This window comes from Kurthia gibsonii (genome assembly GCF_006539985.1).
Lineage (GTDB): Bacteria > Bacillota > Bacilli > Bacillales_A > Planococcaceae > Kurthia > Kurthia gibsonii.
Genome location: NZ_BJOB01000001.1, coordinates 57,672 through 115,342 on the forward strand (window position 1 = coordinate 57,672; position 57,671 = coordinate 115,342).

Here is a 57,671-nt window from a genome sequence, read left to right on the forward strand (position 1 = left end):
GGCTCAACAGGTGGTAATTTAGACGTATTAGCACGCCAACCAATCTGGGCTGAAGGAATTGATTATAAGTGCGGTACAGGACATGGCGTTGGTTTCTTCTTAAATGTACATGAAGGACCACAAAGTATTCGCAACAACAATCACGTTGTGTTAGAAACAGGCATGATTTTGACGAACGAACCAGGGATCTATTTAGAAGGAAAACATGGCATTCGTATAGAAAACATGTTAGTTGTAGTAGAAGCAGAAAAAACGGAATTTGGTCAATTCATGGCATTTGATACCATCACATACTGCCCAATTGAAGTAGATGCAATCGCAGTAGAATTACTAACACAAGCTGAAAAGCAATGGTTAAATGCATACCATGAAGAAGTATATGCCAAACTTTCTCCATATTTAAATGAAGAAGAACGAGCTTGGTTAAAACACGAAACAAGAGCAATTTAAACAAAGAAAAGCGAAGCCATTCAAAATTGAGTGACTTCGCTTTTTACATAAGGAGTTGCATCCCATGTTTTATGTTGTATTTTTATACTCAATGATTTTTATTGTGTGGCAGTATCATCTAGCGAAAAAAGGTCGATTTTTAGTTGCATCCATCATATCGATGATCTATTCACTGCTTATTTTTAATTTTTTACAGGGTGAATCTTTTATGTTTTTAACGGTTTATATTAATTTCTATTTATATCTTATGACGCTCGTAGCTTATTTAAAAAAGTCCTCTTTTTCGTAAAAAATTTTTTATTTTGATTTCTGATCCAATCGATAACTAATACTCGTTAAAATACATGCTAGAATCGCAAGAACACCACCTACAAATGGAATGAATGTTAGCGAGCTTGCGTGATAGACAAATCCGCCAATTGCAGAACCCATCGCAATCCCTACATTACTTGCGACAGGCATGAGAGAAGCTGCAAGACCTGTTGCGCTCGGCTGATAAATTTTTGCTAAATCAATTAAATATAACTGAGTTGAAGTCGTTAAGAGAATCGACATGAGTGACATCAATCCAATATTAACTAAAGCGAGTGGTAACGAAGCAGTTGTCCAGTAGATTGCGATTAATACAAGTGCTTGAATAAAGAAGACGATACGCAGTCTGGCGATTGGACGATGACTAGCAATCTTTCCAGCAAGAATATTACTAAAGATTGAAATGACACCATAACCAAATAATACGAGACTGATGGACTCATTTTGAATATCTAATGTTTTTAAAATTGGTACAAGATACGTGAATACGGCATACGTAGCGCCAAAGCCAAGAGCTGGAATAAAGAATGCCATTAGAATTCGACTGTTACCAAGTAGTGCGAATTGGTCACGAATGGAACCTTTCTCCTGACTGAGTTTATGCGGTAATAAACGCTGTGCAAAGATGAACGCAACTAAACCGAGTGAAGCGGTTAAGATGAATGTTACGTGCCAAGAAAAGTGTCCAGCAAGTAATGTACCAATGGGAACGCCAATCACATTCGCTAGTGTAAAGCCACCGAATACGAATGAGATGGCCATGCCACGCTTGTGTTCGGGAACCGATTCATTGGCTACGACCATCGCTAACGAGATTAACACACCTGTAACGATTGCTGTCAGCATACGAAGTACGAGTAGGACGGTATAGCTTGTTGCAAAAATGGATAATGTATTAAATAGAACAAAAGCTAAAATTAACAGTAGCATCCAAGGACGTTTTTTAAAGTGACTTGTAAGTGCCATAACGATTGGTGTAGTAATGGCAAAAGTAAAGGCAAATGCAGAAACGAGTGTACCTGCTTGTGCATTTGAAATATGAAGACTAGAAGAAATATCAGTTAAAATTCCGACAATCACAAATTCGCTTGTACCTAATACGAATGTAAGTAGGCTTAAAGAGAAAATGAGTAGACCATAGGGTGTTTTGTTTTCTTGTTGTGTCATAGACAGGCTCCTTTTTCTCAAAATAACTTCATTAGCATAGCATAATTAGGACATAAAATAAGGAAAAGGTGAATTTATTTAATTTATTTAAATTGCCTTGGCATCGTAAACGACGACATAAAAGAGAAACATAATAGATATAAATGGAGTGAATAGAGGTTGAAGAATATAATGGGTTTAACAGCAGTTACCATATTATTACTGACTGGATGCATATCAAAAGAGGGTGACAATGTGGAAAAACAGACAAAGACAGAGGTAACAGAAGAAGCGGTAGAGGAAGACGTACAACCAAAAGAAGAACAGCAAGTACAAAAAGGGGAACTTCTACAAGCTGTAGAAGAAAAAATGTACAAAAAGTAAAAGAGATTTTGGCACATAGCAATGCGACTGTAAACGAAATAAATAATAAAAAGGAAACGCCATTACTCATTGCTACACATGAAAATGATATAGAAATTGCAAAATTATTAATTGACGCGGGTGCAAATATTAACCAGCAAGATGCGATTCAAGATAGCGCCTATTTATATGTAGGTGCACAAGTAAAAACAGAGATTTTACGTTACATGATGGAACATGCAAAACCAAATCAACAAGTAAGAAATCGTTTTTGTGGAAATGCATTAATTCCAGCAGCTGAAAAAGGGCAATTAGATATTGACCATCAAAATGATTATGGTTATACAGCATTGATTGAAGCAGTTGCCTTAACAGATGGTTCGAAAGTATATCAAGAAATTGTGCAAGAGCTTGTGGACGCAGGAGTAAATCAAAATCTACGTGACCGCTATGGTAAGACAGCGTTAGATTACGCAAAAGAACAAGGGTATCGCAAAATGATTGAGATTTTAAATTAGAATAAAGGCTGGAACATAACCATCTTATATGAGTATAAGGAAAATCGGAATTGGGCTGTGGCACGGTTCCGATTTTTCGTTGAGAACTTTAAAAGGAAAGTAAGATAATTTATCTCATTCTGTCTTTTTGGTTCTATTTAAAAGTATGGTATATTTTTGGTAAGAAGAGAGGGAGGATTTATACATGAAAAAGAGTAAGTATGGACTACTATTATTTATGGTGATGGCACTCATCACATTGTTAGCAGCATGTAGTTCAGATAAAAAAGAATCAAAAGAACCTGAAACAAATTATGCATCAGAAGTAAAAGAGAATCCGATTGTGACAATCACAATGGAAGATAATCAAAAAATTCAAATGGAGTTATATCCAAAAAAAGCACCGAATACAGTTGCGAACTTTATTTCATTAATTAAAAAAGGCACATATGACGGAACAATCTTCCATCGTGTCATTCCGGACTTTATGATTCAAGGTGGAGACCCAGATGGGAATGGTACAGGAGGTCCTGGCTATGAAATCAAAGGAGAGTTCTCTAAAAATGGTTTTGACAATGATTTAAAACATACACGTGGTGTTGTATCAATGGCACGCAGTCAAAATAATGACTCAGCAGGTTCACAATTCTTCATTATGGTGGCAGATACACCGAGTTTAGATGGTGATTATGCGGCATTTGGAAAAGTGACATCAGGCATGGATGTTGTAGATCAAATTGTAAAAGTTGAACGTGATGGCTCGGATAAGCCGAATAAAGATCAAAAGATGAAAAAAGTCGAAGTTGATACAAAAGACTTTGATTACCCAGACCCATTAAAAGTAAAATAAAGATTTGAAAAATCATCCTAAGTTGTCCACAATACAATAAAGGATGATTTTTTTGAAAAGATATCCACATGTGTATAACTTATACTAGATGAAAAGGTATCCACAAAGAGAGGATGATGAGGATGAAGGGGATTTTAATTGGAGCAGGTGCTGTCGGAGAGAGAATACTTCAACAAGCAGCTAACTCCACCAGTGTAGAGATTGTAGCGATGTACGATGCGAATATAGAGCGGTTACAGGAAATGACGGCGCGTTATAACATTCAAACAACGACTTCCATCGAAGAATTACTAGAGATAGAAGCGGACTTTGCATATATAGGTACACCACCAATTAGTCATATGTTTTTGACAGAAGGTTGTGCGAAAAAAGGATTACATGTTATTTGTGAAAAACCACTTGCTCACAATGAAGAAGAAGGAAAAAGAATGGTAGAAATTGCAAAAGTATATGGTGTTAAAACAGCTATGCACTTTCCAATGATATACGGGGAAGAGTTTTTATATGTAGAAAAAGCAATAGAGCAGCAGGAACTCGGTGATGTTATTCAGGTGGAGTTATCAACTTATTTTCCACAGTGGCCACGCCCATGGCAAGAAAATAATTGGATTCGTACGCGTGAACAGGGTGGTTTTATTCGTGAAATTTTCCCACACTATCTTCAAATGACAGAACGACTTTTTGGTGAAGGATCACTTCAATCTCATCAAACAAATTATCCGCAGAATCCAGAGCTTTGTGAACAGAGTGTTTGTGCACTTGCACAACTTCCGGGAAATATTCCGTTTGTTTTACAAGGAGCGCATAGTGTCGCAGAACAAGAGCAAATAATCTATCGTATTCATGGTACGAAAAAGACCATGACCATTCGAAATTGGGCAGAATTATGGGTTAGTACACCTAACCAACCAGAACAACGACTAACATTACAAAAATCTAATATTTCTTTTTTAGATGAGGTTTCTCTCTATTTTCAGGGTAAAGGTTCAAACTACGTTTCATTTGAAGAAGGCGCGTCTGTCCAACATATAATTGATTCTTTATTAAAATAGGAGTGAGTATATGAAAAAATTGTATATGAAGCAAAAAGTACTTAGCTTAAACAGTAAATTTACAGTAAAAAATGAAGCTGAAGAAGATGTGTATCGTGTAGAAGGTAGTTTTTTACGTATTCCTAAAAAATTCTCTATTACAAATCAGCAGCAACAAGAGGTAGCGGCTGTAACCAAGAAAGTATTTAGTTTTTTGCCACGTTTTTTTGTAGAAGTAGAAGGGCAAGAAGTATTAACCATTAAAAAAGAGTTCTCTTTTTTTAAAGCGAAATATAGTATTGAGGGTCACGGAATTGAAGTGAGTGGAAATTGGTGGGATATGAATTTCGAAGTCTATCAAAATCGAACGTGTATCGGTTCGATTAGACAAAAGTGGTTTAGTTGGGGCGATAGTTATGAGATTGAAGTTTTAGATGAGGCGATGGAGATTATACTTGTAGCGATTGTTGTAGCAATTGATTGCGTAAAAGCAGATGAACGTGCAGCAGCAGCATCTACATCTGTATAGTTGACGTTACAGAATGATATGATAGCATTATTTCGTTATTTAAAGGGGTAAGAGAGTCATACCTAATTAAATAATGAAAAGGTGTGGATTACCGTTTAGAAGAAGATTTAACACATCTATAAAAAGATTTCGTTTCACTTTCATACGCTGTATCATAGAGAGAGAATAAACGTATAGGAGAGAAGTGAAATGGAATTAGAACGTATTCGACAGCAATTGCGTAAACCACAGCCGCTTTTTATTGGTGAAGAACAAGCCTTCCGTTCTGCTGTTATTATTCCGTTGATTCAAAAAGAAGATGGGTGGCATATATTATTTGAAGTACGCTCTGCCACAATGCGTAAGCAGCCAGGAGATATTAGTTTTCCAGGGGGACAAATTGATGATACAGATGCTTCGATTATAGAAGCAGCAAAACGTGAAACAGAAGAAGAGTTAGGTGTTCGAAGAGAAGATATTCAAATCTTACAAGAGCTAAGTCCTCTTATCATGTCGCCATCTTTTGTCGTTTATCCTGTTGTTGCAGTGATTCCAGATGAAACGCACTACACATTAAATCCTGATGAAGTGGGATCTACGTTCACAATTCCTGTCGATTGGTTGTTAAGTCATGAAGCTTACCGTCATTATGTCCCAGTGAAACTACAACCAAAAGATGATTTTCCATATGATAAAATTGCGCGCGGAAGAGATTATAAATGGCGTTCTCGCGATATGGAAGAATGGTTTTATGAGTATGAGGGGCATACGGTATGGGGCTTAACAGCACGTATATTACGCTATGTGATTGAGCAATTAAAAAAAGATGCATAAAATAACAGGCGACGCATATTAAGCGAAGCCTGTTTTTCATTATGGTCGGAACATCGGTATTTTCTTAAGTATAGCAACTACTGGAATCGCTACAAGTAAACCTATACTGTTTTGTAGTAAGTTACCTGGAATCGATGTAGCTGGTGCAACCCAATTACCGAATAGGATACCTTCACATAAATAGTAACCTGCTAACATAACGGGGATAGAAGCTAAAATACCGACAATATTAAATGGAATACTACGACCTTTACGACCACCATAGAAGGCGATAGAGCCAACAATATAGGCTTGTAATCCACGTGTTACGAATGTGAACGGAGCCCATAATGTCCAATTTGAGAATAAATCGAATAGACTCATACCTATGGCACCGACAATCATCCCTTTTTTCGGTCCGAATAATAGCGTTACAATGAATAACATCGCTGTACCTAAGTGAACGAGTCCACCATTAATTGAGATTGGTAAACGAATGTTTAAAAATAATGTTGCAACAAAAACAAGTGCAATACACATCGCTGTAATAATTAAGTCGTATGTATGAGAGCGCGGACGAGCGTTTGTATTCGATAATGTTTTTTGCATAGTAACCACCCCTTTGGTTCAATTTGTACTCTTACATTAGCAAACACACTGACTGTTTAAAAGTGCCAGAATTAATATATTTAAAGTGGTCAGAAAATTTATAAAATGGTAGTTTGTCATAAATTTGATTTATTCGATAAATTGTCATTTAATACGAGCTGAATTGCTTCATATCTACCGATAAATACGCTATAGTATGAAAATAATCTGAACGAAAAGAGGCGTTTACAATGGCGAAATTGTCATTAGAAAATATTGAGTTAATGTTAGAGGATGCAAAGGATATGTTATCTGTTCTAGAAGCACCTGGTGAAATTGACGAAGGCACAAAAGAATTAATTGAACTAACAAAAGAGCAAATTGCTGAATTGGAAGAAATGAGAAAAGAACTAAGCGAAAAGTAATGATATTCCTTGTTTAATTACCTATAGGGGTATATGATGTAGGTATAAACAAATGAGGAGGATATATTCAATGAAGGTATTAGTTGTTGGTGGTGTGGCAGGCGGAGCTTCTACAGCTGCTCGTATTCGTAGATTGGATGAACAGGCAGAGGTAATCATGTTTGAAAAAGGACCACATGTTTCTTTTTCAAATTGCTCTTTACCGTTTTACTTAAGTGGAATTGTTCCAACAAGTGAAAAATTAATTATGATGAGTCCTGAAAAATTTAAAAAACAATATAATTTAGAAGCACGTGTGAATCAAGAAGTGATTGCGATTCATAGGGACCGCAAAACAATTGAAGTGAAGCATGTTGTTACAGGTGAAGTCTATGAAGAAGCATATGATATTTTACTGTTATCACCGGGTGCAAAACCGACGTTACCTCCTATTGAAGGAATCCATTCTTCGCATGTATTTACGATTCGAAATGTAGCAGATATTGAGAGATTACAAACCTATATTCAGATGAATGGTGTACAGGATATTGTGGTTATTGGCGGTGGCTTTATTGGTGTTGAAGTAGCAGAAAATTTACGTGAAGCGAAAAAGTCAGTGACATTAATTCAGCGTGGTGCACAAATTATGGATCCGTATGATGAAGATATGGTGCAAATCATGCAAAAAGAATTACTCGATCATGGCGTGAATTTAGAATTGCGTGCAGCGGTTGAAAAAATTGAAACAGCGCATGTGTTACTTGCAAACGGTAAAAAGATTGCAGCAGAGGTAGTTATAGTTGCAGCAGGTGCGAAACCGGAAACTGATTTAGCGATACAAGCGGGGTTAGATTTAGGGATAACAGGTGGTATTAAAGTAAATACGAATTATCAAACGAATGATCCTTCGATTTATGCTGTAGGCGATGCAATTGAAGTATACGATCAAATTCTACGTCGTCCAACACGTCTTGCTTTAGCTGGTCCAGCACAAAAACAAGCACGTGCAGCCGCAGACCATATGTATGGTATTACAAATCGTCAACGTGGTGTAATTGGTTCATCTAGTATTCAAGTTTTTGATTACAACTGTGCAGCGACAGGTATTAATGAACGCACAGCTAAAATGGCTGGTATCGAAGTGGACTCTGTTTACGTGATTGCACCAGATAAAGTGGGATTAATGCCTTCAAGTAATCCACTTCATTTTAAATTAGTTTATGAAGTGCCAACAGGCAAAATTTTAGGTGCACAAGCGATTGGTAAAGGAAATGCAGATAAAAGAATTGATGTAATCGCTACGATGATTACGATGGGTGGTACGATTGAGGATTTAAAAGATTTAGAACTATCTTATTCACCGATGTATAGTACAGCAAAAGATGTTGTGAATATGGCAGCTCTTGTTGCAACGAATGTATTGTATGGGCGTTTTAAACAAGTTCATGTATCGGAAGTACGTGATTTATATGAACAAGGTGCTTTCTTTTTAGATGTACGTGAAAAAAATGAGTTTGAAAATGGACAGATTAAAGGAGCATTGAATGTTCCGTTAAGTGAGCTACGTGAACGTATGAATGAAATTCCAAAAGAACACCCAATCTATGTTCATTGTCGTTCAGCACAGCGTAGCTACAATGCAGTTATGGCACTTCAAAACAGCGGATTTACGCAAGTTTATAATGTATCTGGCTCATTCTTGGGAATCTGTTTGTATGAATATGTACAAGATACATTACAACAGCGAGAACCGATTGTAACAGCATATAATTTTAAATAATGAACAAAGCGAGGGGCTAACCTTCGCTTTTCTTTATATTCTAGAACATACTCGTTTATTTTATTTTTGGAAATTCATGATAAAATAGAAAGAATAGTCTTATCGTTTTAAAAAAATAAGATAGACAAAAAGGTGAATGAAGATGGATATTTTACAGCGTAATAATGTCAACGTGGTTGGAGATGGCGACCAGACAATCATTTGTGCACATGGTTTTGGTTGCGAACAAAGTATGTGGCAATATATCACACCTGCATTTGCAGAAAAATATCGCTTAGTTTTATTTGATTATGTGGGTGCAGGAGGATCTGATTTACAGGCCTATCATAAGGAAAAATACAATACATTACATGGCTATAAACAAGATATTATCGAGATTATGGATGAGATGAATTTAGAAAAAGTCATCTTTTTAGGACATTCTATTAGCTCGATGATTGGTATGCTTGTAGCAATCGAGCGACCAGAACTATTTGAGAAAATGATTATGATTGGACCTTCGCCATGTTATTTGAATAAAGAAGATTTTAATGGTGGCTTTGAAGAAAGTGATGTTCGTGAACTGTTAGAGATGATGGAGATGAACTTTTCAGGATGGGCGAGTTATATGGCGCCTGTTGGAATAGGAGAAGAAGCTGCACCTCAGATGACAGAAGATCTTGAAAAGGTTTTTGTTTCAACAAATCCTAAAATCGCACGTGAGTTTGCGGAAGTCACATTCTTTTCAGATTATCGCGAACAATTACCACAATTACAAACGAATACATTAATTTTACAATGCGCAGAAGATAGTATCGTTCCAAAACATGTAGGTGATTATCTACATCAGTCAATTGCGAATAGTCGACTAGTCGTTATGAATGCAAAAGGGCACTATCCACATATTAGTCATGCTTCAGAAACAGCTGCGATTATTGCAGACTTCATTGAGAGTGACTTGGCAATATGATGAATCGCTTTGAACATTCTCCATGCGGTTATATGCAGCTAAGTTTAGATGGTGAAATTTTAAATCTAAATGAGACAATGGCGAAATGGTTGAAGATGGATAAGCAACAACTACTTCATCAATCCATTGAAAAAGTATTATCGAAAGTAAGTATGATGATGTTCTATTCTTATTTTTATCCGAAAATCTCAATTCAAGGGCATGTTGAAGAGATGCTACTGACATTAAAAACAGCTGAAGGTACAAGTGATTCGTATGTATTAAATGCTAAAAAATTCGAAGAAGAAGCACCTATTATTGTTTGCGTGTTTATGCGAATTAATCGTCGAGTCGATTATGAAAAAGAATTAAGAAATGTACAGTACGCTCTACAAGATGCATTAAAACAAAATCAAATTGCAGTAGAGGCATTAGAAAAAATTAATCAGCAAATTGAAGAGCAAAAAGCAAAATTAGAACAGATGAATTTGGAGTTGTCACAAATATCTCATGTAGATGCTTTAACAGGTGCTTATAATCGACGTTATCTAAATGAACGTATGGAAGAGATTATGCAAGAGAAGGTGCTATTATCTGTGATTATGGTAGATATTGATCACTTTAAAAAGGTAAACGACACATATGGACATTTAACAGGTGATGTTGTATTAACAAAGTTATCGAAATGCTTAAGTAATACTTTAGGAGATAAAGGGATTGTAACGCGCTATGGTGGAGAAGAGTTTGCGTTATTATTATCTTTAATTGATGCAGAAGAAGCACTAAAAATTGCACAGTTTTTAAATCGTGAAGTAGGAAACCAAGAATTTGAAGTTGTAGACCATATTACAATTAGTTTAGGTGTATCAACACGTACAGAAGAGGATACGATTACAACACTGTTTAAAAGAGCAGATGATGCGCTATACTATGCTAAAAATAATGGACGCAATCAGGCAGTTCATGCGAATCAATTATGATAAAATGAATCTATGCTAAAAAAGGAAGTGTATGTATGACATTTGAAGAGGTATTGCCAAAACTGAAAAATGGTAAAAAAGTAATTCGTGACGGTTGGAGCGGTCCAGAACTATATGTAAAATTAGTAGGGGCTTCTCAATTCGATGGAGAAAACTTAAATCCATATTTTTTAATTAATGTAGAAGGTGAAGGTTACACGATGTTTCAACCGACAGTGTGTGACATCTTAGCTGAAGATTGGTCAATTGTAGAATAACAATAAGCTGTGCTCTAATCTTAGAGCCAGCTTCTTTTCATATGGGGGAATATAGATGGATTTTAATCAAAAAGTAGTTTTTGTAACAGGAGCAAATTCAGGAATTGGAGCTGCACAAGTAGCTTTATTTTTAGAAAAAGGCGCTTATGTATATGGTTTTGACTTAGAAGATACACAGATGAAACAGATGAAAAGCTCATTTCCAAAACAGTTTGCCTATAGCGTAGGCGATGTATCGAATAAGTTTCATGTGAAACAATCTGTGAAACAAGCACTCGAAACATTTCATACGATTCATATCTTATTAAATACTGCAGGTGTATTAGATGGTTATGCGAAAACCTTAGATACAGATGAGGCGCTTTGGGATCGAATTATGAATACGAATGTCAAAGGAACGTATTTCGTAACGAATGAAGTATTGCCGATTATGTTAGAACAGAAAAAAGGTGTCATCATCAATATGGCTTCCATTGCAGGGCTTGTAGCTGGCGGAGGAGGAGCAGCTTATACTGCTTCAAAACATGCGATTGTCGGTTACACGAAACAAGTAGACCAAGATTATTGTCGAGAAGGGATTCGCGTCAATGCGATTGCGCCAGGAGCCATTCATACGCCAATGAATGCAGCTGATTTTGAAGGAGATGGTGAAATGGCAAAATGGGTAGCAGAACAGACACCAGCTGGACGATGGGCAAAGCCAGAAGAAGTAGCGAGTCTAACAAGTTATATTGCAAGCGATGACGCCGATTATATTCACGGCACAGTTATTCCAATTGATGGGGGCTGGATAGCCAAATAAGAATTTGTTATAATAATTCGGTAAGCAAAATACTTACACTACGGCACTTCAGATCGGGTGAAAACTCGCTTCCTTTGGTCGTAGTTATTACTGGACTACTTAAATAGTAGTACCACAAAGGAGAAGAAAAATGAATAATACGTCGATTACAAAAAGCTCAACAAATATTTCTGAGCTATCGAAAACAGCACTGGTTGCCTCATTATATGTGGTCGTAACCGTTTTTTTAGCTGTCATTAGTTTTGGTGCCATCCAATTACGTTTATCGGAGATGCTAAATTATTTAGCTTTGTATCATAAGCGTTATGTTATAGGTGTCACAGTAGGTGTAATCATCGCTAATTTTGCCTCACCCACTTGGTTCTTAGATGTACCGATTGGTGGAGTTGCGACATTTGTTGTGTTAATGATTTGTCGCTATGCAACGCGAAATATGCAAAATATGAAATTAAAGATGATTATTACAGCACTTATTTTCGCTGTCTCTATGTTTACTGTAGCATTGCAATTATATGTATTAGCAAATTTACCATTCTGGGAAACATGGTTGTTTGTTGGAATTGGTGAGTTATTGTCAATGACAATAGGCGGAATTACCATTTATTTAATTAGTAAACGAATTAATTTATATAAATAATGAATTGATTAAATTACGTGCATAATCTGTGCGTAATTTTTTTATTATGATAAACAGATTTTATGGTCTTGTAAAATGTAAAAAAATGTATGGTGAAATATAAAAAAGACTTATTGTTGATTGTCTTAGGTAATGTAGATAATAAATAAAAGAGCGATGGGCTATATGATAATAAAGAAATCTTTTTATTATTAATTTGCTATAATAAGAAATCATTAAAAGTGGAGGAGGAAGTGAGAGGTGGCTAAACGAAAAAGCAGTATCCGCTTAAAAGTAACTTTAGGTTATATCGTGATTATTGTTTGTGTTTTACTATCATCTATTCTCATTTTAGAGAAAGTCACTGTTTTAAACAGTAAAAGAAGTGATGTCACAAATCGCAATTTAGAAGTACATCAAATGATTAACACAGTAGAACAATCGATTATTCAAATTGAAAAAAAGCAGAATAGCTATATTTTAACAGGAGAAAAAAGATACATAAATGAGTATGAGGAACAGCGTATAAATGTTCTTAACGATTTAGAAAATCTGAAAAATGTAGTAGCAAAACAGTCCAATGAAAAAATACTTGCATTAGATTTAGAAAAAAGTGTGAATAAGTGGATAACGCTTATCGTTGAGCCTTCCCTCAAAATTAGAGAAGAAAAAAGTGAATCAGCGGCTACCACATTTTTAAAACAAAAAGTAGAAAATGCTGAAATACCTAATATAAATCGTAGTATAAATCGTTTACGTCAAGAACAAAATACAATCTTGAATGATGATACTGAAAACTTAGAGTATACAAGTGTTCAACTTATGTGGATCTTTTTCATATTAATTTTATCAATTATGTTAGTCGGTCTATTTGTTTCAAATTATGTTTCTAAAAATATCACTCAAGCGATTCAAAATGTAAAAAATACAATTCAAAATATTCGCCAAAAAGGTGGCGATTTACAAGAACGAATCGACATTACATCTCGGGATGAAGTGCGGGATTTAACGATTGAAACAAATCAATTATTAAATCAACTTGAAGAAAAAGAATGGGTTCAAAATAATGTGAACTATATTATTTATGCATATCAAGGAGTCAATGATATCCATACATTAGCCGATGTTATCTTATCTGAAATATCGCAAGTCATTCATGCAGTTCATGGCGTTTTTTATTTGCGTGAAGAAGATGATAAAGATGTATTGTATGTAAAAAAAGGTGCTTTTGCCGAGAATAATTTGAATATTGGGAGAGAATCATTTAAATTAGGTGAAGGATTAATCGGACAAGTTGCAAAAGATGGGCATATGTATAAAATGGCTGTAAGTCCAGAAAGTACACATGTCATTTCGACTAGTTTAATAGATACAGCACCTAGGACGCTGTTATTAATGCCTGTCTATTTTAACCGTCAAGTAATTGCAGTTTTAGAGTTTGCAACGCTCGATACTTTTGAAGAAAAGCATATTCAACTATTAAATAAAGTAAATGAAACACTCGGAATATCGATTGATAGTGTAAAACGCACGATGCATATTGAGTCGTTATTATTAGATTCTAATCGCTTAACAGAGGAATTGCAGGCTCAATCTGAAGAATTGCAAACACAGTCTGAGGAGTTACAAGCACAGACGAATGAATTATCGACAATGAATGATAGTTTAGCAATGCGTACAAAAGAAGCGGAAGCAAGAACGCGTGAGTTAGCACTTGCAAATCGAGATATCGAGACACGGGCGAGGGAAATTGCTCAGGGTGCAAAATATAAATCGGAATTTTTAGCGAATATGTCACATGAGTTAAGAACGCCACTTAATAGTATCTTATTGTTATCAGAAATGCTGACAGATCAAGAAAATAGTCATTTATCAGATGAGGAAAAAGAGTTTGCAAAAGTCATTCATTCTTCAGGACAGGACTTATTAGAGCTTATTAATGATATTTTAGATTTATCTAAAATTGAAACGGGAAAAGTGAATATTGAGTTTTCCGATGTGAATATTAGTGAACTACCAAAGATTTTAAAAGCAAACTTTGCACATTTTGCTAAACAAAAAGATTTAACTTATCATATTGAAATCTTAGGAGAAATACCAAAACTATTCTTTACAGATGAATTAAGGTTGCGTCAAATATTGAAAAACTTTTTATCTAATGCTTTTAAATTTACAGAGCAAGGGAAAGTAGAAGTTCGTATTCAAAGTGCAGCGTTAATTACAGAAGAAATGCAGAAAGTAAGCGACGATTGGCTTGAGATTGCTGTTGAGGATACAGGCATTGGTATTCCGAAAGAAAAACATAGTATTATTTTTGAATCGTTCCATCAAGTAGACGGTGCAACAGTACGTAAATATGGTGGTACAGGTTTAGGTTTGGCTATTTCAAAAGAATACGCTAAATTATTAAGTGGATTTATTCAAGTAGAATCTGAGGAGGGTATTGGAAGTACGTTTAAACTGTATTTACCTAATATGAGGCAATGCCAAGAGAATATAGACGCTGTGAAAGGAAGCTTGGCAGTTCAACCCGAAGAAAAAGCGAATATCTTTCAAGGTAAAAAAATCTTAATGATTGATGATGACCGACGTAACATATATTCCATGCGAACACTTTTAGAAAGTAAAGGGGCGATTGTTACATCAGGAGAAAGTGGATTAGAATGCTTACAAAAATTACAATACAATACTGATTATGATGCCGTATTAATGGATATTATGATGCCAGGGATGAATGGATATGAAGTAATTCAAATCATACGAGAACAAATGAACTTAGACTTACCAATTATAGCTATAACAGCAAAAGCAATGGAAATTGACCGCGATCAGTGTATGAAGGTAGGTGCATCTGATTATATTAGTAAGCCTCTTAATATGGAACAATTACTAAGTATCTTACGTGTCTGGCTGACTAAAGAGGTGAAAGGCAAGTGATTCATGAACGCGAAACAATTGAAGTAGAATTGTTGCTCCAAGCCATTCATCAATTAACAGGCTATGATTTTAGAGATTATAGTCGACCATCTATTATGAGAAGAATTCATCATCGAATGAAAATGAATCAAATGGACTCCGTTTCGATTTTACAAAATGAAGTTTTTACGAACGAAGAAATGCTTCATCAATTATTACAAGACTTTTCAATTAATGTGACGGAAATGTTCCGCAATCCTTTATTTTTTAAATATATGCGTGAAGAAATTCTACCACTATTTAAAGATTTATCTGAGATTCGAATTTGGCATGCAGGTTGTTCCACAGGAGAAGAAGCTTTTTCGATGGCTATTTTATTCAAAGAAGCAGGACTCCTAGAGAAATCTAAAATTTATGCGACAGATATGAATGAAGAAATATTAAAGATTGCAAAAGAAGGTAAAATTCCTTTAAGTAAGATGAAAAACTATACGAAAAACTATCAATTGTCTGGTGGAAAGCAATCCTTTTCACAATACTATACGACAGATGAAGAATATGCTTATCTACAAGAAGAATTAGTAAAATCAATTAGTTTTATGCAACATAATCTAGTGACAGATCAATCATTTAATGAATTTCATATGATTCTCTGTCGAAATGTATTGATTTACTTTAATATACGTTTACAAAATAAAGTGCAAAAAATCTTCTTTGATAGTCTAAGTACAGGTGGTATTTTAGGGTTGGGGCATCGAGAGACACTTCAGTTTACGGATGTCTGCAAATTTTATGAAACAAAATCAATTAAACATCAAATTTATAAAAAGAAAGAGATACGTTATGATGAGTAAACCATCATAATGCATCTCTTTTTTATCCTTGAATTAAAATCACACACATATCATCTGTTTGATTAAGTTGTTGGTCAGGTGGAAGTAGTTCGTCTATTACGGTATTTGGACAAATCCAATGGTGTGAACAATGTGCTTTAATTTTTTCTTCCGCAATATATTCATCTGCATGAATTGCTTCTAATACACCGTCTGTAAATAACACAATTTGAAAATTATTTTCATAATGAACTTTATCTTTAATAGCACATAACTTATCAAAAAAACCAACAGCCATTGTGTTAGATGATAGTGGTTGAACGGTTTTTTCATCTAATGTAAGGTAACCTGCTGGATGACCTGCGTTAATGTATTCAATCGTTTTTTCTTTTGTATCAATTACTAAGTAAATTCCTGTGAAATAGTAAGGTATACCATTATCAGTTTCACTATGTAAAATCGACATATAGCGGTTTAGTTCTGTCATAACAGCTACAGGCTCAACAATATTGTTAATTGTTTCACGGAGAACAGAAGATATATACATACAAATAAGTGAAGATGAAATCCCATGCCCCATCATATCAAGTAAGATAATCGCGTAACGATTTTCGTCTAGTCGATACCAATAATACAAATCCCCTGAAAGGTTGGAAGAAGGGCAATAAGATACATCGATTTTTAATTGTTCATTCTCAAATGGTGTACTTAATAAATTCTGTTGTACTTTGGAAGCAAGGTTTAATTCAACTTGAATTTTTTTATCATGTTCTGTATGCCAATCTAATTCTTTTTTAAGCCGTAATGCTACGCGAATACGCGCGAGTAATTCAGTTTTGTTAAGTGGTTTTGAAATATAGTCACTGCCACCTATATCCAGTGCTTCGACTAATTTCTTTTTATCTTCTAATGCGGTAACGAATATAATCTGAACATTTTTAGCGTGATTCATGGCTTTGATTTGCCTACAAGCTTCTAAACCATCCATCTCTGGCATCATAATGTCGAGTAAAATTAAATCGACATTTTTAGCATGTGCAGGTGTACGCATATAAGTTAGTAAATCTTTTGAAGAATTAAGTGGAATACAATCTTCATATCCCGAACTTTTTAATAGTTTTTCTAATGTGAATAGATTAATTAAATTGTCATCAACTAATAAAATACTCATAGATTATACGACCTCTCACTTAAATAATACATATATTATACTAAATTTCCAAAAAATACTAAAAATAAAACAACACATAAATGCATTACCTTCTATAAATAAAAGTTAAATGTCGTCCATCTTGCTTACATTGTCGATAAGAAAAGCCTTCAATCGAATCAAATGTACATGTAGAATCTATTTGTATATTATCACTTGGTACACCTGATAATTCAAATTGTGTTTTTACAACGAGTTGGTTATCAATATGATATTTGGAAGTACCTTCATTAAAATAGATAAAATCATTCGCATAGCCTAAAGCTTTAAAACGAATATATACATCTTCGTCTACTTCGAAATGCTGTTGGCTGAGTGCTGTACCAATATGAACTTGTAAATTTTCAGCGTTAAGTCGTTCTCGATTTTTCAGGAAATCCATTACACGTAAACTAATTTCTTTTACAGTACCTTGCCACCCTGAATGAATCACACCAATCAACCCAGATGTAGGGTCATAAAATGTTACAGGAACGCAATCGGCTGTAAAAGTACACAAAACCAAGTCTTTTTCAAATGTGTATAAAGCATCTGTGTTTGGAATGGCAGTATCTGCATCTGTAGAACCACGACCTAAATCATCTCTTGTTACTTTATATAAGTTAGCACTATGTGTTTGGTTTGCGCAAATTAGTTGCTCTAATTCCACCCCTAGTTCGTCAGCTAAAGCACGTCGATTATTTAGAACGGCTGTAGCTTCTTGGCAACAATGCAGTGCTAGATTATAGGCTTCTGGTTCAGTTTCATCTTTTAACGTAATACCTGATACGATTTCGTCATCTTGACAAATATATTGGATTTTCATGTAATCACCCCTTTTAAATTACTGTATGATATTTAAGTCCGAAAATCAAAAGACAGGGTTTTAGACTATTTATACTCTACGCCAATTTATAAAAAAAGAGTCTAGGGATTTCCCCTAGACTCTCATAAATAAATGATTATTTTGTGTAATTATCGAAGTAACCTTGGATGTAAATCATTGGTGTTCCTTTATCACCAGAACCCGAAGTTAAATCTGATAGAGAACCGATTAAATCAGTTAAACGACGAGGTGTAGTACCTTGGGCAGCCATATTACCTGTTAAATCTTCATCTTTATTATTGATGTAGTTTTTAATTGCAGCATCTAATTCATCACCGCGTAGATCAGCGAAATCATTATCAGCTAAATATTTTAATTTTACTTCGTTCGGTGTACCATCAAGACCTGCTGTGTAGGCTGGTGATACAACAGGATCGGCTAGTTCCCAAATTTGACCTACAGGATCTTTGAAAGCACCGTCTCCGTAAACCATTACTTCAACTGTCTTACCTGTTTTTTCTTTTAATGTTGCTTGGATACCATCAACGATTGGTTGGCAGTTACGTGGGAATAATTTTACGCTATCTTCTGTTGATTTGTTTGAACCTAGAAGACCGTATGCTTCGTTGAATCCACTACCGTTTACTGATTGATTTAAAATATCGTCAAGTGAGTAAACTTTTTCTGCACCTGCAGTTTTTAAAATACGTTTTGTACGTTGACGTGAGTGGATATCACAAGTTAAAACGTTCTTTGTATAGTCTAAGATTGCTTTTGGATTGTTAGAGAAAATAACCTCCACCTCAACACCATATTCTTGAACCAATGATTTATAGTACTCAATATAATCAACACCAGTGAATGGGTGTGTGTTTGCGCCGAAGTGTTCACGAAATTCTGTTTCTGAAAGTGTATCAGTCCAAGGGTTCACACCTTTTTCATCTAATGCATCTAGGCTTACTAAGTGGTTACCTACTTCATCTGATGGGTAGCTTAACATTAAAACAGCTTTTTTAATGCCTTTTGCGATACCACGTAAGCAAATTGCAAAACGATTACGACTTAGAATTGGGAAGATAATACCAACTGTGTCATCTCCAAATTTTGCTGATACATCTTCAGCGATTGCGTCAACTGAAGCATAGTTACCTTGTGCACGTGCAACAACTGATTCTGTTACAGTTACAACATCGCGATCTTGAATTTCAAAACCTTCTACTTCTGATGCAGTTAATACAGCATCTACAACGATTTGTGCGATATCGTCACCTTCATTAATAATCGGACCACGAAGTCCACGTACAACAGTTCCTACTACTCGTTCCAAAATAATCTCTCCTCAATAATTATGTATTATATATGATATAAATAACTATACTTTGCTTCTATATATAAGTAAAATTAATATAAGAAATAGCACGTATAAGGAGAGGTTATATGGTTGTCAAACTAGACTACTATCGCATATTTTCACATGTGGGTCGTGCAGAGAGTTTTTCAAAAGCAGCCAAAACTTTATATATGACACAACCTGCCATTAGTCAGGCCATTTCTCAATTGGAGCGCGAATTGAATTGTCGTTTATTTAATCGCACACCAAAGGGCGTTACACTAACAAGTGAAGGCGAGATTTTATATGCGCATATTAAATCAGCACTTGCTTTAATTGAAGTGGGCGAAAATAAATTGTTAGAATTAAAATATTTAACAGTGGGAGAACTAAAAATAGGAGTAAGTGATACGATTTCTAAGCATTATCTCTTACCTTATTTAGAAGATTTTCGAAATCGTTATCCGAATATCCATTTTAAAATGGTGAATGGTACAACGATTGAGTTAACACAACAAGTAAAGTCTGGTGCTGTTGATTTAGCAGTGTGTAACTTACCCATTCATGAAGAACAACTTGCAGTTACAGCACTAAAAGAAATTCATGATATTTTTGTCTGTGGGGAGAAATACAAACCACTTATAAAATATCCACTAAAGCTCGAACAACTAAAAAATTTACCACTCATTATGCTTGAGCGCTCAGCAAATTCGCGAAAATATGTAGAGAACTTTTTAAAAGTACAGGGAACCCTGATTGAACCAGAACTCGAACTTGGTTCACACGATTTACTCGTGGAATTTGCTAAGAGTAATTTAGGAATTGCCTGTGTAACAAAAGAGTTTGCACTCGAAGAGTTAGAGAGAGGTCGTTTATTTGAGATGACACTTGAACATGATATTCCACCACGTTCTATCGGTGTTTGTCATTTGAAGAATGTTCCTCTAACTCCTGCTTCCACACGTTTTTTCGAAATGCTTGTTAAATAATGAGTAAGAGAGGAATTTACATGCATTCATTTTCACATTATATTCAAGATTCAAAAGTTTTACAGGCCATTGAGGATTTAGGTTATAAAAAACCAACACCGATTCAAGAGAAAGTGCTACCAATTGTACAATCAAAACAAGATGTCATCGCAAAGTCTAAAACAGGTAGCGGAAAAACAGCTGCTTTTGCAATTCCACTTATTGAACAGATGAATTGGGAGGAGAATAAACCGCAAGTACTTGTGCTTGTTCCCACGCGTGAATTAGCTGTACAAGTAAAAGAGGATTTTACAAATATCGGTCGTTATAAACGTATTAAAGCAGTATCTGTATATGGTCGCCAACCAATTCGATTCCAAATGACCGCACTTCGACAAAAAACACATATTGTTATTGGAACACCGGGGCGTATTATGGATCATATTGAGCGCGGAACACTTTATTTAGATCAACTTACAACACTTGTTATTGACGAAGCAGATGAATTATTGCACATGGGATTCATCGATCAAGTTGAAAAAATCATTAGGAAGTTACCAACAAAGCGTCAAACACTACTTTTCTCTGCAACATATGCAGATGAGATTAAATGTTTAGCAGAGAAATATATGAAAACACCTGTCTTTATTGAACATGAAGCGAAAGAGCAAGAGAAAACGACGATTCGTCAACAACGTATTCAAGTGAAAGCAGAAGATAAAATGCGTGTGTTACGTGATGTCACAGTCGTCCAAAATCCAGATAGTTGTATCATCTTTTGTAATACGAAAGAGCAAGTACGTTCTGTATGTGACCAATTAGAAAAAGCACACTATAGTGTGGACATGCTACATGGTGGAATGACACAAGATGACCGATTAGCTGTCATGAAAGACTTTAGAAAAGGCGACTTCCGTTACTTAGTTGCAACAGATGTCGCAGCACGTGGTATTGATATTGAAGGAATCTCACTTGTAGTTCAATATGATGTACCATTTGAAAAAGAGAGTTATGTCCATCGTATGGGACGTACAGGACGCGCAGGTCAACAAGGTACAGCGATTCTATTATCTAGTCCGAATGAAAAGCGTTACGTACAAGAGATTGAAGAGTATATTGAGAAAACCATTCCAGTTGAAAAAGCACCGACTACTGAAGAAGTAGCTGAAAACCAAGCTGCCTTTGAAGAAAAGATGAATACACGACCAGAACGTAAAGTGATGAAAAGTGAGCAATTGAATGCACACATTACGAAATTATACTTTAATGGTGGTAAAAAGAAGAAAATTCGCGCAGTTGATTTTGTAGGAACCATTGCAAAAATTGACGGTGTGACAGCCGATGATATTGGCATTATTACAATTGAAGATGCATGTAGTTTTGTTGAGATTTTAAATGGCAAAGGAACACTCGTTTTAAAAGAAATGCAAAATCGTACAGTTAAAAATAAAAAATTAAAAGTACACGTTGCGAAAAAAGCATAATTTACACATCATTCATTCCGTATTGATTACGTGGATGAATGATTTTTTTATGTGATTTTGCATATGTGAGGAAAAATAGGATACAGTAGGCAATTGCTATATGAAAAAAAGCATGTAGAAACGCTGAATTCATAGATTTTTAGAAAAAAAACGAGAGTTGTCAGTGTGAAAATGGTTTGTTATATTGCTTATTGATAATGATAATTATTTTCAATTAAAATAAATGGAGGAAATAAAAATGAAAAAAGGTTTATATAGTGCATTACTTTTATCAACAGCATTATTACTTGGTGCATGTGGTAATGAAGAAGATACAAGTTCAGGTTCAAAAGTAGCACAAACAACAAAAGATCAAACAGCTGCAGCCAATTCTGCACAAACAAATGAAGCAGTGGATAAATTGGTTCAAGTATTTCCACAAAAGGAGATGAAAAATGTTGTAACGACATCGGTTACGCTTGCCGAAATGTTACATATTCTTGATGTAACACCTATTGGTCTTCCTACAACAACACATCAGCTTCCAAAAGAGTTTGAAACGATTGAAAAAGTAGGTTCTCCTGTTGAACCAGACATTGAAAAGATTGTTAGTTTAAAACCGGATATAGTAATCGGTCCGATTTCAGTACATACAAGTTTAGAGAAGAAATTAAAGCAAACTAATGTTGCATCAGCTTATCTACCAACTGATTCGTATGAAGATTTAAAGAATGATTTAACAGCACTCTCAATTGTTCTTAAAAAAGAACAGCTCGCAACAAGTTATTTAAATGAACTTGAGAAAAAAGAACAAAAAATAATCCAATCTTTAGATGTAAAAGATCGAAAAGTTATGATTCTTTTTGGAACAGGTGAATCATTCATGCTCATGAATACAAACACATATGTTGGCAGCCTCGTAAATACGATGGGTGCACAAAATATGATTACAAAGGTAAGTAAATCAAAAGAAGCCTACGTACCACTTAGTATGGAAAATGTTGTTGCAACAAATCCGGATGTTATCTTACTTGTATCACATGGAGATGCGACAGTCGCTTTAAAACAATTTAAAGATGAAGTAAAAAAGAATGGTGCATGGAATCAGCTGACAGCATTTAAAGAAGATCGTGTGCAGGCGCTAGATTATAGTGTTTTTGGTTACGCTTCAATTGAAAAAGCACCCCAAGCACTCGAAGAACTACAAAAGATTTTAGCAAAGTAGGTTGGAAGAATGAACATAAAAATAAGTCCATCCACACGCATTGCCTCTACTAGTATTTTGTTGCTCATTTTTATAGTCATTTCAATTGGCATGGGAAGTGTTTATATTTCGCCTCTTGAAACGATTCAAACTATTTTTACACGAAGTGAGGAAATGGCAACAACGATTATTTGGGATTTACGAATTCCACGTGTTGCAGTGGCAGCGATTGTCGGAGTCAATCTAGCTTTATCAGGAGCATTACTTCAAGCTGTTATGCGAAATCCACTTGCAGACCCAGGCTTAACAGGTGTCTCGAGTGGTGCATCTGTTACCGTTTTAGCTATTATGCTCGTATTTCCAAACTTTACGTCTTTCGTTCCCATTGCAGCCATGATTGGTGGGACCATTGCAGTGGCGATTGTTTATGCCCTTGCATGGAAAAAGAATACGATTTCACCTGTTCGTATTATTTTAGCTGGTGTTGCAGTTAATGCGATTTTCGGAGGGATTACAGGACTACTTTCGATTTTATATAGTGACCGTCTACCTGCTGCTTTGCAGTGGATGAATGGTAGCCTCGGTGGTAAAGGTATGGGGGATGTAGCAGTTCTGTTACCGTATTCCATGATTGGTTGGGTTCTTGCATTATTTTGTATTCGTTCTGCTAATTTACTGTCACTGGGTGAAAAAGTAGCTAGTAATTTAGGAGAAAATACAAACCGCATTCGAATTTTATTATCTTTAGTTGCCGTATACCTTGCAGCTGTCTCAGTATCTATTGTCGGTCTACTCGGTTTTGTTGGATTAGTTGTACCCCATATGGCTCGTTTAATTGTCGGTACGAATTATCGTTTTGTTATCCCGATGAGTATGGTACTTGGAGCAGTTGTTTTAGTGATTGCTGATACAATTGGTCGCACATTATTCGCACCACTCGACTTACCAGCAGGAATCATTATGGCAATGGTAGGTGGACCATACTTCTTATATCTCATGCGAAAAGGAGATGTATAAAGATGCTAAAAGTTGAACATTTACATTTATCAATCAATCAAAACGCCATACTTCATGATATTCAGTTTGAAATAAAAGAAGGGGAGATTGTTTCAATCATTGGTCCGAATGGTTCTGGAAAATCAACCATTCTAAAAGCAATTTCACAAATGATTCCTATTGATGAACAGGTTGTATTTTTACAAGGGGAAGACCTATATCATGTTAGGTCAAAAGAGCGCTCTAAAAGAATGAGTGTTCTTTTTCAGTCGAATGAAGCACCACATGATTTAACTGTACAACAGCTAGTCGAATATGGTCGTACACCACATAAAAAGTGGTTTCAGACATTGAATATAGAAGACGAGGAAATTATTGATTGGGCAATTGAACAAACAGGATTAGAAGATTTTAGACATCGCTTTGTATCCTCTCTTTCAGGTGGAGAAGCACAGCGAGCATGGATTGCGATGTCGCTCGCACAGCGACCTAAAATTCTACTTCTAGACGAACCCACTACTTATTTAGATATCGCACATCAATTACAATTACTCGAACTTATCCATCGTGTGAATCGTGATTTTGGCATGACCATCGTGATGGTTTTACACGATTTAAATCAAGCGAGCCTATATAGTGATCGTGTATGTATGATTCAAAAAGGAAAAATCGTGAAGTATGGAACATCAGAAGAAGTGATGACACGTGAATTAATTCGCCAAGTTTATCATGTGGATTGCGATATTAATGCACACTTTAAACATGGTCGACCAAGAATTCAGTGGATTGGAATTGCAGAAGGAGATTAAACATATGAAAAAAGAAATAGATTTAGCTGAACAGCAGCAAGCATATCAAACATTTTTACAAACACAGAAAACAATCATGATTAGCAGTATAACAGCAGAAGGGACACCTTTAATTAGTTATGCGCCTTATATTTTGAATGAGGGGAAGTTATACATCTATATTAGTCGTATATCAGATCACCACGCTTCTATTCAACAAAGTGAGTGTATTCAAGCTATGTTAATAGCAGATGAAGTGCATTCACCTAATTTATTCGCACGAGAACGATTACGTTTTGTATGTAGACCTCGATTAGTGGAAGAGCATACACATGAAGTAGTTTTTCAACAGTTTGAAGAAAAGTTTAAGAAGCCAATGATTGACCTTTTACGTGGCTTAGATTTTTCACTTTTTGAGTTAACACCATTGGAAGGGCGATATGTAGTTGGTTTTGGAAAAGCTTTTGATGTTAATTTACTTAAGAATACCATCTCACATGTAGTCATCGATAAAAAGTAAGAGAAGCAGACACTTAGACGATAGGTGTCTGTTTTCTTTATTTACATTTCAAAATAATTTTGTTATTATTCTTATAAGATAACTAGGTTATTAAACGGAGGCTGATTAAAATGAATACAAATCACTTTTTTAGAACAACGATGGCAACATCTTATACGGCACGAAAGTTTTTCAAAAAAGTTGTACATGATGCATATTTGCAATTACAACAATGGGATTCAGAAGTTGTATTAGAAGCAGAAGCATGGCGTTTATACACGGTTAAAATACAATATCGTGGACAGTCTTATCAAGTTGCCTTTACTAAAAGTGAAATTGACATTTTACAGCAAGAATCTCCGTATGCACTTGATCAAGCGATTTGGTTACATCTTATTCAGCAAGGTCTAGTCATTCAACCGTTCGAAGGGAATTACTTATCAAAAGTTTTAACTTCTTCAATTCAAAGAAAAATCTCATAAGAGACAGGCTAGGATAAAACATTTCACTTCCCTTTTTTAGCGTTCGCAACGAAAAACTGGAACCGCGCTACAGCGCGATTCCAGTTTTTTTATGCTCATGTGTGATAGTGTTTTTTGCACTTATGTCCTAGTCTGTTTAATTTGGTAATTTAAATTTTTGAATACTTTGTTGTAATTCTTCAGCTAAGTGTTGTAATTCTTGTGCAGTACGTTCCATACTTGCCATTGAAGACAAAGATTCTTCAGTAGAAGCAGATACTTCTTCTAATGCAGCTGCATTTTCAGTTGCTGCATCAATTAATACTTGTGAACTACTTGTCATCGTTGAAATAGTTGCTGCAATTTCTTGTGAAACAGCAGAAACATTTTCCATACGTGGTGTAATACTTTGCATATTTTTAACGATTACATCAAATTTCTCAGCTGTATTTTCAACCACTTTTGTTCCATCTTGCACATGATGAAGAGCAGATTCCATAATTTTCACTGTTTCGCCCGTATCATCTTGAACTGTTTGAATCAATGTTTCAATTTGTCCTGCAGATTGTTGTGAGCTTTCAGCAAGTTTACGAACTTCTTCAGCTACAACAGCAAAACCTTTCCCATGTTCCCCAGCACGTGCTGCTTCAATTGAAGCATTTAATGCAAGTAAATTTGTTTGGTCAGCAATTGAGCGTATCATTTCTAAAATTGAATTGATTTCTTTTGTACGATCATAAAGTGAACGGACTTTTAAATCTGTTTCATTTACAGCCAATTGAATACTTTCCATCTTTTCAACAGTTTCTTGGATTGATTGTCCGCCTTCAAGAGCTTGTTGGTTTGCTGTTTGTGATAATTCAGTTACTTGACTAGTGTCTGAAGCCATATCTTGGATACCATCAGAAACTTCACCAAGAGCTTGGTTAGATTGTGCCATTTGGTTTGTTTGATGTTCATTATTAATCGTTACTTGTTGCAATGCAGAAGTAATTTGCTGTGAGCTTGCCATATTTTCGCTTGTACTTGCAGAAAGTAAGTCAGAAGACTCGCGAATGGTATTAGCATTATCTTTTAAATTAGATATTAAAGCTGTTAAATGAATTTTCATCTTTTCGAATGCTTCAGCTAATTGACCTACTTCATCTTTACCAGAAACCGTAATTTCAGTTGTTAAATCACCTTCACTGATTGTTAAAGCACTATCACGTAATTTTTTAATTGGCGAAATGATTGAACGAATAATGAAGAAAATTAAAATAGCACCTAAAATTAAAGAACCAACAAGAATGTACATGATATTCAGCCATGTTTTACTTGCTTGTGTAGTAGCTTCTGAAATATAAGTTGTACTTACAATTTTCCAATCAGATAAATCATTTGTTTTTAACGATAAAGTTTTATTATTTATATCTTTTGTGTCAGTTTTTTTATTGCTAGATATGATGGATTTTATCTCATCATCTACAGGTTTTCCAAGCTCCTTTGTCGGATGGGTAATATAGTTTCCATGTTGGTCAATAATAGAGATAAAACCCTTCTTGCCGATTTTCACTTCATTCGCTAATTTTTGGAATGAATTAATCGACATATCGATACCGACAACACCCATATCATTCGGTAACTTTTTTGAAATGGTAATAACCAATTTATTATCTAAAGCAGAGATGTAAGGGTCTGAAATTGAATAATCTTGTTCATTTAAAGCCCCTTTATACCACGGACGTTCTATTGGATTATAATCTTTTGGATAAATGTAGTAAGGCATTTGAATCATATCGCCCTTTGCAGACCCAACATACGCAATCTGTACATCATTATGTCCTTCTGCATACTCACTTAAAACTGTTCGTACTTCAGATTTCTTATCCATTTTTAAAGGCAGTTTTGAGATGCGATCTGCTAAATAATCAATATCATCTATTTTACTTTGTAATGTATTTGTGATATTTGCGTTCAGTATATCTGAACTAGAATGCGCATATCCACCTTGCTGTTCAATTACAAGAGATTTGATATTTTGAAATGCTACAGTACTGATAATCATGCTAGGAATGATTAAGATTGCCAAAAATGAAATAATTAGTTTGGTGCGCAAGCGCATATTTTTTAACATTTTCTAATAACCTTCTTTCATAAAATACATATACATTAGTATCGGAACAAAATATGTATTATAAACAAAAATGATGAATTCAAGTTGTAATAAAAGAAAATTAACATTTTATAGTGTGTTTTAGTGAAAAAACTAATATTTTGTATAGGTTAATTAATGATTAAGAGTGTGATAAATATACTAAAAGAAAATTAATAGAATGAAGTCATTAAATATAATTTTGATATAAAAAATCAGCTTACAAAATAATGTAAGCTGATTTATATATTGGTTGATACGATTAGTAAACTTTGTCACCGTTGAAAATTGAGTTTTTAACGATTACATAATCAACTGTACGGATAGCATCTAGTTTTGTGCCGCCAGCGTAAGAAATTGATGATTGAAGATCTTGTTGCATCTCAATTAATGTATCTTTTAAAGCACCTTTGTGCTCCACATACATTTTCTTACCTTCAACATTTTTCTTTTCACCTTTTTGGAATTCAGAAGCTGAGCCGAAGTACTCTTTTACTTTTTTACCATCGACTTCAACTGTTTTACCAGGTGACTCTTCATGACCTGCGAATAATGAACCAATCATAACCATTGAAGCACCAAAACGAATTGATTTTGCGATATCGCCATGTGTACGAATACCACCATCTGCGATAATTGGTTTCGTTGCAGCTTTTGAGCACCAACGTAAAGCAGCTAATTGCCAGCCACCAGTACCAAAGCCTGTTTTGATTTTTGTAATGCATACTTTACCTGGTCCGATTCCTACTTTTGTAGCGTCAGCGCCAGCATTTTCAAGTTCACGAACTGCTTCAGGTGTACCAACATTACCTGCAATTACGAATGCGTTTGGTAATAGACCTTTAATATGTTGAATCATGTTGATGACTGCATTTGAATGACCATGTGCAATATCAATTGTAATGAATTCAGGTGTTAAACCTAAAGCAGCTAATTCTTCTACGAATGTATATTCTTCTGGTTTTACACCTACGCTAATTGATGCGATTAAACCCTTTGATTGCATGTCTTTAATAAAGCCAATACGTTTTTCAGGGTTGAAGCGGTGCATAATGTAGAAGTAACCATCTTCTGCTAATTTTGTAGCAATTGTTTCATCAATGATTGTTTGCATATTTGCAGGGACAACCGGTAATTTAAATTTATGTCCACCGAGCTCGATAGTTGTATCACACTCCGAGCGGCTATTTACGATACACTTTGCTGGTACTAATTGAATGTCTTCATAATCAAATACGTTATCCATTGTGTTAAATACACTCCTAAAAGCGAATATTATTTTTGTTTGGACTATAAATGTTCGTCCTTTGGTAATTTACCTCATTTTCAAAGTCATGTCAAAGGTTTTGTGTATAAATATTTAGAAAATTTTTTGATTTTCACACAAATTGAACAATTTAAGACTTGTAAATGCTCTCATTTTAAGTTATAAAAACGAATAAAATAAGAGGAAGTATGAAACTATCAAGACGAAGTGATAACAATATGATAAAATTAGAATTTAAAGAGTAGTAAAATATATACAGTTATTGATTGCTTTATTCATAGATTGAAATACGGAAAGAGCAAGTGAGAAAGGAAGTTAGTCATGCGACAATTAGAAATAGAATTACGTGAACTTTTAATTGGTGCACCACCGATTAAAATTATGACAGAAGAAGAAATGGAAGAATTCGGAGAGATTGTAGATGCACATCGCGAAATCTCTTATGGACAAGTTGAAGTGTCAGATGAAGGGAAAATTACATCATTAATTATTGATTTAGAAGCCATTTTAGAAAATAATGATGTATCTTTAGATGAATATGAAGAACTATCAGCTGAAGATTTAAAAGAGATTGCTCAAGATTTTGTAGATGAATATGGTCAAAAGAATTTACAGTTAACTTCTTTTTCTGAATGGGGCGATCAGACGTTTTTACTAACGTTTGAGGCAATGGATGTGCAGTATCAAATCCCACTACCTAATTCAGGTGCAACAATTGAGATGAATAAACAAGGTTTTGTATTATCCGCAACATTCAATCAATCTTATTATCAATTAACACATCCGAAACTTACAGTCGATGCAGATGTGGCATTGATGATTTATAAAAATAGAATGTTAGTTGAATTAGCTGCTTTCCAACAAGAAGATGAAATTCGATTAATGTACTATCCTAAAAATTTAAATGAAGTAGTTGGCGCAAACGGAGATATTATTTCATTAAATCAATTTTTAGAAAATGGTCCTGTTGAATTAGAAAAAGTTCCACCTGTTATGGAAATGTATGATGAAGCAATTTTGTTAGGTATTACACCGGATATGAATAAAATTGAAGAAGAAAATACAGTTACATATGAACAATCTGATCAACATTATGTTAAATTCGATATGTCTGATGAACATCAATTGATTATTGATTCTACTCTGCCATTCAAAGAAGGGGAAGAATATACACTAGATGAACTTCGTAAACGTGCAATTGCCTTTTTAGAATCCAAAGTAGGCAATGTGTCTGAACATTATTTATTAGAAGATGCATTTGTTGAAGAGGATTTAGAAGATGATGAAGATGATGATTTAACAGAAGAGGAAATTGAGATGTTAAAAGCTCTATCAGCAGAAGATGGTGAGGATGAAGAGGAAGATGACGAAGATGATTCTTATGCTTTCGAACCATTTGTGACTTTTACATTCCACCGTTATATTAATGGCATTCCACTAAGTGAATATACAGCAAATATTGATATGGGTATTTATTCAGGTCGTGTAACAGATGCAGTGATTCCAATGTTAAAAGAAGAGCATATTGAGAGTATGTCAATGGAACCTACAATTACATTAGAAGAAGCAAATGAAATCTATAAAGACTCCATTAAAATGGAATTAGCACGTGTTCCATACGAAGATGAAGAATTTACAAAATATGAATTATGCTATGTTGTAAAAGAAAAAGAAGTGGGACAACGCATTGAAAGAATTGATGCAGAGAATGGAAATATTTTTTATTATGATCAATTAGATGATATTGAATACGAAGAATAAATACATGAATTTTTATTTTTAAATAAAAAATTTATATTTTTCTTTTTTTCAGTATATTGACATAAAATAGTCTATAAAGTAGACTATTGTTAATTATAACAAACGAATATGACCTCACATTGACACAATTGTGAGGTAGAGGCGCGATATTTATTAGTAAGTAGCGGAGTACGAGAATACAAAGATGCTACTTAGAAGGAGATGTCGCCGAAGTGTATGGTGGGTTCTCAACATCATATGCTGGGTCTGCAATTAATAGTTGCAGGACTGTCTTACTTTTTTTACCCGAATAAAGTAAGTTGAGCTATCTCAATTGGGCAATGATGAGGATTTTTAGAAGGACTATACCAAAAGGTCTGGAGAAGTATCTCATCCACCTTTTGTTATAGTCCTTTTCGTTTTCACAATGGGAACATATTTAAAGGAGAGGTACAAATGAAAAAATCATGGGGAATATTTACAGCACTATTACTTATGCTTGTAGTTGCACTAGCAGGATGTAGCTCGGAAGATTCGAAAAAATCGGAATCTTCAGGCGATAAAGAAAAAGAAAAATTTACAGTAGGTATGGAGGCGGGATATGCACCATTCAACTGGACACAAAAAGATGACGCGAACGGCGCTGTAAAAATCGAAGGTAATGCAGAATATGCGGGCGGTTATGATGTACAAATTGCTAAAAAAATCGCAGATAGCTTAGATCGTGAATTAGTGATTGTAAAAACAGAGTGGGATGGTTTAATTCCGGCACTTATTTCAGGGAAAATTGATGCAGTAATTGCAGGGATGTCACCAACAGAGGAACGTAAAAAAACAATTGATTTCTCAGATATTTACTACACTTCAAATCTTGTAATGGTCGTGAAAAAAGGCGGTAAATACGACAATGCTACATCAATTCAAGATTTCAAAGGTGCAAAAGTAACAGGTCAGTTAAATACGTCACACTATACAGTAATTGACCAAATTAATGGTGTACAAAAACAACCTGCTTCAGATAATTTCTCAGCAATGCGTGTAGCACTCGAATCAGGAAAAATTGATGCATACGTATCAGAACGTCCAGAAGGTTTATCAGCTTCAGCAGCAAATGATAAATTTAAAATGATTGAGTTCAAAGACGGTTCAGGTTTCAAAGCTGATAAAGCGGAATTCTCAGTCGCAGTTGGTGTGAAAAAAGGTAGCGAATTAACAGAGCAAGTGAATAAAGCATTAGCAAGTATTTCAGAAGACGAGCGTCAAAAGATTATGGAAACAGAGATTAAAAACCAACCAGCAGCAAAATAGAACGTACGTGGCTACCGACTGTCTTGTTTAGTCGGTAGCTTGTATTTTATAAGGGGAGAGCGAAATGAGTCTAGAATGGCTATTTGAAATTGCTAAAGATAATTGGCAAATGTTTTTACGTGGCGCAGGAATGACGATGTTTATTGCCACCGTCAGTACCATTCTGGGGGCGATTATCGGTTTATTAATTGGGGTAATTGATACGATTCCGAAAACAAAATCAGCATTTAAAATGATTGTATTAAAAGTCATTCGTGTCATCTTACGTGTCTATGTAGAGTTCTTCCGTGGCACACCAATGATGGTACAAGCGATGGTCGTATTCTACGGATTCCCATTGATTATGCAATCAATCAAAGAATCAATCGGAACTGATTTTGGTGTCACAGGTGATATGAATCGTACAGTTGCGGCAGTATTAGTTGTATCCCTGAATACAGGGGCTTACATGGCAGAAATTGTCCGTGGTGGTATTGTCAGCGTAGATAAAGGACAATTCGAAGCGGCACAAGCAATTGGTATGAATCACTGGAAAACGATGATGCATGTCGTATTACCACAAGTTTTACGCAATATTTTACCAGCTACAGGTAACCAATTCGTTATGAATATTAAAGATACATCTGTATTAAATGTAATCGGTGTAACCGAGTTATACTTCGTCACAAAGTCAATTGCAGGTGCGAACTTTAGATACTTTGAATCATTCTTCGTAGCATGTTTAATCTATCTAGTCTTAACGATTGTTGTGACACAGATTCTACGATTCTTTGAACGTAAATTAGGTGGCACAGCCAACTATCAAATGTTAGATATTCCGCAGCCTAGAAGAGCTGAAGGACCAATGAAGTAGGGAGGGAATTTACATTGAGCACAGTCATTAATATTAAAAATTTAAGTAAATCCTTCGGGTCACATGAAGTCTTGAAGGACATTAACTTTTCAGTTGAAAAAGGAGAAGTTGTGACCGTAATTGGTTCTTCAGGTTCAGGTAAATCTACTTTATTACGTTGTTTAAATTTACTTGAAACACCAGATGGTGGTGAAGTGAATTATGAAGGTCAAAATGTATTAACACATATGGAAGATGTGAATGAGTACCGAACAAAGTTAGGCATGGTGTTCCAACAGTTTAATTTATTTAATAACTGCAATGTTTTACAGAACTGCACATTGGGACAGATTAAAGTATTAAAGCGTTCAAAACAACAGGCAGAAGAAATTGCGAAAGAATATCTAGATATCGTGGGGATGGGCAGATATATTAACGCAAGACCAGCTCAATTATCGGGTGGTCAAAAACAGCGCGTGGCGATTGCGAGAGCATTATCTATGAAGCCGACTGCATTATTATTTGATGAACCAACTTCAGCACTTGATCCAGAGATGGTCGGTGAAGTATTAAAAGTCATGAAAAAATTAGCAGAAGCAGGTTCAACAATGATTATCGTAACGCATGAAATGGAATTTGCGCGTGAAGTATCGGATCGTATTGTTTTCATGGATCAAGGTGTGATTGTTGAAGACGGAACGCCAGATGAAGTATTTAATCATCCAAAACATGAACGAACAAAAGCCTTTTTACAACGTACGTTTAAAAACTGAGGGTAGTATTTTATTATAATTAAGAAAGAATTGTGCTAAATCAGCATGATTCTTTTTTATTTTAAAATTGTAAAACCTTGCTCTATCAAGGATATCATCACTTTTTATACAAAATACTTTCATAAAAGACATAAATTGTTGTTTAGGAAATGGCAAATTAGTCAAAAATATTAACACATCCTAAAACAACTTAGAAAGTGGTGAGTGCGATTTTAGTAAATAAAAAATATGTTCGATTGTATATTAGTTTATTACTATTATGTTTTCTTATGATTCCTTCTTTCTCTATGGAAGGTAATCCACAAGCAAAAAAAGAACAACTGCTTATTTATGTGAATCAAGCAACGACCATGTATAAAAGTAAAGGAAAAGAAAATATAAATCGAAATTATCGCCAAGTATTTATAAGCAATATAGTAAGTCTGGTAGCTGGGTTAAGGTGAAAAACTGGAATCATGCTGTAGCATGGTTCCAGTTTTTCGTTGCGAACGCTAAAAAATAAAAGTGAAATGTTTTGTCCAGCCGGTTTTGTTTTATGAAATAGTAGAGAATTATAAAGAGGCAGTGGTAAACTGAAGAAACAATGGGGATAAAGGAGAGACTAATGAATAAAAGAGTTAATCAGATATTTCGTTTTGAGTGGGTCTGGATTATATTAATAGCTGTATTTACAGCAATCAGTAGTGAAATTAAACTCTCTCCATTTAGTGGCGAAAATTTCCGTTTTGGCATGGGGAGTATTGTATTTTTTTTAATGTTACTTATTCGTATGCCAAAGCGTTACATACTAACGGGTATAGTTACAGCGTGTATTGTTGTTGGATTCCGTATATGTTTTCCATTAGAACAAGTGCCGAACATGACAATTTATGATCGATTCATTGAACATTATCCAGCAGGTGCTTATTATTTCATATATGTAATAGGTTTTCATTTTTTAAAGCTTAAAAATTTTATTGGACAACCTTTAAAATTAGGGTTTTTAGCGACATTTTTAGAAATACTAAGTAATAGTCTGGAGCATCTATTACGTATTTTAACAACTAATGGCTTAACAAGTAGCCTACAGGACTGGTTACTACTTGCAGCAGTTGCTGTATTTCGTAGTTTCTTTGTTGTGGGGTTATATAGCTCTGTCTTGTTATCTGAACAGAAAAAAAGATTGGAAGATGAGTTCGCGGTAGGATCAGGTTTATATATTGAAACACTTTATTTACAAAAATCCATGAACCATATTGAGCAAATCATGGCAGATAGTTATGATTTATATCGTGTATTAAAAAAAAGCGAACAAAGAGAGTTTAGCCAAAAAGCTTTGCACATTTCTCAAGAAATTCATGAAGTTAAAAAAGATTCACAGCGTATTTATTCGGGCTTATCTGCAATTACACGATCACGTGATTATACACATTATGATTTATCCGAAGTAATAGAAGTAGCTATAGAAGGAAATCGTAAATATGCTCAACATTTAGAGAAAGAAATTACAATTTATACAACTGTGAATGTGAATTTTATTGTAAAAGAGCAAATGCTTTTTTTAGCGATTATTAATAATGTACTTGCGAATGCAATCGAAGCAATTAAGAAAAAAGGAAGCATCTCATTCATTATTAATGAATTAAACGATTCAATTTATATACAAGTAAGAGATTCAGGTAAAGGTATTTCAGAAGAAGATTTGCAATTAATTTATGAGCCTGGTTTTACAACTAAATTTAATGACAAAGGTGTCGCGGCAACAGGAATCGGTTTATCGCATGTTCAAGAGGCGATTCGTTTATTAGAAGGAGAGCTTCGTGTGCAATCGGTTATAGGAAAAGGTACAACATTTACAATTAAAATACCAAGGAGCAAAATTGAGCAGAGGGGCGAATAATAATGCGTTATTTTATAGTAGATGATGATGCGGCAAGTCGCCGTATGTTAAAAACGATTATTTTAGAAGAAGAAATGGGTGTAATCGTCGGTGAGGCAGATAGCGGTGAGGCGGCTATTCAAAAAATTATCGCAAGTGATCCAGATGTTGTATTAATAGACTTACTAATGCCACATTTAGATGGAATCGAAACAATTGATGAATTGCAAAAGCACGGATTCAAAGGAACGTTCATTATGTTATCTCAAGTTGTAAATAAAGAGATGGTGGGAGAGGCATATGAAAAAGGTGTCGAATTTTTTATTCATAAGCCCATTAATCGTATTGAAGTGCATAGTATTTTAAAGAGAACGAGTGAGAATTTAATTTTGAAACAATCGCTTATGACGATTCGTAAATCAATCATGAACTTTGAAGAAAGTACGAATACAGAAAATTATCGTAATTTAAAAGATATCGCACTTTCTATTTTGAACGATATGGGGATTGTTGGTGAGGTAGGAACAGATGATATTGTGAATATGCTGACGTATTTAGCTGAACAGGAAGAACATTCGATGCAACTACCACCTCTTAAAGAGTTATATGAAGCAGTAGCGCGTAAAACAAAAATCGATCCACTGGAGATTTTAAAAGAAAGTAAAGCAATTGAGCAGCGTATTCGTCGAACTGTTGGTGCAGCGATGAATAATATTGCGACACTGGGTGTAGTAGATTATACAAATCCAGAATTTGAATATTATGCGCCGCGTTATTTCGAATTCTCAGAGATTCGAACGGTGATGAAGGCAATTCAAGATGAAACAACACCTAAAAAAGTGAAAATTAATGTGAAAAAGTTCTTACAAGTACTCTATATCGAATCAAATGAAAAATTTAACAATAATTCTAGTAAAATATAATTCAGAAATCGTTTTCATATCAAAACAGCATAATAGTTACTTCAATGATAAGGAAAATATATGTTTTTGAACTTTTTTTGAAAATTTTATCTAATTAAAATGTCGGATAATGTCGGAAAATTAAGGTCAACCATAGAATAAGATTATAGTTTTTAAAAATTCATGAAAAAAACTAATATAATCTGAGAGGTGACTCATTGATGAAGAAGTTTAAATTAGGTCTAGCATGGCAGATTTTAATCGGTCTTATTTTAGGTGTTATTGTCGGTGCTGTATTCTACGGAAACGACAACGTAACTAAATATCTTCAACCATTAGGTACAATCTTTATGAACATGATCAAAATGATCGTAGTACCTATTATCATTTCAACTTTAATTTTAGGTGTAGCTGGTACTGGAGATATGAAGAAGCTTGGTAAACTAGGTTTAAAAACAATCGTTTACTTTGAAATTATCACAACAGTAGCTATTTTAATTGGTTTACTAGCAGCAAACATTTTCAACCCAGGCGCTGGCGTTGATATGGAACATTTATCTAAAGGTGATATTTCTCAATATCAAACAACTACAGAAGAAGTGAAGCATGGTGGTTTTGCGGATACGATTATTAGCGTCGTGCCAACAAATATTGTAGCAGCAATGGCTAGCGGTAATATGCTTGCAATCATCTTCTTCTCAGTATTATTTGGTTTAGGTGTCGCAGCAATTGGTGAACGTGGTAAACCAGTTCTAGCATTCTTCTCTGGTGTAGCAGATGCGATGTTCTGGGTAACAAACACAATCATGAAATTCGCTCCGATTGGCGTATTTGCATTAATCGCTGTAACAGTTTCAACGTTCGGAGTAAAATCATTAATTCCATTATCAAAATTAGCAATTCTTGTATATGTAGCAATGGCATTCTTCATTTTTGTTGTATTAGGAATTGTGGCAAAAATGGCGAAAATCAGCATCTTCAAGTTAATCAAAGTATTAAAAGAAGAATTGATTCTAGCTTATTCAACATCAAGTTCTGAAACCGTTTTACCACGTGTTATGAAAAAGATGGAGAACCTTGGTGCTCCAAAAGATGTTGTATCATTCGTTATTCCAACAGGTTATTCATTTAACTTAGATGGTTCAACATTGTACCAGTCAATCGCAGCGATTTTCATTGCACAAATGTATGGCATTGATTTATCAATCACACAACAAATTACATTAGTATTAACATTAATGGTTACTTCTAAAGGTATTGCAGGTGTACCTGGCGTATCATTCGTTGTATTATTATCAACACTTGGCGCTGTAGGTATTCCAGTTGAAGGCTTAGCATTCATCCTTGGTATTGACCGTATCCTAGATATGGCTCGTACAGCTGTAAACGTAGTAGGTAACTCATTAGCGTCATTAGTAATGGCTCGTTGGGAAGGTCGTTTCGATCAAGAGAAGTACGATAACTACTTTGAAAACCAATCAAAAGCATAATACAGTATTTATATAGTGAAAAAGGAGAGTACTCATATCGAGTGCTCTCCTTTTCTAATTTATGAATTGTAATATTTATTTCAGGGTATATGACTTAAATAGTCTGGTTTAGTAAGCGCTCCAACCTGAATCGGCAGCAATGGCTACATCATTAATAAGAGATGATTCATCTGAAGCAAGGAAGATTGCGATATTCGCAACTTCTTCGACTGTTCTAATGCGAGGCATCATGCTGACACCACGCGCTGCGACTTCTAAACCGAATTGGTCCATCTTACTCATATTTGCAGCGAATTTTGTTGCGACTTGGGCAGGTGCAATCGCGTTACAATGGATGTGATGAGGTCCGTATTGTGAAGCGACGTTCTTTGTCATACTAACAACTGCATGTGTCACAGCTGGTATAGGCTAAGTCGTCACGACCACCTGTTAAACTAGAGATAGAGGCCATATTAACCATCGTACCGCCTCCTTGCTCAACGAAGTGAGGAATTACTTTTCGCATGGCACGCATGACACCAGTTAAGTTAATATCAATTATGCGATTCCATGTATCATCTACCATGCGCTGAATATCATCTTCAGAAGCGACATTCACTTGAACACCGAAAGCATCTAATCCTTCTTTTTGAAATTCTGCAACTGTTTCGCGTAAGGATTCGTCATTGAAGTCAGCAATAACAACCTTTGCACCTTCATTAGCATAACTATGTGCAATTTCCTTATCGATTCCAGAACCACTATCTGTAATGATTGCAACTTTATCATTTAATCGTGACATTGTTCTTCACCTTTTCCTATTATATAGTTAAGATAGATTACACAATCGTTATATGTAACGATATTTTAATAAAAATAAAGTATTTATAGTTGAATGATTTGATCATCTATTATAGATATAAATTTAAGTCTTTTAATCACAGTGGAGGGTTAGCAATGAATATGTGGCAAGATCGTTTTGATACAGAGGGTTATGTGTACGGTATCGAGCCAAATGAGTTTGTAAAACAATATTACAAAGTATTTAAGGGAAGTAAGAAAATCGGTGCTTTTGCAGAGGGAGAAGGACGAAATGCTGTTTTCTTATCAATGAGAGGATTTATGCTAACTGCTTTTGATTTTGCACAAAGTGGTTTAAGTAAAACGAAGAAATTAGCTTCTGAAAATCATGTGCATGTCGCAACAAGATTAACAGACCTTATTCATAATGAAACACCAATTGAAGAGTTTAATGGAGCTGTTATGATTTTTGGGCATTTCCCCAAAAAATATCAAAAGCTCATTTTTGATAAAGTAATAAAATCAGTCACGCCAAGTGGCATGATTATGATGGAGCTGTATAGCGAAGAACAATTACATTATCAAACAGGTGGACCAAAAGATATCGATTTATTATATAATCCACAAGATGTTTTAGAGTGGTGTAGTGACTATAAGATTAAACATTTTTATGTTGGTGAAGTAGTACGTAATGAAGGCACGTTGCATACAGGATTAGCGCATGTTATACAATTCATTATTCAAAAATAGATTGCCTTTATAAGGCAATCTATTTTTATTTACTCTTTATTTCCTGGGAAATTGTGATACAATTATTTAGTGAAACTAAAAGTTACCCAAAGTAACTAATTGCGAAGGGAGGAACTGATTTGGCACATATATCATCACTGTTCCATCAAATCATTTTATTTTATAGACCTTTTGAAACACATTTGAATGCTATTTTAGCAGACCATCAATTGCATCGAGCGCAGTGGTCAATTCTTTATTACTTAGAGAAAAATGATTCAATAACTTTAGTTGAATTAGCACAGTTACAAGGAGTTGAAAAACCGACTGTGACAAGAACTGTTACAAAATTAGAGGAAGCTGGTTTAATTAAACCTATCGCGACACATGATAAACGAGAGAAACGTATAACCCTAACAGAACAAGGAAGAACACTATATCATCAAGTTCGTATCCCAATTGATGCATTTGAACATCGTTTATTGGAGGGGGTTTCAGAGGAAGAACAGCTGCAGATGATTGAATTGCTAGTAGCGTTAAGAGAAAAAATTTAATAAAAAGAAGGAATAATATGAGTAAGACAAAAGCAGCTTTATGGACACCACAATTTATTGTGATGTCAGCGATTAATTTTTTATTAATTGTTATTTTTTATTTATTAATGGTAACAATCGGCAAATTTGCGATTAGTGAGTACGGAGCAACAACAAGTCAAGTTGGTTTAGTAACAGGTATTTATATTATTGGTACATTATTAGGACGATTATTTACAGGTCGTGTCATTGAACAAATTGGACGCAAAAGAGTATTATTATTTGGTTTGCTCTTTTTCATTGCAACTACGGGATTATATTTCATTCATGCAGGAATTATTCTTTTATTAGTATGCCGTCTTGTACATGGAATTGGGGTAGGGGTTGCCTCTACAGCAACTGGAACCATTGTTGCGCAAATTTTGCCTCCATCGCGTAAAGGTGAAGGAATTGGTTATTTTGCAATGAGTGCAACACTAGGTACAGCAATTGGTCCTTTTATTGGACTATCTATGGTTCAACATACAACATATTCTGTTATTTTTATGATGTGTATGATAATCGGTATTATTAGTTTCTTACTTGCTGTATTCACAAAAGTACCTGGTGCTGAATCAACTACGGTAGTACAACCAACTGAAAAATCAAAAGGAAGTTTTATTTCACAATATATTGAACTAAAAGCAATGCCAATTGCCATTGTGACTTTTTTAATGTGCTTTGGTTATGCAGCAATTTTATCTTTTATTAGCTTGTTTGCAAAAGAACGTAATTTAGAAGTAGCTTCTAGTTACTTCTTTATCGTTTATGCAATTGCTGTTTTATTAACACGACCTGTAACAGGGAAAATGCTAGATCGTTTCGGTGGAAACTCCGTCATGTATCCTTGTTTTATTTTCTTTGGTACTGGATTAATTTTAATGAGTTTTGCACATTCAGCTTTTATACTCCTCTTAGCTGGTATTTTAATTGGTATCGGGTATGGTAATTTATCATCTGGTGCCCAAGCATTAGCTATTAAGTTAACGCCTCCACACCGTATGGGACTGGCTACATCTACTTACTTTATTGCGTTAGACGCCGGTTTAGGTGTAGGACCATATCTCTTGGGGTATGTGATTCCTGTATTCGGATATAGTGTCCTATATACCTCGCTTGGTATTTTCATTTTCACACTCATTCTTCTCTATTACGTAGTCTATGGTAAAAGAGAAAGAATGTTAAAAGTTTCACAATTAAGTTGAAAACGTTTTAAAACTAAATGTTTTAGTGTTAAAATATGTATGAACATATTTTAAGGAGTGAAATACATGGGAAAGTTAGAAGGTAAAGTAGCAATTATTACTGGAGGCGCTGGCGGTATCGGAAGTGGTATGGCACGTGCAATGGCTAAAGAAGGTGCAGTTGTAGCAATCGTTGATTTAAACGAAGAAATGGGTAAAGCGACTGAAGCAGAACTTCAAGCGATTTCTCCAAAATCATTTTTCTTAAAAGCCGATTTAATGGATCATGCAAATCTTCCAAACATTGTAGAAACAGTGGTTGAAAAATGTGGTAAACTAGATATTCTAGTAAACAATGCACACGTTTCAAAACAAGTGCCACTAGCAGAAACAACACAAGCACACTTAGATCTATCATTTGGTACAAGTTTCTACCCTACATTCTATTTAATGAATGCTGCATTACCACACTTAAAAGAGACAAAAGGTAATATCATTAACTTTGCATCAGGTGCTGGTCTTTCTGGCCATAAAACACAAGGCGCTTATGCAGCAGCAAAAGAAGCAATTCGTGGATTATCACGTGTAGCAGCAAATGAATGGGGCGAATTCGGTATTAATGTCAATATCATCAGTCCATTAGCATACACTCCAGGCGTTGAAGCTTGGTCAAAATCACAACCAGAGTACTATGAGCAAGTTCGTAATCAAATTCCACTAGGTCGCTTTGGTGAAGTAGAACAAGACATCGGCCGTGTAGCTGTATTCTTAGCTTCAGATGATTCTTCATATATCACTGGTCAAACTCTAATGGTTGATGGTGGATCATTAATGCTTCACTAGAAACGATGATTTTCGTGGCTATTGAGGAGGATATAGTTGTGAAGGATTCAAATTTATTTCAAGTTATACACAAAACGGAGTATATTAATAACTCAAACATCTATCATTTTACAAGACGTTTTCCGCATAAATTAGGTGTAACACCTGTACTTGTACTCTCTGAACTTTTACAGCATGGTGCTTTAAAGCAAACTGTGTTAGCAGAAAGAATGGGATGTACACCTGGTGCTATGACAAATATTGCGAATAAACTTGTAAAATTAGGTTATGCGAAGCGTGTTTACAACGAAGAAGATCGTCGTCATGTGCTCATGGAAATTACTGATGCAGGTGTTTCAGTATTAAAAGATGCACAGGTACAAGGACGAAAAGTACATCAAGAATTATTTGAAGTATTAACTGATGAAGAACTCGAACAATATTTAAATATTACTGAGAAGTTATTAGAAGCTTCAATAGCACGAAATCAACAATATAAGCCTTAGTTTGAAAAGAGGAGAATTTTTAATTCTTCTCTTTTTTGTATGTAAAAGATAATATTTATTTATTCGAAATAATTTTCTCGTAAAAGGCTTGAAGTGAAGCTGTATAAGGACTTTTATATAAAAAAACTAGTTTAAACAATTAATTTTATTTAAAAATTTAGAATTTACAGAAAATTAATGTAGACGAAATAAATGTAATCATTTAAAATGTGAATTGTTAGATGAAGGGGAAGTATCATTTATATTTCTGAACAAGTAGCATTACATAATTCAGAAAAATCAGAATTTAGGGGGATTCATATGAATAAAAAATTAAAACGGTATGGTTCGGTATTTTTAGCAACTTCTTTTGTTTTAGCAACACTTACAGGATGTGGAGCAAAAGATTCATCAGGGGGTGGCAGTAAAGACGACGCAAAAGAAATCAAGTTAGGCATGAACTTAGAGTTGTCAGGTCCTGTAGCTTCATATGGCTCTGGTATCGCAAATGGTGCACAACTTGCGATTGACGAAATTAATGCCGATGGTGGAATTGACGGTAAGAAAATTACAGTAGTTAAAGTAGATAATAAATCTGATTCTGCCGAAGCAACAACAGCTGCTTTGAAGTTAGCTACACAAGACAAAGTAGTTGCGCAAATTGGTTCTGCAACATCGGGTAATACACTTGCCTCGGTAAAAATTGCGAATCAAAACAAAATGCCAGTTATCGGACCATCTGCAACGTCACCAAACGTAACAGTCGATGAAAAGACAAATAAAGTAAATGACTACGCGTTCCGTACATGTTTCATCGATCCATTCCAAGGTAAAATTGCAGCTAACTTTGCCATTGATACATTAAAAGCGAAAAATGTAGCGATTTTCTCAGATAGTTCAAGTGACTATGCAAAAGGACTGGCAAAATCATTCAAAGAGACAATCGAAAGTAAAGGTGGAAAAGTCGTTGCACAAGAAGCATATGTAGCAAAAGATACAGACTTCAAATCAACACTTACACGTTTAAAAGCTAAAAATCCTGACTTTATTTATATTCCAGGATACTACGAAGAAGTGGGTATTATTGTAAAACAAGCACGTGAAATAGGTATTACAGCACCACTAATGGGTGGAGACGGTTGGGATTCGCCAAAATTAGTTGAATTAGCAGGAGATGAAGCACTGAATAATACGTACTTCACAAATCACTATTCAGCCGAAGATCCAGACAAGCGTATTCAAGATTTCGTAAGTGCATATAAAAAGAAATACGATAAAACACCAGATGCATTCAATGCACTTGGTTACGATACAGTTTATTGGTTGAAGGATGCAATTGAGCGTGCTGGATCAACAGATGGTGAGAAAGTCCAAAAAGCATTAGCTGATACAAAAGATTTAAGTCTTGTAACAGGTACATTCTCAGTTGATGAAAATCATCATCCTGTAAAAACAGCAACAGTACTTGAGTTTAAAGAAGGCAAACAAGTATTCAACTCAAAAGTAAATCCTTAATAATGAGCTGAATAGTAAGAGAGTGTCTAGTTTACGCTAGGCACGCTCTTTTACTTTAATGATAGGGAGAGGTGCAAATGGAGTGGTTACAACAACTCATTAATGGTATATCACTTGGTAGTATTTATGCGCTTATTGCATTAGGATACACAATGGTATACGGCATTATTAAACTGATTAACTTTGCACATGGTGATGTATTCATGATCGGGGCATTTGTAGGTTTTTATGCTGTCACGTCTTGGCAAATGAGCTTTTTCCCAGCACTCATCATTGCGATGGTTTTATGCGCAATACTTGGCGTAGTAATTGAAAGACTCGCTTATAAACGATTGAGAAATTCAACCAGAATTGCGGCACTTATTACGGCGATTGGCGTTTCGTTATTAATTGAATATGTCACAATTTATATTCGCGGTGCACAACCTGAAGCCTATCCAAAAGATTTAGTTGCCAATAAGCAAATTAATTTATTCGGTGCAGATATTAGTTCGCAATCATTATTAATTTTAGGTGTATCGATTACATTGATGATTTTATTACAGTTTATTGTACATAAAACGAAGGTTGGTAAAGCGATGCGTGCGGTATCACATGACGCGGAAGCAGCAAAATTAATGGGAATTAATGTGGACAATACAATCTCAGCTACATTTGCGATTGGATCTGCATTAGCAGGTGCAGCAGGCGTTATTTTCGGATTATATTACACAAAAATCGACCCTTTAATGGGAGTTATTCCAGGAATGAAGGCGTTTGTTGCAGCGGTATTAGGTGGAATTGGTAGTATTCCAGGAGCGATGACAGGCGGTATGATTTTAGGTGTTATTGAAACAATTGTAAGTGCAGTTGGCTTCTCACTGTGGAGAGATGCAGCCGCATTCATTATTTTGATTATTATTTTAATCTTTAGACCAGCAGGTATTTTCGGTAAAAATACCCGCGAGAAAGTGTAGGTGGCGGCCTTATGAAAAAGTCTAAAGTGTTTTGGATATATACTGTTTTGGCGCTTGTTGTATATGCAGTCGTTCAGTTTATGATTACAAGTGGACAACTAGATGCATACTATACAAACTTAATGATTACGATTTTAATTAATATTTCGTTAGCAGTTAGTCTTCACCTCGTTATTGGAATCACAGGGCAGTTCTCAATTGGACACGCTGGGTTCTTAGCGGTGGGTGCTTATATTTCTGCTATGTGTACAATGAATTTTAATATGCCATTCATTGTGAGTTTAATTATCGGTGCATTGGCAGCGGCAGTAATGGGATTCCTAATTGGTATGCCAACCCTTCGTTTACGAGGAGACTATTTAGCGATTGCAACACTAGGGTTCGCTGAAATCATTCGTATTACGTTTTTAAACTGGGAGTTTGTAGGTGGAGCTTCTGGTTTCCAAGTCGACCAACAAACAACTTGGACATTCGCATTCTTTGCGACACTCGTGACGATTATTGTTATTTCAAACTTTACGAAATCACGTCATGGCCGTGCATGTATCGCAGTAAGAGAAGATGAGATTGCAGCAGATTCAATGGGGATTAATACGACATTTTATAAAGTAATTGCCTTTGTGATTGGTGCATTCTTTGCAGGTCTTGCGGGTGGACTATTCTCGCACAACTTTTATATTATTCTGCCATCACAGTTTGGTTTCTTAAAGTCATTTGATATTTTAATTTATGTAGTACTGGGTGGTTTAGGAAGTATGTCAGGTGCGATTATTGCAGCAACACTGTTAACGATTATTTCACAGTACCTACAAGAGTTCCCAGAGACGCGTATGATTATTTACAGTTTAGTTTTAATTATTGTGATGCTATATCGTCCTTCGGGTTTAATGGGTACGAAAGAAATTACGGATATTTTTAAAACAAAAAAACAACGTAAACCTGTAGCGAAGGGGGAAGATTAGCATGAATAACCCTTTATTAAAAGTAGATCAAGCAGGGATTCAATTTGGTGGTTTAAAAGCTGTTTCAGGTTTGAATATGGAATTATATCAAGGTGAGTTAATTGGGCTAATTGGACCGAATGGTGCGGGAAAAACGACAACATTCAACATGTTAACAGGTGTTTATAAACCGACAGAAGGAGCCATCTATTTTGATGGGAAGAATACAAAAAGTATGTCACCTTACCAAATCACTAAAAGTGGTGTGAGTCGTACATTCCAAAATATTCGTCTATTTAAGGAATTATCAGTTTTAGACAATGTAAAAGTAGCGAACCATTCATTAGCTAAGCACTCTATCTTAAGCTCTGTTTTACGTCTACCATCTTTTTTCAGAGGCGAAGAAGAGATGGAGAAAGAGTCAATTGCTTTTTTAGAAATATTTGGACTTGAAAAGTATAAAGATGAACTTTCTAAAAATTTACCGTATGGTATGCAACGTCGTTTAGAAATTGCGCGCGCTTTAGCGGCTAAACCGAAACTATTATTACTTGATGAGCCAGCTGCTGGTATGAACCCACAAGAAACAAAAGAATTAATGGAATTGATTGCACTCATTCGAAAACGTTTTGATTTAACGATTCTATTAATTGAGCATGATATGGGGCTTGTGATGGGCATTTGTGAACGAATCTATGTACTTGATCATGGACAATTAATCGCAGATGGATTACCAGAAGAAATTCGAAATAACCCGAAAGTAATTGAAGCTTACTTAGGTCAGGAGGTTGATGAGTGATGTTGAGAATCGAGAACCTAAATGTATATTACGGTAATATTCAAGCGCTTAAAGGTGTATCACTCGAAGTAAATGAGGGCGAAATCGTTACGTTAATTGGCGCGAATGGTGCAGGCAAAAGTACATTGCTCAAAACAATCTCAGGGCTACTTCGTCCGAAGCAAGGTACGATTGAATATTTAGGTTCATCTATCAATAAAAAAGCAGCGCAAAGTATTGTCAAGACGGGAATCTCACATGTGCCAGAAGGTCGTCGTGTCTTTTCGAATATGACAGTTGAAGAGAACTTAGACTTAGGTGCATACTTGCGACGTGATCGCGCGAATATCTCGAAAGATTTAGAGCGCGTATTCGAGTTATTCCCACGCCTTCTCGAACGTCGAAAACAACCTTCAGGTACATTATCTGGTGGTGAACAGCAAATGCTCGCAATGGGTAGAGCCATTATGGCAAAACCAAAGCTGTTACTCTTAGACGAACCTTCTATGGGCTTAGCACCTTTAATGGTTAAAACGATTTTTGAAATTATTGAAGAAATAAATCGTAATGGTACAACTATCTTACTTGTGGAACAAAATGCGCATATGGCATTATCGATTGCGGAACGTGGTTATGTAATTGAAACAGGTAAGGTCGTATTGTCTGGAGATGCAAAAACATTACAAGCGTCTGATGAAGTACGCGCTGCCTATTTAGGTGGTATTTAAAACAAGCTGGGATATAAGTGTGAAAACACCATCTCACAAGAGCATAATAAAAACTGGAATTGCGCTATGGCGCGGTTCCAGTTTTTCGTTGCGAACGTTAAAAAATGTTTTGTCCTAACCTGTTTATTTTGAACTACCAATGATTTAGTCTGCTTGTAAGACAATTCTATGTATTGGTAGATTAGATTCTTTTGCAGTACGATTTAGCATGTTTTTAAAACAAGTGTATTCAAAATCACGTATATGGAATTTTTTAAGAATGTGAGGTAGGTATATCATTTTAGTTTCTTGGGGTAGAGCCAGATATTTAGCTGTGATGAGATCGACATATTGTGCAATGAATTGACGAAAGTCGTGAGGGGCGCTAAAAAATAATGTAGCGATTTGAGACTTATTAATGAGCGTGATTTTTGAGGTGAAACATTCGAACACGAGGGACTCGAATTTTCGAATGACCATAATATGAGTTTGTGTGAATGGTTGTTCTTTATGAGTTGTTGTTTCTTCAATAAAATGATTTAAGCAGAGAACTGTAAACAGCATTTTTGGCCAACATTTTTCAAAAGAGAAATAAATATTTTCTTGTGGAAATGGAATAACAAACTCTTCTTGTAATTCGTCGTAAATGCCATTATACGTGGTCTCGATAGCAACTTCGCCTTCGATTGCTTGTTCAAGTTCGCGACAAAAACGAAGTACATAATTTTTTTGTACATGATTTGTACAATTATTTTCAATAGATGTATGAAGTAATTGTTCAATAGCTTTTTGTAGTTCTTTTAAATCCCAATAATCACCACTTATACGGATATTTTCTAATTGTTCTGTATTTAGTACGGCTAACACATAAATACCTCCTTTTTGGAACTTATACCCTAGTATTTTAAAATAAATACCATACTTTGAAAGTTAATAGTTGAAAAATATTGAATTTTAAGACAAAATAAAATCAAAGATACACAAAAATTCTGTTTAAGACGTAATTTTTCTTGTGTATTGAATGATTGCAGAGGAGGAAATTTATCATGATTTATGCAAATCCAAATACAGCAGGTGCCGTTGTAGAGTTTAAACCGCAATATGAAAACTTTATTGGGGGCGAGTGGGTTCCACCGGTAAAAGGACAGTATTTCGACAATATTACACCAATTACAGGTGAAGCTTTTACACGCATTCCGAAGTCAACACCTGAAGATATTGAATTAGCACTTGATGCGGCACACGCTGCAAAAGATGCTTGGGGTAAAACATCCCCAGCACACCGCGCGCAGGTTTTAAATGCGATTGCTGATCGTATTGAAGAGAATCTTGAAAAAATCGCTGTTGCTGAGACGTGGGAAAATGGTAAGGCAGTTCGCGAAACATTAAATGCAGACATTCCATTAGCAGTAGATCACTTCCGTTATTTTGCAAGTGCAATTCGTACACAAGAAGGCTTCTCTTCTCAGATTAATGAAGATACAATTGCTTACCACTTCCAAGAGCCGCTTGGTGTAGTAGGACAAATCATTCCTTGGAACTTCCCTATTTTAATGGCTACATGGAAGCTAGCACCAGCTTTAGCTGCAGGGAATTGTGTTGTATTAAAACCAGCTGAGCAAACACCAGCTTCGATTCTATATGTTGTAGAGTTAATCCAAGATTTATTACCACCAGGTGTTTTAAATATCGTAAATGGTTTTGGTGCAGAAGTAGGTAAAGCTTTAGCAACAAATAAGCGTATTTCAAAAATTGCATTCACAGGTTCTACAGCAGTAGGTCGTCTAATTATGCAATATGCGACTGAAAATATCATTCCTGTAACACTTGAATTAGGTGGTAAATCACCGAATATCTTCTTCCCAGATATTATGGAAGCAGATGATGATTTCTTAGATAAAGCAGTAGAAGGATTCGTTATGTTTGCACTTAACTCTGGTGAAGTATGTACATGTCCATCACGTGCATTAATTCATGAATCAATCTACGATGAATTTATGAAGCGTGTTCTTGAGCGTGTTAAAGCGATTAAAATCGGTAACCCACTTGATACAGAAACAATGATGGGCGCACAAAATTCAAATGAGCAATATCAAAAAATCATTTCTTACCTAAAAATCGGTAAAGAAGAAGGCGCTGAAGTTCTTGCAGGTGGCGATGTAAATGATTTAGGCGAAGAATTTGCAAATGGTTTTTACATCCAGCCGACTGTTTTTAAAGGTACGAATGATATGCGTGTATTCCAGGAAGAAATCTTTGGTCCAGTTGTAGCTGTTACAACATTTAAAGACTTCGATGAAGCAATCAAGATTGCGAATGATACAGACTACGGTCTAGGTGCAGGTGTATGGTCACGTCATGGCGATACAGCTTACAAAGCAGGGCGTGCAATTCAAGCTGGTCGTGTATGGACAAACACATATCATCAATATCCAGCAGCAGCAGCATTCGGTGGTTACAAAATGTCGGGTATCGGACGTGAAAACCACAAAATGATGTTAGATAGCTACCAACAAACGAAAAACTTACTTGTAAGTTACGCTGAGAAGCCACAAGGGTTCTTCTAAATCGAATAGGAGGTGAAGCAAATATGGTGAAGCGTGTAGAAGTAACACCAGAGGCTTTACAAATGATTCGATTTTTAAAAGAAAAGCATGGCCCAATCATGTTCCATCAGTCTGGTGGATGCTGTGAAGGTTCTGCCCCTATGTGTTATAAACAAGGTGATTTTCAAGTAGGCAGTGTAGATTTATTGTTAGAAACAATAGATGAAGATGTTCCATTCTATATGCATGAGGCTTTGTATCGTTACAATAAACATACACAAATTATTGTAGATCTTATCGATGGATTTGGTAGTGGGTTTTCACTTGAAAGTTTAGAAGGTAAAAGTTTTCTATCACGGAGCCACATGTTTACAGATGAAGAGTATGCAGAAATAAAAAAGAGTCTCTAAAAAAGCGAGAATTGTAGATTTCTACAGTTCTCGCTTTTTCTTCTATGATTAAAATTATTTTAAAAGTGTATACAATAAGCGTATGATAGTAAAAAAGCATAGGAGGAGATTACATGATTAAAACAAGTTTATGGATTGACGGTCAGTGGGTGGAAACGGTGAAGAAAGATACGTTAAAAGCCCCTTATGATGGTGAAATCATTGCCGAAGTTGCACGTGCTACTCCTGAACAAGTATCGGTTGCGATAGAAGGTGCACACCGTGCCTATATAAAATTTAAAGAAAAAACAGCTTATGAAAGAGCTGAAATTTTACATCGCGTATCTGAAATTATGAAAGAAAAAAAAGAAGAACTAGCTAAAATAATTGCAATGGAAGCAGCGAAACCTTTAACAGCTGCTTTAGGCGAATTAGATCGTACAATTGCAACGTATGAGTTTGCGGCGGAGGAAGCAAAACATTTACATGGTGAAACAGTACCTTTAGATGCAGCACCTGGCGTACGTGATCGAATTGGTTGGACAAAAAGAGAATCACTGGGTGTCGTATCTGCTATTACACCATTTAACTTTCCGTTCAATCTAGTTGCACATAAATTAGGGCCTGCTTTTGCTGTAGGTAACGCAGTTGTATTGAAACCAGCTTCTCAAACACCTTTAAGTAGTATTGCGCTAGCTGAAATATTTAAAGAAGCAGGATTACCAGATGGAATGTTACAAATTGTAACAGGAAAAGGTAGTGAATTAAGTGAGATTCTTGTAACACATCCATTAGTTAAAAAGGTGACATTCACAGGTAGCGGTGCTGTCGGAATGAAGATTAAGGAACAAGTAGGCCTACGCAAGATTACACTTGAACTTGGGTCCAATGCAGCAGTCATTGTTGAACCAAGTACACCAATCGATAAGATGGTGAAACGTTGTGTAGATGGCGCATTTGGTTTTGCAGGTCAAGTATGTATTTCAGTACAACGTATTTATGTACATGCGTCGATTTATGAAGAATTCACAAAAGCTTTCGTAGAAGAAACAGAAAAGTTAGTTGTAGGTAGTCCAATGGATCAAAAAACAGATGTAAGTGCAATGATTCATCCAAAAGAAGTAATGCGTATTAAAGAATGGGTTGATGAAGCAGTAGCAGATGGTGCAAAGGTAGCGACAGGTGCAGAATATACAGAACGTACGATGAAACCAACTGTGGTACTAAACGCTAAACATGATGCGAAGATTATTAAACAGGAAACATTCGCACCGATTGTTTCAATTATTCCATACGGCACATTAGATGAAGCGATTCAATATGTGAACGAATCCGATTTAGGCTTAAATGCGGGTATTTTCACAATGAATATTGAGGATGCTTTAAGAGCAGCAGATGAGATTGAAGCAGGTGGTGTTATTATTAATGACATTCCAACTTTCCGTACAGATAATATGCCATATGGCGGTATGAAGATGAGTGGTTATGGACGAGAAGGGATTAAATATGCTGTTCAGGAGATGTCTGAAATGAAATTCATTACTATAAAAACAAAACTGTAATAATATATTTGTATTATGTATAGGTACAGAATGTTTATTTTAATATGTAAATAATGGGTGTGTTTCATTTTATTTATGTTAAAATAGATACAGAAAATAGAAAAAGGAGTGTTGATCATGTTAGAAGCGATTCCAATGTCAAATTCACGTACAGTTCAAACAAGGCTGGTTGCTCCACCTGATACCAACTATATGAATACGATTTTTGGTGGTAAGGTATTAGCATATATCGATGAAATTGCAGCAATTATTTCCATGAAACATTCTAAAATGGAGACAGTTACAGCGTCTTTTGATTCAGTGGATTTCTTCTCACCAATTCGTGCAGGAGAAATTATGGAGTTAGAAGGAATTGTCAGTGCAACAGGTCGCACTTCAATGGAAATTTATATTCGTGTATCTTCACTTAACATTCAAACAAAAGAACGAAAATTAACAACTGAATCTTTTGTAACGATGGTAGCGATTGATGCAAATGGGAAACCTCAAGCTGTTCCACCTGTGTTTCCTGAGTCAGAAGAAGAAAAAAGACTCTTTGAATCAGGTCCACTGCGTCGTGCTCATCGTAAAGAAAAACGTAATATGCCACATTCATTCTTTTTATAAATATAAAACACTTTCCACGCGAATATGGAACTGACCTAAATTAAATGAGACAAATAAAAACACCTTTCGTTGAAAAACGGGTATTAAACCTAGTAAATCAACGTGGAGGTGTTTTTTCTTAGATATTCTGTTTTTGCATGTGTTCTGTATCACCAATGCATTCGAAGTGTACATCACCATTTTTCTTTAAGTGAAGTACCGTTAAACTCGTTCCGTGAATGAAGGGAGGATCCCATACATGATCAATTGATTGATTTTGAAAATGAGCAATTAATAGTTTCTTTACAACGGCATGTGTGACGATTAAAACGGGTTCATCATCTTCGTAATCTTCTATTAAATCTTTAATTAATGGTAGCACGCGTTGTAAAACATCTTCAAAAGTTTCACCTTCTTCAGATTTATATGCTGTTGGGTGATTATAATAATGATGATACTGTTCAGGATATGTTTGTTTAATTTCATCGTCTGTCAAACCTTGCCACTCACCTACGTTAATTTCGCGTAGTTGTTGTTTAAAGAAAATAGGGATTTGGCGTTCACAACAAATAAATTTCGCAGTATTCACTGTTCGACCGCTAGAACTAGCATAAATAGCACTAAAAGGAATTTGCGCCAGTCTTCTACCAAGCGCGATTGCAGCTTGTTGACCCTCTTGCGTAAGAGGAGAATCAAACCAGCCTTGCATTCTCTTTTGTAAATTCCATTCTGTTTGCCCATGTCGTGTAAGATAAATTTTAACCATATTGAATCCTCCTCCATCTGCATGGACATATTGTAGCGAAGAATGAAAAAAATAGATAGCCTATATCGCATGGATTAGCTATCTATTTCATATTTCGTTTTAATTTAACTCATAAGTAACTTCTAATAGTTGTTCAGCAGAATTACATACTTGAATTGTACTCTCTGTTAAATCATCTAATAAACGTGAAATTGTGTTTACATCTTCTGTTGTACGTTCATTGATTGCTTGAATACCACTCATAGCTTCAACAATTGTATGGAAGCTAGTAGATAAATCATCCTGCATTTGAACACCTTCGTTAATTTGTTCATCAACATCGTTTACGGATACAGACATGTTTTCAATATTGTTTTCAGTTTCTAAAATTAATTTAGATACATTTTGAACAGCTGATTTTGTTTCTTCAGCTAATTTACGAACTTCTTCAGCAACAACAGCGAAGCCTTTACCGTGCTCCCCAGCACGTGCTGCTTCAATTGATGCATTCAATGCTAATAAGTTTGTTTGGTCGGCAATACCTGTTACTAAATGAACAATATCATTAATTTGTTTAGAAGAGATTTTCAGTTTAGACATTGTTTCGTCGAGCATTTTGATGCTTGCAGACATTTTTTGCATTAATTCATTTTGCGTATGAAGTAATGCGCGACCATTTTCAGATTTTTCTTTTGTTGAATTTACAAAGTCTAAACCTTGTTTTGTAGAAGAAGCAATTTCATCAGCTTGGCGAGATAGTGATTGGATTGCAGCGGTTGTTTCTTCACTAATCGCATTTAATTCTTCTGAAGTATTTTGAACTGTATGAATAACTTGTTGTTTTACACGACCGTGTTCATCACGAATGGCATCCACTCGATTTTCATAAGCTTCAATAACAATTTGCTGTTCAAAGTTAATCAATTTTGTAAATGCTTTAATTGCTTGAGTAGATTCATGTGTTGAAATTTGTAAATCTTCAATAAAGTCAATGAATGAATTTGTTAGTGATTGGAATGAGTTTAAGTACCATTTTGAAGGTAGACCAATCTTAACGTGAACATGTGCAATAATTTTTCGCTGTTCAATATATTGTGCATCAATTCGTCCATCGAACATTTCGCTGATATGCTTTGTTAGCGTTACTTTTAAACGATCAATACTAGAGTTCTGTGAAATCATATGTGTTAATTCAGGTGCTTTTACGATCGCATCATAGAATGCATCTGTCATATGTACAAAAGTATCTGTTGCAACAAATTTCAATTGATGAATAATAGCTAAGTCCTCTAATGTTAAACTAAGTAGTTCAATTTGTTTTTGTAAGTGCTGATTATGTGATAAATCAATTTTGACGTTTTTCTTATATTGTTCTATATCGAAAAAAGTCTCGTTCTTTGTCTTTTTCGAACGGTTCCAAATCATAGGTGAAGCCTCCAAAATATTATAGTAAAAAAGTCTTTTCAATCTTAGAAAGGTATATCATTTCTTTAGTCTTGTTTTTTTTGAAAAATAATAAGTAATAAGTTTTAAATCTTGGGAGTGTATCATCTAATAATTTATCATTTTATTAAGAAAAAGAGAACCGTATTCAACGAAAAAAAAGAGATTTCACATAAATTTCTATATATTTGTGTTTATAACAATAAAAATATTAAATGATGATTTAAATCGTTTTTTTTGAAGTAAAAAGAGTATAAATTGTATTTAACAGTGAAAAAAGTTAAGTAATAATAAAATATGAGTAATTCATATGGTTATTAACGAATAAATGATATTTTTTTGATATCGTAAATAGGTTAAAAATAAAGAGCTTACGATAGAGTAAAATTAGAGTGTTTCAAAAACGGATAATCAAATTAATTAAACGCATAGAAAAAATAATCCCTGCTCGCGAAACGCATCAAGGCAAAATTAAAAGGTATGCGTTCGATACAATATCGAACGCATACCCAAACCGTTGCCTGATGAAATAACCGTGTCTAACTTTTAGGTGTCACTTCAATCATACAGGGTTTTCGCTGTTTAAAATACTTCTGTCTTAGACGTACCTTACTAATCATCTTTAAAAAATCCAAGCCAGCCACGTTTTTTGAATAGCATGAGCATCGCAAATACGATGAAAACCATAAGTCCTAATGTAAAGTAGTATCCATAATGCCAATTCAATTCGGGCATATTCACAAAGTTCATACCATAAACTCCTGCGATGAATGTGAGTGGAATAAAAATAGTTGATACAATGGTAAGCGTCATCATAATATTATTCATACGAATTGCGTTCATTGACATATGACTATCTCGCATGTCGGCAGTTAATTCACGATTTGATTCAACCATTTCAGTCAATTTCACGAGATGGTCGTGTACATCACTAAAATAGGCTTTTTCTTTTTGTGTCAAATTTAAGCGGTTTGAATTTAAAATCCGATATAATAAATCACGCATTGGGAGAACCGTTCTTCTTATATGGAGTAAATCATTGCGAAGGTCGAATACATCGTTCATTAAATCTACACTATTTTTATAATCTAACTGATCTTCAATGGTATTAAGTCGATCTTCAATAGTAAAAACAAGGGGGAAAAACTCATCGACAATTTTATCGATTGTCTGATACATGATGAAAAATGTACCGCGATCCCAACGATTCGGATGACTTTCTAATTCACGTTTGACGATTTCAAATTCGTGAACAGGGAATTGATGATATGAGACGACAAATTTAGAAGAAATAAATAGACTAATTTCCTCAGATGTTAGTTCTTTTGGGTTTAATTTATGGACAACAGTGAAATAATAATCATCATAGTAATCTATTTTTGGACGCTGTAAACGCATCAATGCATCTTCTACAGCTAGGGGATGAAATTGGAAAAAAGTATGCAGTAATAAATTTTCTTTAGCAGTAGGTTCTGAAAAATCAACCCAAAACCAATCGAAACGATCTTCTTTAATATGTTCTAAAGGGAAGTTTTCCACGAGCTGCTGGTCTTTTGTAAGACCTAGAGTGTAAATCATCTTGTCACCTCTTCATGATCTATTTACTCTATATCTTCCCATAATTAAATTTTTTTGTCACATAATCACAAAAATAAAATGAAACGGATGGTACTGTTCATACGTATATATGTATATATAAGGAAGAAAAGGAGCGGGTTTTAGATGGAACAAGACAATAAATGGATTAAAGTTATACTACATTCAAGTGCATATTATTTACCGATTCTACTTCCACTACTCTTTATGCTCTTAATTGATGATTCGAGAGTGAAAAGTTTATCGCTACAAGCATTGTTATTCCAAATTGTTATGTCAATTCTTATTAGTATTTCAGTTGTATTTTCGTATGTGTTAATTGGAATTCCGTTTTTAATCGTCTTTGGACTAATGGGATTCATTATTCCAATCATCGGGATTATTCGTGCATTGCAAGGTGAGTATTGGAATTATCCAATCGTTGGACGTTGGGTTAAATAATCATAAATAGACAGACATTCTAATTGTAATGGTTAGGATGTCTGTTTTTTATAAAACAAAAAAGGAACGAGCATTTTTATTGCAATTTATAAAACAATTTATTTATAATATAGTCAAAGATAGTCAAAGTCAGCTTGATTAAAGGAGGTGGGGACTCGACATGAAGAATATGTCGAATATTATTGAGGCGTATTTAAAAGAAATTATTGAAATGGGTGGTAATGGACACATTGAGATTAAACGCAGTGAGATTGCAGACCGCTTCCAATGTGTACCGTCGCAAATAAATTACGTAATCAATACAAGATTCACAGTAGAGAGAGGTTATATCGTCGAAAGTAAACGTGGAGGTGGGGGATATATTCGCATTTTACGTGTACGTACGAACTCGAAAACAGAACTGTTAGACGATATTCTATCTCAAATTAATTATCAAATTTCGCAAACGGCTGCAGAGGATATTGTACATCGCTTAACTGAAGAACAAGCAATTACAAAACGTGAGGCAAAGCTCATTCTTACTGCTATGGACCGAGAAGTCATTGCGATTGATTTACCATATCGTGATCAGCTCCGCTCTCGTCTTTTACAAGCAATGTTAGTAGCACTGAAGTATGAAAAAGAATTTTAAAAGAAGGTGTATAGAGGATGATCTGTGAAAACTGTAAACAACGTCCAGCTACTGTCACCATTACGATGACAAAAAATAATGAAGAAGTCGTAAAACACTACTGCGAAGTTTGCAGTGGGCAACAAGATTATTTGCATATAGATGAAGAAGTAAAGCCTGTGA

At 35.0% G+C, this 57,671-nt stretch carries 60 protein-coding genes and 1 riboswitch (2 of these 61 cut by a window edge); of the genes, 47 read left to right on the forward strand and 13 right to left on the reverse strand.

What is annotated here, in order from left to right; translation table 11 throughout:
* Positions 1-450, forward strand: partial view of an aminopeptidase P family protein gene (locus KGI01_RS00290; RefSeq protein ID WP_141272325.1) — the 3' portion only. 1,323 nt of this gene lie to the left of the window's left edge; only the last 450 of its 1,773 coding nucleotides appear in the window; its start codon lies off the left edge, out of view; its stop codon occupies positions 448-450.
* Positions 451-747: 297 nt separating this feature from the next.
* Here the strand turns inward: KGI01_RS00290 and KGI01_RS00295 are convergent, their stop codons facing one another.
* Positions 748-1,929, reverse strand: coding sequence for an MFS transporter (locus tag KGI01_RS00295; protein ID WP_141272327.1), 1,182 nt, complete (start codon positions 1,927-1,929; stop codon positions 748-750).
* Between the two features lie 159 nt (positions 1,930-2,088).
* On the opposite strand from KGI01_RS00295, the gene KGI01_RS13995 reads away from it, so the two are divergent.
* The 6 genes from KGI01_RS13995 to KGI01_RS00320 all read left to right on the forward strand — a co-directional run bounded on the left by KGI01_RS13995 (position 2,089) and on the right by KGI01_RS00320 (position 5,991).
* Entirely contained in the window at positions 2,089-2,292 is a 204-nt protein-coding gene (locus KGI01_RS13995) for a hypothetical protein (protein ID WP_255314682.1), read from the forward strand.
* Positions 2,293-2,300: 8 nt separating this feature from the next.
* Complete coding sequence (locus KGI01_RS00300; RefSeq protein ID WP_255314683.1) at positions 2,301-2,789, forward strand: ankyrin repeat domain-containing protein; 489 nt, start codon at positions 2,301-2,303, stop codon at positions 2,787-2,789.
* 184 nt (positions 2,790-2,973) lie between these two features.
* On the forward strand, positions 2,974-3,618 hold the full coding sequence (locus KGI01_RS00305) for a peptidylprolyl isomerase (RefSeq protein ID WP_141272329.1): 645 nt from the start codon (positions 2,974-2,976) through the stop codon (positions 3,616-3,618).
* A 122-nt stretch (positions 3,619-3,740) separates the two neighbouring features.
* Positions 3,741-4,670, forward strand: a complete 930-nt coding sequence (locus KGI01_RS00310; protein ID WP_255314684.1) for a Gfo/Idh/MocA family protein — start codon at positions 3,741-3,743, stop codon at positions 4,668-4,670.
* 10 nt (positions 4,671-4,680) lie between these two features.
* Entirely contained in the window at positions 4,681-5,178 is a 498-nt protein-coding gene (locus tag KGI01_RS00315) for an LURP-one-related/scramblase family protein (protein WP_141272331.1), read from the forward strand.
* A 189-nt stretch (positions 5,179-5,367) separates the two neighbouring features.
* On the forward strand, positions 5,368-5,991 hold the full coding sequence (locus KGI01_RS00320; RefSeq protein WP_141272333.1) for an NUDIX hydrolase: 624 nt from the start codon (positions 5,368-5,370) through the stop codon (positions 5,989-5,991).
* 39 nt (positions 5,992-6,030) lie between these two features.
* Here the strand turns inward: KGI01_RS00320 and KGI01_RS00325 are convergent, their stop codons facing one another.
* A complete protein-coding gene (locus tag KGI01_RS00325) occupies positions 6,031-6,579 on the reverse strand; it encodes an ECF transporter S component (RefSeq protein WP_068457043.1) in 549 nt (182 codons plus the stop codon).
* A gap of 230 nt (positions 6,580-6,809) precedes the next feature.
* Here KGI01_RS00325 and KGI01_RS13755 point away from each other — a divergent pair, with 230 nt between their 5' ends.
* From KGI01_RS13755 to KGI01_RS00365, 9 genes are all read left to right on the forward strand, one after another.
* Entirely contained in the window at positions 6,810-6,983 is a 174-nt protein-coding gene (locus KGI01_RS13755) for a hypothetical protein (RefSeq protein ID WP_170214687.1), read from the forward strand.
* Positions 6,984-7,053: 70 nt separating this feature from the next.
* Positions 7,054-8,742 carry an FAD-dependent oxidoreductase gene (locus tag KGI01_RS00330; RefSeq protein ID WP_255314685.1) on the forward strand — a complete coding sequence of 563 codons (1,689 nt, stop codon included), beginning with the start codon at positions 7,054-7,056 and terminating at the stop codon, positions 8,740-8,742.
* A gap of 136 nt (positions 8,743-8,878) precedes the next feature.
* Positions 8,879-9,691 (forward strand): alpha/beta fold hydrolase, encoded by an 813-nt coding sequence (locus tag KGI01_RS00335; protein ID WP_141272337.1) that lies wholly within the window; start codon positions 8,879-8,881, stop codon positions 9,689-9,691.
* Entirely contained in the window at positions 9,688-10,650 is a 963-nt protein-coding gene (locus KGI01_RS00340) for a sensor domain-containing diguanylate cyclase (protein ID WP_141272339.1), read from the forward strand. Before KGI01_RS00335 ends, KGI01_RS00340 begins: the two co-directional genes overlap by 4 nt.
* Positions 10,651-10,685: 35 nt before the next feature.
* Positions 10,686-10,907 (forward strand): DUF2829 domain-containing protein, encoded by a 222-nt coding sequence (locus tag KGI01_RS00345; RefSeq protein ID WP_141272342.1) that lies wholly within the window; start codon positions 10,686-10,688, stop codon positions 10,905-10,907.
* Positions 10,908-10,962: 55 nt separating this feature from the next.
* On the forward strand, positions 10,963-11,709 hold the full coding sequence (locus KGI01_RS00350; protein ID WP_141272343.1) for a 3-oxoacyl-ACP reductase: 747 nt from the start codon (positions 10,963-10,965) through the stop codon (positions 11,707-11,709).
* Positions 11,710-11,839: 130 nt separating this feature from the next.
* Positions 11,840-12,346, forward strand: a complete 507-nt coding sequence (locus tag KGI01_RS00355) for a QueT transporter family protein (RefSeq protein ID WP_141272345.1) — start codon at positions 11,840-11,842, stop codon at positions 12,344-12,346.
* Between the two features lie 240 nt (positions 12,347-12,586).
* Positions 12,587-15,262, forward strand: coding sequence for an ATP-binding protein (locus KGI01_RS00360; protein ID WP_141272347.1), 2,676 nt, complete (start codon positions 12,587-12,589; stop codon positions 15,260-15,262).
* Positions 15,262-16,095, forward strand: a complete 834-nt coding sequence (locus tag KGI01_RS00365; protein WP_141272435.1) for a CheR family methyltransferase — start codon at positions 15,262-15,264, stop codon at positions 16,093-16,095. Before KGI01_RS00360 ends, KGI01_RS00365 begins: the two co-directional genes overlap by 1 nt.
* Positions 16,096-16,117: 22 nt before the next feature.
* On the opposite strand, the gene KGI01_RS00370 is transcribed toward KGI01_RS00365, so the two are convergent.
* From KGI01_RS00370 to KGI01_RS00380, 3 genes are all read right to left on the reverse strand, one after another.
* Positions 16,118-17,245 (reverse strand): SpoIIE family protein phosphatase, encoded by a 1,128-nt coding sequence (locus tag KGI01_RS00370; protein ID WP_141272349.1) that lies wholly within the window; start codon positions 17,243-17,245, stop codon positions 16,118-16,120.
* An 85-nt stretch (positions 17,246-17,330) separates the two neighbouring features.
* The gene (gene pgeF, locus KGI01_RS00375; protein ID WP_141272351.1) at positions 17,331-18,089 is read right to left on the reverse strand and encodes a peptidoglycan editing factor PgeF; all 759 of its coding nucleotides are present in this window, start codon (positions 18,087-18,089) and stop codon (positions 17,331-17,333) included.
* 136 nt (positions 18,090-18,225) lie between these two features.
* On the reverse strand, positions 18,226-19,416 hold the full coding sequence (locus KGI01_RS00380; protein WP_141272353.1) for a coenzyme F420-0:L-glutamate ligase: 1,191 nt from the start codon (positions 19,414-19,416) through the stop codon (positions 18,226-18,228).
* A gap of 110 nt (positions 19,417-19,526) precedes the next feature.
* On the opposite strand from KGI01_RS00380, the gene KGI01_RS00385 reads away from it, so the two are divergent.
* The 7 genes from KGI01_RS00385 (at position 19,527) to KGI01_RS00415 (ending at position 25,819) form a co-directional block, all read left to right on the forward strand.
* Positions 19,527-20,408, forward strand: coding sequence for a LysR family transcriptional regulator (locus KGI01_RS00385; RefSeq protein ID WP_068457080.1), 882 nt, complete (start codon positions 19,527-19,529; stop codon positions 20,406-20,408).
* Between the two features lie 20 nt (positions 20,409-20,428).
* Positions 20,429-21,871, forward strand: coding sequence for a DEAD/DEAH box helicase (locus KGI01_RS00390; RefSeq protein ID WP_373863101.1), 1,443 nt, complete (start codon positions 20,429-20,431; stop codon positions 21,869-21,871).
* A gap of 238 nt (positions 21,872-22,109) precedes the next feature.
* Positions 22,110-23,075 carry an ABC transporter substrate-binding protein gene (locus KGI01_RS00395; protein ID WP_141272357.1) on the forward strand — a complete coding sequence of 322 codons (966 nt, stop codon included), beginning with the start codon at positions 22,110-22,112 and terminating at the stop codon, positions 23,073-23,075.
* 9 nt (positions 23,076-23,084) lie between these two features.
* Positions 23,085-24,071 (forward strand): FecCD family ABC transporter permease, encoded by a 987-nt coding sequence (locus tag KGI01_RS00400; protein WP_121176091.1) that lies wholly within the window; start codon positions 23,085-23,087, stop codon positions 24,069-24,071.
* A 2-nt stretch (positions 24,072-24,073) separates the two neighbouring features.
* Entirely contained in the window at positions 24,074-24,859 is a 786-nt protein-coding gene (locus KGI01_RS00405) for an ABC transporter ATP-binding protein (RefSeq protein WP_087682001.1), read from the forward strand.
* A gap of 4 nt (positions 24,860-24,863) precedes the next feature.
* The gene (locus KGI01_RS00410; RefSeq protein ID WP_121176089.1) at positions 24,864-25,358 is read left to right on the forward strand and encodes a HugZ family pyridoxamine 5'-phosphate oxidase; all 495 of its coding nucleotides are present in this window, start codon (positions 24,864-24,866) and stop codon (positions 25,356-25,358) included.
* A 110-nt stretch (positions 25,359-25,468) separates the two neighbouring features.
* Positions 25,469-25,819, forward strand: a complete 351-nt coding sequence (locus tag KGI01_RS00415; protein WP_068457098.1) for a hypothetical protein — start codon at positions 25,469-25,471, stop codon at positions 25,817-25,819.
* 136 nt (positions 25,820-25,955) lie between these two features.
* Here KGI01_RS00415 and KGI01_RS00420 read toward each other — a convergent pair whose 3' ends face one another.
* Together KGI01_RS00420 and guaC are read right to left on the reverse strand one after the other, a co-directional pair.
* Positions 25,956-27,914, reverse strand: coding sequence for a methyl-accepting chemotaxis protein (locus tag KGI01_RS00420; protein ID WP_141272359.1), 1,959 nt, complete (start codon positions 27,912-27,914; stop codon positions 25,956-25,958).
* Positions 27,915-28,194: 280 nt separating this feature from the next.
* The gene (guaC, locus tag KGI01_RS00425) at positions 28,195-29,178 is read right to left on the reverse strand and encodes a GMP reductase (protein ID WP_141272361.1); all 984 of its coding nucleotides are present in this window, start codon (positions 29,176-29,178) and stop codon (positions 28,195-28,197) included.
* Positions 29,179-29,520: 342 nt separating this feature from the next.
* On the opposite strand from guaC, the gene KGI01_RS00430 reads away from it, so the two are divergent.
* The 7 genes from KGI01_RS00430 (at position 29,521) to gltP (ending at position 38,102) form a co-directional block, all read left to right on the forward strand.
* Complete coding sequence (locus tag KGI01_RS00430; RefSeq protein WP_141272363.1) at positions 29,521-30,960, forward strand: hypothetical protein; 1,440 nt, start codon at positions 29,521-29,523, stop codon at positions 30,958-30,960.
* A gap of 128 nt (positions 30,961-31,088) precedes the next feature.
* A riboswitch (Lysine riboswitch) is annotated at positions 31,089-31,275 on the forward strand.
* A gap of 120 nt (positions 31,276-31,395) precedes the next feature.
* Positions 31,396-32,247, forward strand: coding sequence for a transporter substrate-binding domain-containing protein (locus KGI01_RS00435; protein WP_141272365.1), 852 nt, complete (start codon positions 31,396-31,398; stop codon positions 32,245-32,247).
* 64 nt (positions 32,248-32,311) lie between these two features.
* Positions 32,312-33,100, forward strand: a complete 789-nt coding sequence (locus tag KGI01_RS00440; protein ID WP_141272367.1) for an amino acid ABC transporter permease — start codon at positions 32,312-32,314, stop codon at positions 33,098-33,100.
* Positions 33,101-33,114: 14 nt separating this feature from the next.
* On the forward strand, positions 33,115-33,852 hold the full coding sequence (locus KGI01_RS00445; protein WP_141272369.1) for an amino acid ABC transporter ATP-binding protein: 738 nt from the start codon (positions 33,115-33,117) through the stop codon (positions 33,850-33,852).
* A 604-nt stretch (positions 33,853-34,456) separates the two neighbouring features.
* The gene (locus KGI01_RS00450; RefSeq protein WP_141272371.1) at positions 34,457-35,731 is read left to right on the forward strand and encodes a sensor histidine kinase; all 1,275 of its coding nucleotides are present in this window, start codon (positions 34,457-34,459) and stop codon (positions 35,729-35,731) included.
* A gap of 2 nt (positions 35,732-35,733) precedes the next feature.
* Positions 35,734-36,633, forward strand: coding sequence for a response regulator (locus tag KGI01_RS00455; RefSeq protein ID WP_141272373.1), 900 nt, complete (start codon positions 35,734-35,736; stop codon positions 36,631-36,633).
* Between the two features lie 200 nt (positions 36,634-36,833).
* On the forward strand, positions 36,834-38,102 hold the full coding sequence (gene gltP, locus KGI01_RS00460; RefSeq protein ID WP_141272375.1) for a glutamate/aspartate:proton symporter GltP: 1,269 nt from the start codon (positions 36,834-36,836) through the stop codon (positions 38,100-38,102).
* A 108-nt stretch (positions 38,103-38,210) separates the two neighbouring features.
* Here gltP and KGI01_RS14000 read toward each other — a convergent pair whose 3' ends face one another.
* Both KGI01_RS14000 and KGI01_RS14005 read right to left on the reverse strand, forming a co-directional pair.
* Complete coding sequence (locus KGI01_RS14000) at positions 38,211-38,477, reverse strand: SDR family oxidoreductase (RefSeq protein WP_255314686.1); 267 nt, start codon at positions 38,475-38,477, stop codon at positions 38,211-38,213.
* 1 nt (position 38,478) lies between these two features.
* A complete protein-coding gene (locus tag KGI01_RS14005) occupies positions 38,479-38,883 on the reverse strand; it encodes an SDR family NAD(P)-dependent oxidoreductase (RefSeq protein WP_255314687.1) in 405 nt (134 codons plus the stop codon).
* A 155-nt stretch (positions 38,884-39,038) separates the two neighbouring features.
* On the opposite strand from KGI01_RS14005, the gene KGI01_RS00470 reads away from it, so the two are divergent.
* From KGI01_RS00470 to KGI01_RS00515, 10 genes are all read left to right on the forward strand, one after another.
* On the forward strand, positions 39,039-39,632 hold the full coding sequence (locus tag KGI01_RS00470) for a class I SAM-dependent methyltransferase (protein WP_141272377.1): 594 nt from the start codon (positions 39,039-39,041) through the stop codon (positions 39,630-39,632).
* A gap of 119 nt (positions 39,633-39,751) precedes the next feature.
* Positions 39,752-40,165, forward strand: a complete 414-nt coding sequence (locus KGI01_RS00475) for a MarR family winged helix-turn-helix transcriptional regulator (RefSeq protein WP_255314688.1) — start codon at positions 39,752-39,754, stop codon at positions 40,163-40,165.
* A gap of 17 nt (positions 40,166-40,182) precedes the next feature.
* Positions 40,183-41,388 (forward strand): MFS transporter, encoded by a 1,206-nt coding sequence (locus tag KGI01_RS00480; protein WP_141272379.1) that lies wholly within the window; start codon positions 40,183-40,185, stop codon positions 41,386-41,388.
* A 66-nt stretch (positions 41,389-41,454) separates the two neighbouring features.
* Positions 41,455-42,210 carry an SDR family NAD(P)-dependent oxidoreductase gene (locus KGI01_RS00485; RefSeq protein ID WP_141272382.1) on the forward strand — a complete coding sequence of 252 codons (756 nt, stop codon included), beginning with the start codon at positions 41,455-41,457 and terminating at the stop codon, positions 42,208-42,210.
* Between the two features lie 38 nt (positions 42,211-42,248).
* Complete coding sequence (locus KGI01_RS00490; RefSeq protein ID WP_087681994.1) at positions 42,249-42,695, forward strand: MarR family winged helix-turn-helix transcriptional regulator; 447 nt, start codon at positions 42,249-42,251, stop codon at positions 42,693-42,695.
* 300 nt (positions 42,696-42,995) lie between these two features.
* The gene (locus KGI01_RS00495; protein ID WP_141272384.1) at positions 42,996-44,189 is read left to right on the forward strand and encodes an ABC transporter substrate-binding protein; all 1,194 of its coding nucleotides are present in this window, start codon (positions 42,996-42,998) and stop codon (positions 44,187-44,189) included.
* Between the two features lie 77 nt (positions 44,190-44,266).
* Complete coding sequence (locus tag KGI01_RS00500; protein WP_141272386.1) at positions 44,267-45,145, forward strand: branched-chain amino acid ABC transporter permease; 879 nt, start codon at positions 44,267-44,269, stop codon at positions 45,143-45,145.
* Positions 45,146-45,156: 11 nt separating this feature from the next.
* Positions 45,157-46,107 carry a branched-chain amino acid ABC transporter permease gene (locus KGI01_RS00505; RefSeq protein ID WP_141272388.1) on the forward strand — a complete coding sequence of 317 codons (951 nt, stop codon included), beginning with the start codon at positions 45,157-45,159 and terminating at the stop codon, positions 46,105-46,107.
* 1 nt (position 46,108) lies between these two features.
* Positions 46,109-46,885, forward strand: coding sequence for an ABC transporter ATP-binding protein (locus KGI01_RS00510; protein WP_141272390.1), 777 nt, complete (start codon positions 46,109-46,111; stop codon positions 46,883-46,885).
* On the forward strand, positions 46,885-47,592 hold the full coding sequence (locus tag KGI01_RS00515) for an ABC transporter ATP-binding protein (RefSeq protein WP_141272440.1): 708 nt from the start codon (positions 46,885-46,887) through the stop codon (positions 47,590-47,592). Before KGI01_RS00510 ends, KGI01_RS00515 begins: the two co-directional genes overlap by 1 nt.
* 144 nt (positions 47,593-47,736) lie before the next feature.
* On the opposite strand, the gene KGI01_RS00520 is transcribed toward KGI01_RS00515, so the two are convergent.
* On the reverse strand, positions 47,737-48,438 hold the full coding sequence (locus KGI01_RS00520) for a DUF6904 family protein (RefSeq protein WP_068457162.1): 702 nt from the start codon (positions 48,436-48,438) through the stop codon (positions 47,737-47,739).
* 179 nt (positions 48,439-48,617) lie between these two features.
* Between KGI01_RS00520 and exaC the strand changes: the two genes are divergently transcribed.
* From exaC to KGI01_RS00540, 4 genes are all read left to right on the forward strand, one after another.
* Entirely contained in the window at positions 48,618-50,138 is a 1,521-nt protein-coding gene (gene exaC / locus KGI01_RS00525; protein WP_068457165.1) for an acetaldehyde dehydrogenase ExaC, read from the forward strand.
* Between the two features lie 23 nt (positions 50,139-50,161).
* Positions 50,162-50,527 (forward strand): DUF779 domain-containing protein, encoded by a 366-nt coding sequence (locus KGI01_RS00530; protein WP_141272392.1) that lies wholly within the window; start codon positions 50,162-50,164, stop codon positions 50,525-50,527.
* 113 nt (positions 50,528-50,640) lie between these two features.
* Entirely contained in the window at positions 50,641-52,068 is a 1,428-nt protein-coding gene (locus KGI01_RS00535) for an aldehyde dehydrogenase family protein (RefSeq protein ID WP_141272394.1), read from the forward strand.
* Between the two features lie 117 nt (positions 52,069-52,185).
* Positions 52,186-52,674: an acyl-CoA thioesterase gene (locus tag KGI01_RS00540; RefSeq protein WP_141272396.1), complete on the forward strand. Its 489-nt coding sequence runs from the start codon at positions 52,186-52,188 to the stop codon at positions 52,672-52,674.
* Positions 52,675-52,792: 118 nt separating this feature from the next.
* Here the strand turns inward: KGI01_RS00540 and KGI01_RS00545 are convergent, their stop codons facing one another.
* The 3 genes from KGI01_RS00545 to corA all read right to left on the reverse strand — a co-directional run bounded on the left by KGI01_RS00545 (position 52,793) and on the right by corA (position 56,419).
* The gene (locus tag KGI01_RS00545; RefSeq protein ID WP_141272398.1) at positions 52,793-53,419 is read right to left on the reverse strand and encodes a histidine phosphatase family protein; all 627 of its coding nucleotides are present in this window, start codon (positions 53,417-53,419) and stop codon (positions 52,793-52,795) included.
* Positions 53,420-53,518: 99 nt separating this feature from the next.
* A complete protein-coding gene (locus tag KGI01_RS00550) occupies positions 53,519-54,823 on the reverse strand; it encodes a globin-coupled sensor protein (protein WP_141272400.1) in 1,305 nt (434 codons plus the stop codon).
* A gap of 630 nt (positions 54,824-55,453) precedes the next feature.
* Complete coding sequence (gene corA / locus KGI01_RS00555; protein WP_141272402.1) at positions 55,454-56,419, reverse strand: magnesium/cobalt transporter CorA; 966 nt, start codon at positions 56,417-56,419, stop codon at positions 55,454-55,456.
* Positions 56,420-56,563: 144 nt separating this feature from the next.
* On the opposite strand from corA, the gene KGI01_RS00560 reads away from it, so the two are divergent.
* From KGI01_RS00560 to KGI01_RS00570, 3 genes are all read left to right on the forward strand, one after another.
* Positions 56,564-56,878 (forward strand): magnetosome magnetite crystal formation protein family, encoded by a 315-nt coding sequence (locus tag KGI01_RS00560; protein ID WP_141272404.1) that lies wholly within the window; start codon positions 56,564-56,566, stop codon positions 56,876-56,878.
* 160 nt (positions 56,879-57,038) lie between these two features.
* Positions 57,039-57,509 carry a CtsR family transcriptional regulator gene (locus KGI01_RS00565; RefSeq protein WP_141272406.1) on the forward strand — a complete coding sequence of 157 codons (471 nt, stop codon included), beginning with the start codon at positions 57,039-57,041 and terminating at the stop codon, positions 57,507-57,509.
* Between the two features lie 17 nt (positions 57,510-57,526).
* Positions 57,527-57,671: the start of a UvrB/UvrC motif-containing protein gene (locus tag KGI01_RS00570; RefSeq protein WP_141272408.1), read on the forward strand. 410 nt of this gene lie beyond the right edge of the window; 145 of the gene's 555 nt are visible here — the first part of the coding sequence; its start codon is at positions 57,527-57,529; its stop codon lies off the right edge, out of view.

What these genes read in the sequence shown, in the direction of transcription:
- KGI01_RS00295 (WP_141272327.1), bottom strand. Translation starts at nt 1,929, where the DNA reads ATGACACAACAAGAAAACAAAACACCCTATGGTCTACTCATTTTCTCT.
- KGI01_RS00305 (WP_141272329.1), top strand. Translation starts at nt 2,974, where the DNA reads ATGAAAAAGAGTAAGTATGGACTACTATTATTTATGGTGATGGCACTC.
- KGI01_RS00310 (WP_255314684.1), top strand. Translation starts at nt 3,741, where the DNA reads ATGAAGGGGATTTTAATTGGAGCAGGTGCTGTCGGAGAGAGAATACTT.
- KGI01_RS00315 (WP_141272331.1), top strand. Translation starts at nt 4,681, where the DNA reads ATGAAAAAATTGTATATGAAGCAAAAAGTACTTAGCTTAAACAGTAAA.
- KGI01_RS00320 (WP_141272333.1), top strand. Translation starts at nt 5,368, where the DNA reads ATGGAATTAGAACGTATTCGACAGCAATTGCGTAAACCACAGCCGCTT.
- KGI01_RS00325 (WP_068457043.1), bottom strand. Translation starts at nt 6,579, where the DNA reads ATGCAAAAAACATTATCGAATACAAACGCTCGTCCGCGCTCTCATACA.
- KGI01_RS13755 (WP_170214687.1), top strand. Translation starts at nt 6,810, where the DNA reads ATGGCGAAATTGTCATTAGAAAATATTGAGTTAATGTTAGAGGATGCA.
- KGI01_RS00330 (WP_255314685.1), top strand. Translation starts at nt 7,054, where the DNA reads ATGAAGGTATTAGTTGTTGGTGGTGTGGCAGGCGGAGCTTCTACAGCT.
- KGI01_RS00335 (WP_141272337.1), top strand. Translation starts at nt 8,879, where the DNA reads ATGAAGATGGATATTTTACAGCGTAATAATGTCAACGTGGTTGGAGAT.
- KGI01_RS00340 (WP_141272339.1), top strand. Translation starts at nt 9,688, where the DNA reads ATGATGAATCGCTTTGAACATTCTCCATGCGGTTATATGCAGCTAAGT.
- KGI01_RS00345 (WP_141272342.1), top strand. Translation starts at nt 10,686, where the DNA reads ATGACATTTGAAGAGGTATTGCCAAAACTGAAAAATGGTAAAAAAGTA.
- KGI01_RS00350 (WP_141272343.1), top strand. Translation starts at nt 10,963, where the DNA reads ATGGATTTTAATCAAAAAGTAGTTTTTGTAACAGGAGCAAATTCAGGA.
- KGI01_RS00355 (WP_141272345.1), top strand. Translation starts at nt 11,840, where the DNA reads ATGAATAATACGTCGATTACAAAAAGCTCAACAAATATTTCTGAGCTA.
- KGI01_RS00370 (WP_141272349.1), bottom strand. Translation starts at nt 17,245, where the DNA reads ATGAGTATTTTATTAGTTGATGACAATTTAATTAATCTATTCACATTA.
- pgeF (WP_141272351.1), bottom strand. Translation starts at nt 18,089, where the DNA reads ATGAAAATCCAATATATTTGTCAAGATGACGAAATCGTATCAGGTATT.
- KGI01_RS00385 (WP_068457080.1), top strand. Translation starts at nt 19,527, where the DNA reads ATGGTTGTCAAACTAGACTACTATCGCATATTTTCACATGTGGGTCGT.
- KGI01_RS00390 (WP_373863101.1), top strand. Translation starts at nt 20,429, where the DNA reads ATGCATTCATTTTCACATTATATTCAAGATTCAAAAGTTTTACAGGCC.
- KGI01_RS00395 (WP_141272357.1), top strand. Translation starts at nt 22,110, where the DNA reads ATGAAAAAAGGTTTATATAGTGCATTACTTTTATCAACAGCATTATTA.
- KGI01_RS00400 (WP_121176091.1), top strand. Translation starts at nt 23,085, where the DNA reads ATGAACATAAAAATAAGTCCATCCACACGCATTGCCTCTACTAGTATT.
- KGI01_RS00405 (WP_087682001.1), top strand. Translation starts at nt 24,074, where the DNA reads ATGCTAAAAGTTGAACATTTACATTTATCAATCAATCAAAACGCCATA.
- KGI01_RS00410 (WP_121176089.1), top strand. Translation starts at nt 24,864, where the DNA reads ATGAAAAAAGAAATAGATTTAGCTGAACAGCAGCAAGCATATCAAACA.
- KGI01_RS00415 (WP_068457098.1), top strand. Translation starts at nt 25,469, where the DNA reads ATGAATACAAATCACTTTTTTAGAACAACGATGGCAACATCTTATACG.
- KGI01_RS00420 (WP_141272359.1), bottom strand. Translation starts at nt 27,914, where the DNA reads ATGTTAAAAAATATGCGCTTGCGCACCAAACTAATTATTTCATTTTTG.
- guaC (WP_141272361.1), bottom strand. Translation starts at nt 29,178, where the DNA reads ATGGATAACGTATTTGATTATGAAGACATTCAATTAGTACCAGCAAAG.
- KGI01_RS00430 (WP_141272363.1), top strand. Translation starts at nt 29,521, where the DNA reads ATGCGACAATTAGAAATAGAATTACGTGAACTTTTAATTGGTGCACCA.
- KGI01_RS00435 (WP_141272365.1), top strand. Translation starts at nt 31,396, where the DNA reads ATGAAAAAATCATGGGGAATATTTACAGCACTATTACTTATGCTTGTA.
- KGI01_RS00440 (WP_141272367.1), top strand. Translation starts at nt 32,312, where the DNA reads ATGAGTCTAGAATGGCTATTTGAAATTGCTAAAGATAATTGGCAAATG.
- KGI01_RS00450 (WP_141272371.1), top strand. Translation starts at nt 34,457, where the DNA reads ATGAATAAAAGAGTTAATCAGATATTTCGTTTTGAGTGGGTCTGGATT.
- KGI01_RS00455 (WP_141272373.1), top strand. Translation starts at nt 35,734, where the DNA reads ATGCGTTATTTTATAGTAGATGATGATGCGGCAAGTCGCCGTATGTTA.
- gltP (WP_141272375.1), top strand. Translation starts at nt 36,834, where the DNA reads ATGAAGAAGTTTAAATTAGGTCTAGCATGGCAGATTTTAATCGGTCTT.
- KGI01_RS14000 (WP_255314686.1), bottom strand. Translation starts at nt 38,477, where the DNA reads ATGACAAAGAACGTCGCTTCACAATACGGACCTCATCACATCCATTGT.
- KGI01_RS14005 (WP_255314687.1), bottom strand. Translation starts at nt 38,883, where the DNA reads ATGTCACGATTAAATGATAAAGTTGCAATCATTACAGATAGTGGTTCT.
- KGI01_RS00470 (WP_141272377.1), top strand. Translation starts at nt 39,039, where the DNA reads ATGAATATGTGGCAAGATCGTTTTGATACAGAGGGTTATGTGTACGGT.
- KGI01_RS00480 (WP_141272379.1), top strand. Translation starts at nt 40,183, where the DNA reads ATGAGTAAGACAAAAGCAGCTTTATGGACACCACAATTTATTGTGATG.
- KGI01_RS00485 (WP_141272382.1), top strand. Translation starts at nt 41,455, where the DNA reads ATGGGAAAGTTAGAAGGTAAAGTAGCAATTATTACTGGAGGCGCTGGC.
- KGI01_RS00495 (WP_141272384.1), top strand. Translation starts at nt 42,996, where the DNA reads ATGAATAAAAAATTAAAACGGTATGGTTCGGTATTTTTAGCAACTTCT.
- KGI01_RS00500 (WP_141272386.1), top strand. Translation starts at nt 44,267, where the DNA reads ATGGAGTGGTTACAACAACTCATTAATGGTATATCACTTGGTAGTATT.
- KGI01_RS00505 (WP_141272388.1), top strand. Translation starts at nt 45,157, where the DNA reads ATGAAAAAGTCTAAAGTGTTTTGGATATATACTGTTTTGGCGCTTGTT.
- KGI01_RS00510 (WP_141272390.1), top strand. Translation starts at nt 46,109, where the DNA reads ATGAATAACCCTTTATTAAAAGTAGATCAAGCAGGGATTCAATTTGGT.
- KGI01_RS00515 (WP_141272440.1), top strand. Translation starts at nt 46,885, where the DNA reads ATGTTGAGAATCGAGAACCTAAATGTATATTACGGTAATATTCAAGCG.
- exaC (WP_068457165.1), top strand. Translation starts at nt 48,618, where the DNA reads ATGATTTATGCAAATCCAAATACAGCAGGTGCCGTTGTAGAGTTTAAA.
- KGI01_RS00530 (WP_141272392.1), top strand. Translation starts at nt 50,162, where the DNA reads ATGGTGAAGCGTGTAGAAGTAACACCAGAGGCTTTACAAATGATTCGA.
- KGI01_RS00535 (WP_141272394.1), top strand. Translation starts at nt 50,641, where the DNA reads ATGATTAAAACAAGTTTATGGATTGACGGTCAGTGGGTGGAAACGGTG.
- KGI01_RS00540 (WP_141272396.1), top strand. Translation starts at nt 52,186, where the DNA reads ATGTTAGAAGCGATTCCAATGTCAAATTCACGTACAGTTCAAACAAGG.
- KGI01_RS00545 (WP_141272398.1), bottom strand. Translation starts at nt 53,419, where the DNA reads ATGGTTAAAATTTATCTTACACGACATGGGCAAACAGAATGGAATTTA.
- KGI01_RS00550 (WP_141272400.1), bottom strand. Translation starts at nt 54,823, where the DNA reads ATGATTTGGAACCGTTCGAAAAAGACAAAGAACGAGACTTTTTTCGAT.
- corA (WP_141272402.1), bottom strand. Translation starts at nt 56,419, where the DNA reads ATGATTTACACTCTAGGTCTTACAAAAGACCAGCAGCTCGTGGAAAAC.
- KGI01_RS00560 (WP_141272404.1), top strand. Translation starts at nt 56,564, where the DNA reads ATGGAACAAGACAATAAATGGATTAAAGTTATACTACATTCAAGTGCA.
- KGI01_RS00565 (WP_141272406.1), top strand. Translation starts at nt 57,039, where the DNA reads ATGAAGAATATGTCGAATATTATTGAGGCGTATTTAAAAGAAATTATT.